Source organism: Pseudomonas sp. Soil_N_39 (assembly GCF_057655955.1).
Genome location: NZ_JBDGLI010000024.1, coordinates 1 through 57,671, shown reverse-complemented (window position 1 = coordinate 57,671; position 57,671 = coordinate 1). Strand labels below are relative to the sequence as shown.

Here is a 57,671-nt window from a genome sequence, read left to right as displayed (position 1 = left end):
ACATCGACGAACACACGCCGGCCACCCAGCGCCAGGACGAGATCGGCGACCTGGCCCGGCAACTGCACGCCAGCTTCGCGCCGGAACCTGAGCCTTTGCCGGAACCTGAAGAGATTGACTACGCGGACGACGAGGCCGAGCCAGGCTTCGAAGTGCGTAACCTGCGCGACCCGGGCTTTGATGAAAGCCAGCCGATGCCGGCCTCCAAACCGGCGCCACGCCACGTGGTTCGCACGGTAGAAGACGAGGAGGACGACGACGCCTTCGCCGACCTGCGTGACGAGTCGGTCGACGGGATACCTCGACCGGTCGCCAAGCCCGTGGTCTCGAACCTGCCCCAGCACAGCGCCGTACTGGCCGTGCAACTGGGTGCCCAGGATCAACTGCGGCGCCTGCCCCAGGCGCGCCTGAAGGAGTTGCTCGAGCGCTACCGCGATTGCCTCGACCAGGCCGCCTCGCTTTATCAGGGCGAACTGCACACCCTGAACGACGGCAGCACGCTGATGCTGTTCCACACCGAAGACAGCGGCGACGACTACCTGACCAACGCCATTTGCTGCGGTGAGTTGCTGCGCGCCTTGGGCCACCAGTTGCAGATCGAAGTTGCCGACAGCGGCATCACCCTGCAATTGCAATTGGGCCTGACCTTGGGCGATGGCTTGTTCGGCCTGAGCCAGATCGACCTGCTGCTGACCGAAACCGCCCAGGACGCCCTGGCGCTGTCGCAACACAGCCGTAACCTGCTGCTGGTGGAGCGCAAGATCAACGACGACGCCCTGATCCGTCAACGCGCGCGCATCCGCCCCATCGCCAGCCCCGAAGGTGCGTGCTGCGTGGAGCGTTTGATGGAGCCTTATCCATCGATGCTGGAGCGGCAGTTGGCGCGAATGCATGAACGCCAGGCCTGAGTCCAGAGCCTGAAATAACGAAGCCCACCGATGAGTGATTGTCTGTGGGCTTTTTTGTTGCCCGGGCCGGCCTCATCGCGAGCAAGCTCGCTCCCACAAGGGATCCCTGCAAAGCCACAAATCCAGGACATCACCGCACCGGTGGCGAGGGAGCTTGCTCCCGCTGGGCTGCGCAGCAGCCCCAGAACCCTTCAAAACCACTGAACGCCGGACCTGGGGTGGGTGATTGTCTGCGGTTTTTTTTATTGTCTGTGCCGGCCTCATCGCGAGCAAGCTCGCTCCCACACGGGGTCTGCGGCTTGCAGATATCCACTGTGGGAGCGAGCTTGCTCGCGATGAGGCCGGCACAGACACTACAGAACCAACCGGCAGAAACAACAAAGCCCGCATCAACGCGGGCTTCGTTTTGCATCCAGTCCTGGCGTCAGAACCTGAACACTTCCATGTCCGTACGAATCGGCAAGGCCATGGGAATCTTGTCCTTTTCTTTCTCTACCGGTTTGGCCGGGGCAGGCGCGGACTTACGTGGCACTTCAGCGACAGGCGGCTGGTTGGCCAGGGGCTTGAGCGACACGGACAGCTGTTCGGCCAGGCGTTGCAGGAGCACACCCTGGGCCTGGACCTGCGCCGCGGTGGTGCCGGCATGTTGCTCTTGCAGATGAACGATGCGGTTCTCACGCACCTTGCCACGGCGGTCGATCAACCGCCATTGGGCATCGAGCACCGCCGGTTGGGCTTTACCCGAGTCCAGGCGGGTAATCGACAGCAGTACCTGCACATCCGGGGTGAAGCCCTGGGTTGCCGGTGCCAGCACCACGCGTTGGCTGTCCAGGTGTCCGGCGACCTGGCGCAGCAGCAACTGATCGATGTCAGAGGACAGGCTGCCGGCCCAACGGCCGTCAGTGGCGGCTTGCAAACTGCCGTCCGGTTGGCGTTGCAACAAGGTTTCACGCTGCAGGTAGTCAGCGATCAGAACCGGGCCGAGCAATACGGCCATGCCTGTGCTTTGCGCAGGCTGGGCCGGGGTTCCGCTGTCCAGTTGGTACAGCGACACTGGCTGGTTCATGCTGCAGCCCGCCAGGCCAAGCAGGCCGGCGAGCCACAAAATAGGGAGGCGCAGAGCAGTCATCGTTCCGTCCAGGTGGCAGCCACAAGGCTTACCACAGTGAAAAAATACTCGGTCAATATGAAGAACGCTCGGCCACGCCGGCGCTTGAAAGGGCCTATCATCCGTGAATATGCGCGCCGACTCCAGCGCGAAAGCATCGATCCGCGGCATTTAATCGCAGACCGAGCCCTCTAGTACGCCTAATTGAGGTTTTCGACGAGCAGCGCATCGACTCGCTGAAATCCCCTCGGAAGCTTGTTGCCCCGCCGACCGCGTTCACCCTTGTAATGCTCAAGATCGTCTGCCTTCAACGAAAGCGTACGCTTTCCTGCCTGTAGCACAAGCGTGGCGCCTTCCGGTAACACTGCAATATCCGTGACATATTCCTCACGGCTTGCCACCCGTTCGCCGGAAATACCGATGATCTTGTTGCCCTTGCCTTTACCCAGTTGTGGCAGGTCGCTGATCTTGAATACCAGCAACCGGCCTTCGGTGGTAACCGACGCCAGCCAGTTGCTCTCTCGATCGGCAACCGGGCGCGGCGCAATCACCTTGGCGTTGTTCGGCAGGCTCAACAACGCCTTGCCCGCCTTGTTCTTGGCTTGCAGATCCTCACCCTTGACCACGAACCCGTAACCCGCGTCCGATGCAATAACGTACAGCCCATCATCATCAGGCATCAGCACGCATTCAAAAGTTGCACCCGGTGGCGGAGTTAATCGTCCGGTCAGCGGTTCGCCCTGGCCGCGAGCCGATGGAAGGGTATGCGCCGGCACCGAATAACTGCGCCCGGTGGAGTCGACGAACACCGCAAACTGGTTGGAACGCCCGGCCGCCAAGGCCTTGAAGCCGTCCCCGGCCTTGTAGGAAAGCCCCGTCGCGTCAATATCATGACCCTTGGCCGAGCGCACCCAGCCTTTTTCTGACAGCACGACAGTCACTTTCTCGTTCGGCAGCAGATCATGTTCAGTGAGCGCTTTGGCTTCGGCGCGCTCGACGATCGGCGAACGACGGTCGTCGCCGTAGGTTTCGGCGTCCTTGAGCAGTTCGGTGCGCACCAGCTTCTTGAGTTTGGCCTCGCTACCCAGCAAGGCTTGCAGCTTGGCCTGCTCCTTGAGCAACTCATCCTGCTCAGCGCGCAGCTTCATCTCTTCCAACCGCGCCAACTGCCGCAGGCGGGTGTCGAGGATGTAGTCGGCCTGGATTTCGCTCAGGGCGAAACGCTCGATCAGGCTGGCCTTGGGGTGCTCCTCGGTGCGGATGATGTGGATCACTTCATCCAGGTTGAGGTAGGCAATCAGCAAGCCGTCCAACAGGTGCAGGCGGCGCTCGACCTTGTCCAGGCGGAATTGCAGGCGCCGGCGCACGGTCTTGACCCGGAACTCCAGCCACTCCACCAGCAAGGCCCGCAGGTTTTTCAGCTGCGGCTTGCCGTCCAGGCCGATGATGTTGATGTTGACCCGGTAGCTGGACTCCAGGTCGGTGCTGGCGAACAGGTGCTGCATCAGTGCGTCGTGGTCGACCCGACTGTTGACCGGGATGATCACGATGCGGCACGGGTTTTCATGGTCGGACTCGTCGCGCAGGTCGGCCACTTGCGGCGCTTTCGATGGTTTTGCCTGCATCATCGCGGCAATCTGTTCCAAAACCTTGGCCCCGGAGACCTGGTGCGGCAGCGCCGTGACAATGATGTCACCGTCTTCGATGTGGTACACGGCACGCATGCGCACCGAACCGCGGCCGGTCTCGTAGATTTTCAGCAGGTCGGCGCGCGGGGTGATGATTTCGGCTTCGGTCGGATAGTCCGGGCCCTGGATGTGCTCGCAGAGTTGCTCCACCGTGGCTTTCGGCTCGTCCAGCAAGCGCACGCACGCCGTGGCCACTTCCCGCAGGTTGTGGGGCGGCACGTCGGTGGCCATGCCCACGGCAATGCCGGTGGTGCCATTGAGGAGGATATTCGGCAAACGTGCGGGTAAAACCAGGGGTTCGTCGAGGGTGCCGTCGAAGTTCGGCCCCCAGTCCGCGGTGCCCTGGCCCAGTTCGCTGAGCAGCACCTCGGAATAGCGCGACAGCCGCGCCTCGGTGTAACGCATGGCCGCGAAGGATTTGGGATCGTCCGGCGCACCCCAGTTACCCTGCCCGTCCACCAACGTGTAGCGATAGCTGAACGGCTGGGCCATCAGCACCATGGCTTCATAGCAGGCCGAGTCGCCATGGGGGTGGAACTTACCAAGCACGTCACCGACGGTACGCGCCGATTTCTTGTGCTTGGAATCCGCATCCAGCCCCAGCTCACTCATGGCATAGATGATCCGCCGCTGGACCGGCTTCAAACCGTCGCCGATGTGCGGCAAGGCGCGGTCCATGATCACGTACATGGAGTAATTGAGGTAGGCATTTTCGGTGAAGTCAGCCAGCGATCGGCGTTCTACGCCGTCTAAGCTGTCTGCAAGAATGTCGCTCATGCGGGCCTCATCAGTTCGTTGTCTGGCGCAGCAGCATGGTGCCGTCGCGCTGGGTAAATTCAAGTTTGTTCAGGGCGCTCATGCCCAGCAGCACTTGCGTGCCACCCAAGCCTGGCGCCACCAGGGCACGGACATCGCGCAAGACGATGTCACCCAATTGCAGCCGGTCGATGCGGGTACGGTAGCCCTCGCTCAAACCGTTGGCAGTACTCAATGTCACGCCGAAACCTTTTTCCAGCTTGAGGCGCTCGGCCAGCTCCACCGGAATCGCCACGTCGGTGGCACCGGTGTCGAGCATGAAGTCCACCGGCTGGCCGTTGATCTGGCCGCTGGCGACGAAATGCCCCTGTTGATTGCCGACCAGCTTCACCTCGATAAAACCTTCACCTCTTTGCGAGTACACCTGGGTATTGGGGTTTTGCTGGCGCTGCTCCCATTGGGCAAAAAACCGCGTTGCCAGAAACAGCGCCGCGCACCAGGCCAATATCATCAATACCCGGCCGGCGCGCTTGCCCGGCGGCTGACTCATGGCGAGGCGCTCCAACCACTGTCCGGCGCGGCGAAGCGCCAGATGATCGGCCGCGTTTCGCCGTCGGCGCGAGCGCCATCGTTGTTGTCCAGCCCAATCCAGGCGCCCTCAGCGTCCACTACCAACGCTTCGGCCAGGCCATAGGCCTGTGCGTAACGACGGTTATCCTGCAACGCCTCGGCGGCGAACGACCAGCAACGTTCCACCTGGGCGGTCTGCGGGTCACGCCGGCAGATCTGGTAGGCGTTGCGTTCCAGGGTAAACAGCTTGCCATTGAACAATGACAGGTCGGCGAAATCCCGCGAAACCGCCTTGGCCTTGGGGAACTGTGCCGGCTGCATTTCCAGCCCCGCTTCGCTCAGCAACACGCAATTGCCATCGCAGTCCCACACCGTTTGCTGACGCTTGATCAGCAGCAGGCCGCGGCGTTCGCGCTCCGCCGCCAGCCACAATTGATCACCAGCCGGGTTGACCGCCAAGCCTTCGAACAAGGCATTGAAATGCAGCAACATGCCACTGCCCCGGGCCTGACGGATCAATGTTGGGGCGATTTTCAACCAGGACGCAGGCCCCGACGACGGCACCTGCAGCACAGCGGCGTGGGACTCACTGATCACATAACGATTGCCGGCGCTGTCACAGCTGATGCCTTCGAAATCCAACTCACCACCGCGCAAGAACGACGCCGCCCAGGTTCGCGACCTCAAGCCCCAGGGCAAACCGCTGTCCGGCACCTGCGGCACCTCGATTTCAACCACCTCGGCCTGCCAGACCGGCGCCTCGGAGGGCACGAGCCGATAGATCCGGTCGTCGTCACGATCGGACACCATCCACATCTCGCTGCCGCAGAACGCCAGCCCGGACAGGTTGCCACCGCGCATGCCCTCGATGGCATGCTCGGACAGCAGCTTCAGTTCCGGCGCAGGCCCTGCGATTACCACCCCCGCCCACAGCCACAACGCCAGGGCGAAACCGTTGCGCATCAGGCCAGCACCTCGGCCAGGTCCCCTTTGGATTCGAGCCAGGACTTGCGGTCGCCGGCGCGTTTCTTCGCCAGCAACATGTCCATCATTTCCGAGGTCGCTTCGAAATCATCCAGGGTCAACTGCACCAGGCGGCGAGTGTTTGGATCCATGGTGGTTTCACGCAACTGCGGCGGGTTCATCTCGCCCAGACCCTTGAATCGGGTGACCTGCGGCTTGCCGCGTTTCTTCTCGGCCACCAGGCGATCGAGGATGCCGTCGCGCTCGGCTTCGTCCAGGGCGTAGTAGATCTCCTTGCCCAGGTCGATGCGGTACAGCGGCGGCATCGCCACATAGACGTGACCGGCGTCCACCAGCGGGCGGAAATGCTGGACGAACAAGGCGCAGAGCAACGTGGCGATGTGCAGGCCGTCGGAGTCGGCGTCGGCGAGGATGCAGATCTTGCCGTAGCGCAGCTGGCTCATGTCTGCGGCGCCCGGATCGACACCGATGGCCACCGCGATGTTGTGCACTTCCTGGCTGGCCAGAACTTCGCTGCCGTCCACTTCCCAGGTGTTGAGGATCTTGCCCCGCAGCGGCAGGATCGCCTGGAACTCCTTGTCCCGCGCCTGCTTGGCCGAGCCGCCGGCGGAGTCACCTTCCACCAGGAACAGCTCGGAACGCATCGGGTCCTGCCCGGCGCAATCGGCGAGCTTGCCCGGCAAGGCCGGTCCCTGGGTGATGCGCTTGCGCTCGACCTTCTTGCTGGCCTTGAGACGCCGGCCGGCGTTGTTGATCGCCAACTCTGCCAGGGCCAGGCCGGTTTCAGGGTTGGCGTTGAGCCACAGGCTGAACGCGTCCTTGACCACCCCGGAAACAAACGCCGCCGCTTCGCGGGACGATAGGCGCTCCTTGGTCTGGCCGGAGAATTGCGGTTCCTGCATCTTCATCGACAGGACAAAGGCGATGCGTTCCCAAACGTCTTCCGGCGCCAGCTTCACGCCACGGGGCAGCAGGTTGCGGAACTCGCAGAACTCGCGCATGGCATCGAGCAAACCTTGGCGCAGCCCGTTGACGTGGGTGCCGCCCTGGGCCGTGGGGATCAGGTTGACGTAGCTTTCCTGGACGCTTTCGCCGCCTTCGGGCAGCCACAACAGCGCCCAGTCCACCGCCTCCTTGTTACCGGCCAGGCTGCCGCAGAACGGCTCGTCGGGCAGGCGTTCGAAACCGCTGACCGCGTCCACCAAGTAAGAGCGCAGACCGTCTTCGTAATGCCACTCGACTTTCTCGCCGGTGGCCTTGTCCTCGAAGCTGACCAGCAGCCCCGGGCACAACACGGCCTTGGCCTTGAGCACATGCTTGAGGCGGCTGACGGAAAACTTCGGTGAATCGAAATACTTCGGGTCCGGGGCGAAATACACGCTAGTCCCGGTGTTGCGCTTGCCGACGGTGCCCACCACTTCCAGCTCGGTGGCCTTGTAGCCGTCGGCGAAGGTCATCTGGTATTCATTGCCGTCACGCTTGACCCGCACCCGCACCTGGGTCGACAAGGCGTTGACCACGGAAATACCCACCCCGTGCAAACCGCCGGAGAACTGGTAGTTCTTGTTGGAAAACTTGCCGCCGGCGTGGAGCTTGGTGAGGATCAGTTCGACACCCGACACACCCTCTTCAGGGTGAATGTCCACTGGCATGCCGCGGCCGTCATCGCTGACTTCCAGCGAGTGATCGGCGTGCAGGATGACCTGCACCGACTTCGCATGCCCGGCCAAGGCTTCGTCGACACTGTTGTCGATGACTTCCTGGGCGAGGTGGTTCGGCCGACTGGTGTCGGTGTACATGCCGGGGCGCTTGCGCACCGGGTCGAGGCCCGAGAGGACTTCGATGGCGTCTGCGTTATAAGAGCTAGCGCTGGGAGTGGCCATGGGGTCTCGTCGTCAGTGTTCAATGAAAAAGGGGCGATGGGCTCACAGCGACGTGAAGTCGATCGCCTGGTACAAATCGGCGCCAATGCCGGCAAAACTCAACAGCGCCGGCAACTGCTGGGCAAACCCTTGGAAACTGTGGTCGCCGCCGGCCTGGATGCGCAAGGCACAGGCGCGGTAATACTGCTGGGCGTGGCGATAATCCAGCGTTTCGTCACCGGTTTGCAACCATACCTGATACCGCTGCGGATCCCGGGGCGCCGGCACTTCCAGCTCGGCCAGGGCCGTGACGTGGTCGTGGGTCAATTCCCAGGTTTCGTCGGTGTACAAATTCTTCTGCGTGCCCAGGTAGCCGTCGAACATCCGATGTGGGCTGACGGCCGGATTGACCAGCAGGGCCTTGAGGCCGTGGCGCTCGGCCAAGTGAGTCGCATAGTAGCCGCCGAGCGAGCTGCCGACCAGCAGCGGCCGCCCCAGTTGCGCAATCGCCTGCTCCAGCTGACCGATGGCTTCGCGGGGGTGGTGATGCAAGGCGGGCACCTGTAATTGGTCGCTCAGGCCAAGGCGTGCCATCACGTCGACTAGCTGACAGGCTTTGGTCGAGGCTGGGGCGCTGTTGAAGCCGTGGATATAAAGGATCGAACCCGACATTGCCGACTCCCTGGGTGTTGGGCAAAGGCCGGAGTTTACAGGGAGTTTGTGGGGGTTTGGGGGATTTGACCGTCTTGTTGTCGCCGATGATCAGTCAATCACGGTGCCTGTGGGAGCAAAGCTTGCTCGCGATGGCGGCCTTACAGCCGGCCAGGATGTTGTTGACCGGGTACATATCCATTGCTGCGGTAACGGCTGCTTATGGTTCCGCCCTGACGGCGGGTCACTTTCGAAAAGCGCGAAAGTAACCAAAGCGCTTCTGCCCCACCACTCGGCACCTCGCCTAGGCTCGGTGTGCCCTCACTCCGGCATTGCTCCGTGGGCCCGCCGCGAAGGGCCATCCATGGCCCAGCGCGGCTATCCCGGCATCCATGCCGGGATGCCCACTCCACAATGCCTGCGTTCGGCCATCGTGGTTAACGGGGCGCCGAGATCAACGTCCACCCCACCACGAGGCGGCCTGATAGCCGACCTGGCTCTTGCGGGGGGTACACCCATCAGACTTGTTTGAGCTGGACCTGTGGGAGCAAAGCTTGCTCGCGAAGGCGGCGGCACATTCAGCATTGATGCAAGCAGACCCACCGCTATCGCGAGCAAGCTCGGCTCCCACAGGGATCGGCGGTGGACACTGATCGTATAAACGACCAAAAACCTGTGTGGGAGCGAGCTTGCTCGCGATGGCGGCCTGACAGTCGACCAAGGTTTGTGGGAATGGTCGGACACCCCTCCGGGCTGCATTAGATTTTTCCGACGAGCTCTGGCGGTTGCCGGGTGGGAAGGGTTGTCGCTAGTCTTTTCCCGTCGCTGCAAATTCAGCGGCCGGGCCTGGAAACCCGATGAGTAGAAGGCATATCAGCGAATCACGTGAGATACTGCGGCGCTTTGAGCGTTCAGTTCTGCGTTATGGTGGCTGTGCGCGGGAGACTTTCGAGTCTGCCGGGTTTTCCTTCTACCTTGGTTTTCCAGCCCGCGCATAGCTGCCACCCTCTCGCCTGGAAACGGGAGATGGCGGTTCCACTACGCAAAGAAGGATATGCATCATGTTCAAAGCCACACCCAATCCCCCCGAAACCGATCCCTCATCAGCCCACGCCGGGCTCGATCCCCAAAAACTCGATGAAGCCGCCAAGCGAGCCATCGACCATTACCTCGACCCCAAGCCCGTACCCAAGAAGAAACAACCCTCAGGCCCATTGTTCTCTGTCTCGGAGGACGCGGATACCGAAACCCTCCTAGCCAACCTCAGCGAAACCCTGGCCTCCGCCAACGCCATGCTCGGCGACTTGACCTTCGACCTGGAAGGTTCGCGTCGGCATTTCGCCCTGGGAGTCCAGCAGATGATCGAGCTCAGTGAGTTGTTGGCGAACCGGGTGTTGGACATCGTCGATCCGCGCTAACGTCGAGCGGGAGCACTTAGGTGTGTCATTCAACATTGATGTTGCCTGACCCGACGCCTTCGCGAGCAAGCCCGCTCCCACAATCGGATCGGGGGTATAACCGGAGAGCCAGGTCGGCTGTCAGGCCGCCTCGCGAGCAAGCTTTGCTCCCACAGGTCCAGCTCAAACAAGTCTGATGGGTGTACACCCCCGCAAGAGCCAGGTCGGCTATCAGGCCGCCTCGTGGTGGGGTGGACGTTGATCTCGGCGCCCCGTTAACCACGCTGGCCGAACGCAGGCATTGTGGAGTGGGCATCCCGGCATGGATGCCGGGATAGCCGCGCTGGGCCATGGATGGCCCTTCGCGGCGGGCCCACGGAGCAATGCCGGAGTGAGGGCATGCCGAGCCTAGGCGAGGCACCGAGTGGTGGGGCATGAGCGCTTTGGTTACTTTCGCGCTTTTCGAAAGTGACCCGCCGTAAGGGCGGAACCATAAGCAGCCGTTACCGCAGTAATGGATATGTACTCAGTCAGGCCGCCATCGCGAGCAAGCTCGCTCCCACAATTGGATCGCAGTATAGCCGTGAGAAATAGGCCGGCTATCAGGCCGCCTCGTCCTCAGTAACCGTTGGACTCATAGTCCGGGGTAAACGCAAACCCAACCACCCGCTCAACCCCCGTCTCCAACCGCCCATCCGGCAAGAGCCGCAACCACCGATACCCCGGCGCCTGCGAGCCCACCGCAAAATCCTCACTCCCCGGCTCAAACTGAATACAAGTCGAAGGCGAAGCCAACAAACGAACCCCCTCCCGCACCCGATCAACCTCCTGATGCACATGCCCCCACAACACCGCCCGCACCTGGGGAAACCGATCCAACACCGCAAACAACGCCTCCGGATTACGCAACCCGATCGGCTCCATCCACACACACCCAATCGACACTGGATGATGATGCAGACACACCAAATGATGCCGCTCCGGCGCCTCGCTCAAGGCATTGGCCAACAGAATCAACTGCTCCTCAGCCAAAAACCCCGGCACCGAACCTGGAACGGCAGAATCGAGCATCGTCACCCGCCAATTGCCAATGTCCACCACCGGATCGAGCAACGTACTCTTGACCGCCGCCTCAAGCATCACCTGCGGCTCATCATGGTTACCGGGAATCCACCGCGCCGGCGCATCGATTCGCGCAGTCAACTGCCGAAACGCCGCGTAGGATTCCAGCGTCCCGTCCTGGGACAAATCCCCAGTGGCAAGCATCAGGTCAATGTCCGGCTGCTGCTCGAGCACCAAATCAATGACCGCCCGCAAACTGTCACGGGTCTTCATGCCCAGCAACGAGGCATCGGCCTCGGCGAACAAATGGCTATCGGACAGTTGGACCAACAACGCCGCATCGGCCGTTGTCAAGCTGGATACGCTCGGCAAATCGCTTTCTCCCAGGCGCAATCACGCCGTTGCATGAAGCCGCAATTATGCTGGGGGATGATCGAAAGGGGAAACCCGCGAACCGGAACCGGTTCACAACTACCGAACGACTTCGAACTCGTGACCCAGCGCCAGGCAATGACTCAACCACTCGCCCAGGAACAGGTTCAACTGGGCCTTTTCATCCGGCTGGTGCATCGAGGCATTGGGGTAAGGATAGATGCCACGAAAGCGTCGTGCATGTTCGGCGCTGACAACTTCGGCCATGCGCGCGTCGTGATAGACCTGCACTTCCAACTGCGGCACCGGCAACCAGGGCAGGCTGTGCTCCTGACGAACCTGCAAGGTGGTGGTGTAGGGACAGGTCTGCAGCACTTCCAGGGCCAGCACGCCGAGCATCTGGTCGCCGTGGGTCACGGCGATGCGGCGCGGCAACGGGTCGTTGCGCATGTCCGGCAACAAGCGCATCAAGCGGGCGTAGTTGGCCTCGCAGGCGGCCTGCAACCCCACCAGATCGACGCGATAGCGGTCGCGCAGTTTGTTCAGGACCATAGCCCCCTCACTTCATCGCGATTCAAGGCCAGCCATTGCAAGGCAATGATGCTGGCCGCGTTGCAGATACGTCCGTCGCGCACGGCTTGCAAGGCATCCTCAAAAGCCCAGACCTTCACCCGAATGTCCTCGGCTTCCTCCAGAAGGCCATGCAGGCCGCCTGCCCCCGTGCTGTCGCAACGCCCCAAGAACAAATGTACGAACTCATTGCTGCCGCCCGGCGATGGAAAATATTGGGTCATCGGCCAGAGCGCAGCGAAGACAAGCCCAGCTTCCTCCTGCGCCTCGCGATGAGCAACTTCTTCCGGTTGCTCGTCCTTGTCGATCAGCCCGGCCACCAGCTCCACCAGCCAGGGGTTGGTGGTCTTGCCAATGGCGCCCACGCGAAACTGCTCGATCAACACCACTTCATCGCGCTGCGGATCGTAGGGCAGCACACACACCGCGTCATGACGCACGAACAGTTCACGGCTGATCTCACGGCTCATGCCACCGGCAAACAACTCGTGGCGCAGGACGAGGCGGTCGAGCTTATAGAAACCCTTGAAGCACGTTTCACGCTTGACGATGTCCACGGTGTTCGGTGTGGCGTTGGCGAAGTCGGTCATGACAATCCTCGTGTGCAATGGATCAATACGAGGTTCCAACCTCGGCTTCGCGCCATCCTAACGCGCCCGTACCCTTTGATGCAGCCCCTTTCCGGTGATCGGGATGGACGGCTGCGCTGAAAATCACTCTAATGAGCTTAGTGGCGAACTGATTGCCTTGCCGACAGTCGAAGCGGGTAACTTTTTGCCTTTCCGTGTTTCATGAAGGACGCCCATGTCGCTTTTCAAAACCGCCTCCGTGGCTGCCATTGCCCTGACCTTGGGCGCTTGCCAAAGCCTGTTCCAACCCAACTATCGCGCACCGCTGGAGACCACCCGCGACGCGTCGGAACAATTGCAACAAGGTTGCGCCAGCGCCGACTGCCCATTGGTGAACATCGATACTCTGCATTTTCCCACCGAGCCTGCCTTGGACGGCATCGTCGAAAAACGCCTGCTGCAAATGACCCGCACCACGCCGGACGCTCCGGTGGCGCCGACGCTGGCGGCCTATCGCGAGCAGTTCCTGCGCAACGCCGCACCACGCAACAGCAGCTACTTGCAGGCCAAGGTACGCGAGCAACATGACGGCCTGGTGATCATCGAACTGTCCAGCTACCTGGACACCGGCGGTGCCCATGGCACGCCGGGTCGAGGTTTCATCAACTATTCGCGCCAGCAACACAAGGTGCTGACCCTGTCGGACATGCTGCTACCGGGCCAGGAAGAAGCGTTCTGGAAAGCCGCCCAGGTCGCCCACAACAGCTGGCTGATCAGCACCAAGTTGGATCAGGAGCCCGAGTTCCTGAAACAGTGGTCCTTCCAGAAAACCCCACACATCGCGCTGACTTACGGCGGAGTGATCCTCAAGTACGAAGTGAGCACCATCGCGCCGTACGCCTTGGGCCACATCGAACTGAAGATCGCCTATCCGCGCCTCAACGGCATCCTCAAGCCCGAGCTGTTCCCCGGCCGTAGCTGAAAGCCCGGCCCAGCAACAGTTGCAGTAACCCTGCCAGGATCAACGATGGCAGGGTTGCACCGACGTCCGGATAGAAGTTGGCCAGCAGGTGATAAGTACTCACCCCACCCAACCAGGCCAACAGGGCCGGCCAGCGCAACGCGGCTGACACCCCTTGGCTGCTGCGCTTGCGCAGGATGAAGTGATCCACCAGCACCACGCCGAACAGCGGCGCGAACACCGATCCGATCAGCAACAGGAAGTTCTGGTATTGCGCCAACGGTGCAAAGCAGGCGATCAAGGTGCAGATGACGCCAATCGCCAAGGCCAGGTGCTCGACTTTCAGCCCCGACAGCATGCCGCTGGACACCGCCGCCGAGTGAATGTCGGCGAAGGCGTTTTCCGACTCGTCCAGCAGAATCAGCAGCAGCGGAATGCCCAACCCGGCACCGGCCAGGGCCAGCAGCAACGCATTGACTTCACCGCTCGGAGCAAACGCGAGGGTGTAGGCAACGCCCAGGCTCATCAGCCAAAAGTTACCGATGAAGAAACCCAGCGCAGTGCCGCCAAACACATTTTTGGCGCGTTTGCCAAAGCGTGAATAGTTGGCGATCAGCGGCAACCACGACAGCGGCATCGCAATTGCAATATCAAACCCCACCGCCAACGGCATCGAGCCGTCGCCCGCCTGGGCCCACAGCGCCGCCAGGTCAGCCTTGGCGAACAGGTTCCAGGTCAGCCAGATGCAGGCCGCCAGCAGCAGCCAGATGCCCCACTTGCGCAGGACCTTGCGCACGAACGTCAGTGGTCCACTGACCGCGAGCAAGGTCGCCAGGGCGCCGAAGAACAGCGTCCACAGCAACGGGTTCGAACCCAGGCTGCCTTCGCTGAAGGCGCGCGCACCGAGCAGGCTGGCCGCGTCACGCATGACGATGATTTCGAACGAGCCCCAGCCGATCAGTTGCAGCAGGTTCAACACCGCCGGCACGCTCGCGCCCTTGCCGCCGAGGCTGAGCTTGAGGGCGGCCATGGCCGATAGGCCGGTGTCGCTGCCGATCACCCCGACGGCTGCCAGCAGCAGGACGCCCACCAGCGTGCCGAGGAAAATCGCCAGCAGCGAACCACTCAGACCCAGGCCCGGCGCGAGCAAGGCGCCGACCTGCAAGACCATCAGGCCGATGCCGAGGGAGAACCACAGGGAAAACAGGTCGCGGGCGCCGAAGACGCGTTTGTCCAGGGGGACTGCGGCGTCGGGGGAATAGGTGCTGGGTTGGATGTTCAAGAGTTGTTATCTCAGAGGGATATTTGTTGTCTTTTTGGCCGCTATCGCGAGCAAGCTCGCTCCCACAGAGGATCAACGGTGCACACAGACTTTGCGTCCACAGTAGATCCCCTGTGGGAGCGAGCTTGCTCGCGATGACGGCGGTGAAAACACCGCCGCCTTCAGCTCACATCACACTTTCTTGTAAAGCTGACTACCTTCCTTCTTGAACCGCTCAGCCTGCTCCGCCAAGCCCTGGGCAACCTCGACATCCACCGCTTCAATGCGCTGGTTGGCGGCGTACTCGCGCACTTCCTGGGTGATTTTCATCGAGCAGAATTTCGGCCCGCACATCGAGCAGAAATGCGCGACCTTGGCCGAGTCCTTCGGCAAGGTTTCGTCGTGGTACGAGCGGGCGGTGTCCGGGTCCAGGCCGAGGTTGAACTGGTCTTCCCAACGGAACTCGAAACGCGCCTTGCTCAAGGCGTTGTCGCGGATCTGCGCGCCCGGGTGGCCCTTGGCAAGGTCGGCGGCATGGGCGGCGATCTTGTAAGTGATGATCCCGGTCTTCACGTCATCCTTGTTCGGCAGCCCCAAGTGTTCTTTCGGAGTCACGTAGCAGAGCATGGCGCAACCGAACCAGCCGATCATCGCCGCACCGATGCCGGAGGTGATGTGGTCGTAGCCCGGCGCGATGTCGGTGGTCAGCGGGCCGAGGGTGTAGAACGGCGCCTCGTCGCAGCACTCGAGCTGCTTGTCCATGTTCTCTTTGATCAACTGCATCGGCACGTGGCCCGGGCCTTCGATCATGCATTGCACATCATGCTTCCAGGCGATCTTGGTCAGCTCGCCGAGGGTTTCCAGCTCGCCGAACTGCGCTTCGTCGTTGGCGTCGGCAATCGAGCCCGGACGCAGGCCATCGCCCAGCGAGAAGCTGACGTCGTAGGCCTTCATGATTTCGCAGATGTCTTCGAAGTGGGTGTAGAGGAAGTTCTCTTTGTGGTGCGCCAGGCACCACTTGGCCATGATCGAACCGCCACGGCTGACGATACCGGTGACGCGCTTGGCGGTCATCGGCACATAGCGCAGCAACACGCCGGCGTGGATGGTGAAGTAGTCGACACCCTGCTCGGCCTGTTCGATCAGCGTGTCGCGGAACAGCTCCCAGGTCAGGTCTTCGGCCACGCCGCCGACTTTTTCCAGGGCCTGATAGATCGGCACGGTGCCGATCGGCACCGGCGAGTTGCGAATGATCCACTCGCGGGTTTCATGGATGTGCTTGCCGGTGGACAGGTCCATGACCGTGTCCGAGCCCCAACGGATGCCCCAGGTCAGCTTCGCCACTTCTTCTTCGATGGACGAACCCAGCGCGCTGTTGCCGATGTTGCCGTTGATCTTCACCAGAAAGTTACGGCCGATGATCATCGGTTCCAGTTCGGTGTGGTTGATGTTGGCGGGGATGATCGCGCGGCCACGGGCGATTTCGTCACGCACGAATTCCGGAGTGATGACTTTCGGCACGCTGGCGCCGAAGCTGTGGCCGGCGTGTTGCTGGTCCAGCAGGCCGGCGGCGCGGGCCACTTCCAGTTTCATGTTTTCGCGGATGGCGACGTATTCCATCTCGGCAGTGATGATGCCTTTGCGCGCGTAGTGCATCTGGCTGACGTTGGCGCCCGGTTTGGCGCGACGCGGGTTGTTCACGTGGGCAAAGCGCAGCTTGGTCAGCTCGGGGTCGGCCAGGCGCTCCTGGCCGAAGTTGGAGCTCAGGCCCGCCAGGCGCTCGGTATCGCCACGGGCTTCGATCCACGGCGAACGCACGTCGGCCAAGCCTTTGCGCACGTCGATGATCACATTCGGGTCGGTGTACGGACCCGAGGTGTCGTACACCACCACTGGCGCGTTGATTTCGCCGCCGAAGTCGGTGGGGGTCACGTCGAGGCTGATTTCGCGCATGGGCACGCGGATATCCGGGCGGCTGCCCTGGACATAGATTTTTTGCGAGCGGGTAAAGGGCTGAACCGATTGCTCATCGACCTTGGCCGAATCACTGAGGTTGATCGCATTTTTTGATTTTGTCGTCATCACGGGCTCTCCAGACACACATCCAGGCAATGGATTTTTGTCGGAGCGAACCTGTAACGAATGGACGCGTCCCTGCACGAAAGTGCGGACGCTGTGCTTGCTGCTCGAGCGCGTTCAATGGTCGAACGACATCCCGGACGAAGCACAAGAGGACTCGCCGGGTGACGAGAAATCTTGTTCCCTACGCAGGCGCTAACCTGATCAGGTTCAACGGGATCCGAAATTATTCGATCTCAGCCTCATAGCAAGGCACCCCGACAAGAACCCGGCCAGTCTAGACACAACTACCAGAGAACGCCATCGCCAGGGCAAAAGGCGTGATGAATGGCGCATATACAGGATTGTTGCCATGCCGTCGCGCAACTACACTCGCTACGCCGCGCGCCTCTTATGCGCATTCTCATTAGTGAATTAGGGATAGCCTCATGCTGCGCAAACTCTCACTGGCCCTGGCCGTGTCTTGTGCGTCCAACGCCATGGCCTGGGCCGCCGAAGCGCCCTTGACCACCAAAACCGATCTGGTGAGCGTGTATCAGGAAGCGGTGGACAACAACGCCGATCTGGCCGCTGCCCGCGCCCAATATGGCGCCCAGAGGGAAGTGGTGCCCCAGGCCCGCGCCGGGTTGCTGCCCAACCTCTCGGCCGGTGCAGACTTGAACAACACCCGTACCGAACTCGACCAGCCGGCGATGACCGCCACCCGCAGTTCCACGGTCTACCAGGCCACGCTGTCCCAACCGATTTTCCGCGCCGACCGCTGGTTCCAGCTCCAGGCGGCAAAGTCCGTTGACGAACAAGCGTCGCTGCAACTGTCGGCCACTGAACAGAACATGATCCTGCAAAGCGCCGAGAGCTATTTCAACGTGCTGCGCAGTCAGGACAACCTGGCCTCGACCAAGGCTGAGGAAGCGGCGTTCAAGCGCCAGCTCGACCAGTCCAACGAACGCTTCGACGTCGGCCTGTCGGACAAGACCGACGTGTTGCAATCCCAGGCCAGCTACGACACCGCACGCGCCAACCGGATCCTCGCCCAGCGCCAGGTCGAGGACGCGTTCGAAGCGCTGATCACCCTGACCAACCGCCAGTACAACTCGCTCCAGGGCATCGTCCACACCCTGCCGATCCTGCCGCCGACGCCGAACGATGCCAAGGCCTGGGTCGACACGGCGGCCAAGCAGAACCTGAACCTGCTGGCCAGCAACTACGCCGTCGATGCCGCCGAGGACACCCTGCGCCAACGCAAGGCTGGCCATGCGCCGACCCTCGACGCGATAGCCCAGTACAGAAAAGGCGACAACGACGGCCTCGGCTTCACCAACCCGAGCCCCACCGGCCAGCGTTATGGCGGCGATGCCGAGCAACGCACTATCGGCCTGCAACTGAGCATCCCGATCTACAGCGGTGGGCTGACCAGTTCCCAGGTGCGCGAGTCCTACTCGCAGCTCACCCAGACCGAACAGCAACGCGAAGGCCTGCGTCGGCAGGTGGTGGAAAACACCCGTAACCTGCACCGTGCGGTCAACACGGACGTGGAGCAGGTCCAGGCCCGGCGCCAGTCGATCATCTCCAACCAGAGCGCGGTGGAAGCCACGGAAATCGGCTATCAGGTGGGCACCCGCAACATCGTCGATGTGCTCGACGCCCAGCGCCAGCTGTACACCTCGGTGCGCAACTACAACAACGCCCGCTACGACTACATCCTCGACAACCTGCGCCTCAAGCAGGCGGCCGGGACGTTGAGCCCGGCGGACCTGCAGGACCTGTCGCGCTACCTCAAGCCCGACTACAACCCCGACCGCGACTTCCTGCCGCCGGACCTGGCCCAGGCGGCAGCGGAGCAGTTGCGCTCGCGGCCGGCGCAGTAACCCCTCGGAGGGAAGCCCTGCCAGCAACATCCTGTGGGAGCAAGGCTTGCCCGCGATGAATACAACTCAGTCTCCCTGGAGCCGGGGCGTTTGCATCGCGAGCAAGCTTTGCTCCCACAGATATTCAGTCGCTCAATCAATCAACCGCCCCAACCCCTCCAGCAACCGCTGCAACGCGCCCTGATTGCGGCGCATCACCGCAAGCCCCGCCTCGGCCATGCGCTGGGCATCCCGAGGCAGTTCGAACAGGCGCTGGATCGCCAGGGCCAGGCTTTGGGCATCGTCCACTTCCGCCAGCGCCCCGGCAGCGCGCAGTTGCGCGGCGATTTCGAGGAAGTTGAACAGGTGCGGCCCACTGAGCACCGGTTTCGCCAGGGCCGCCGGTTCGAGCAGGTTGTGCCCACCGTTGGGCACCAGGCTGCCACCGACAAACGCGCTGTCGGCCAACGCGTAGAGAAACAGCAGTTCACCCATGGTGTCGCCGAGCAACACCGAAGCCTGGGCGGTAACCGGTTGGCCGCTGGAGCGCCGCACCGTGACCAGACCTTCGTTGACACACAACTGGTGCACGGAGTCGAAGCGCTCGGGATGACGCGGCACCAGGATCAGCAACGCTTCGGGATAACTGTCGAGCAGCCGACGGTGGGCGGCCAGCACCACTTCGTCTTCACCTTCATGGGTACTGGCGGCGATCCATACCGGACGCTCGGAGGCCTGCCACTGGCGACGCAAGGCGCTGGCGTCCTCGAGCAGTTGCGGGTCGATGGTCAGGTCGAACTTGATGGAGCCGGTGACCTCGACGGTTTCCGCCCGGGCGCCCAACTGGCGGAAACGCTCGGCTTCGGCTTCGGTCTGCACGGCGAACAGGCTCATCTCGGCGAGCATGGGCCGGGTCAGTTTGGGAAAACGTGCATAACCCCGCGCCGAACGCTCCGACAGCCGAGCGTTGGCCAAGGCCACGGGAATGCCGCGCCTGGCGCACTGGTGAATGTGGTTGGGCCACAGCTCGGTTTCCATGATCACCGCCAGGGACGGGCGCACCCGATCGAGAAAACGCTTGGCGGCGCAAGGCAAGTCGTAAGGCAGATAGCAATGCTGGATGCGCGGCTCGCTGGCGAACAACGCCCGGATCCGCTCCGAACCGGTGGGCGTCATGCAGGTGACGGTGATCGGCAGCTGTGGATAACGTTGCAGCAAGGCGCGGATCATCGGCGCGGCGGCAATGCTCTCGCCCACCGACACCGCGTGCACCCAGATGCCCCCCGGCACCATGACCGGCAGCCCCCGAGAGAACCGCTCGCCAATGCGCCGGGCATACGCTGGCGCCTTGCGGGCCCGCAGCCACAGTCGAATCGCTACCAGTGGCAGCCCCAGATAAAACAACGCGCTATAGAGAGTTCTGTTCATGGCGGCGGAGTTTATCGGGTTTTCAGCCGATCGCCTGCAACTGCACGGCAAAACGTTCCGCCAGCCAACGGGCCGCCGGTCCCAGGGGTTCGTCGCGGCGCCAGACCAGTTCCACCACCAGGGCCGGCGGCGTCCATTCGCTGCTGAGTTCGACCATGTCACCCAGGTACGCCGGGTATTGCACCACGTGCCGTGGCAGCCAGGCCCAGCCCAGGCCACTCCTCAGCCATTCGGCCAGCACATAGAAACTGTCGGCCCGCCAGACCTGCGGGCTGGCCTGCTCGCTGCCGGGATAGACGCTGGACTGGGTCGCCATCAACAACTGGCGGTGCCGGGCCATTTCCCGGCAGGTCACATAACCATGGTTCGCCAGGGGATGGTCCCGGCCGCACACCGTGACCATTTCGACGCTGCCCAGTACCCGGCGTTCCAGCGCCTCGGGGATCTGGTCGTGATAGAACAGCAAGCCGAGGTCGGCGCGTCGCTCCACCAGTTTGCGCGCCACATCACCCTGGGCGGCGCTGGCCAGTTGCACTTCGAGGGTGGGAAATTGCTCGGCCAGGGCCGCCAGGCTGTCGATGACCGGTTGATAGGGCATGGCTTCGTCCTGGGCCAGGCGCAGCGACGCTTCCTGGCCGCGCATCAAGGCCAGGGCTCGACCATTGAGGCGCTCGCACTGGCGCAGCACTTCCCTGGCCTCTTCGAGCAGGGCTTCACCCGCGTCGGTGAGCCTCGGCTGACGGCCGCTGCTGCGCTCGAACAGGCTCACCCCCAAGTCGTCTTCCAGCAAGGCGATCGCACTGCTGATGGCCGATTGCGCCTTGCGCTGGTCCCGGGCCACGGCGGAAAACGAACGTTTCTCGGCGACCCCGACAAACAGCCGCAATTGTTCCAGGTTCCACTGTACGTTCATGGCTCAACCTATCTCTACTGCAGATAGGTAATGACTTTACCGCATCTGGGCGATCTCTAGAATGGCCCCATCGAAAGACGCAACCGTCAAAGAGGAACTGCCCATGAACGCCTACTACTACCTGGCCATCGCCATCTGCGCCGAAGTGATCGCCACCGTTTCGATGAAAGCGATCAAGGGCCTGAGCACACCCCTGCCCTTGCTGCTGGTCATCGTCGGCTACGGCACCGCGTTCTGGATGCTGACGCTGGTGGTGCGCACCGTACCGGTGGGCGTGGCCTATGCGGTCTGGGCCGGACTGGGGATCGTCATGGTCAGCGTCGCGGCGCTGTTCATCTACGGGCAGAAACTGGACGTGCCGGCGATGCTGGGGATGGCGCTGATTGTGTTGGGGGTGGTGGTGATCCAGCTGTTTTCCAAGACGGCCGGGCACTGAAGACACGGCTTAATAGGGCTGAAAATACATGTGTGGCAAGGAGGAATCGGTGGGAGCAAGGCTTGCCCGCGATGAAAACGACGCGGTCTCTCTGGAACCGAGGCGCCTGTATCGCGAGCAAGCTTTGCTCCCACAGGTTGAGCGGCGAAAACTCCACTCATCGAGTCTGTATACTGCGCCCTCGTCTTGAACACTGAGGTCGCTGCATGCCATCCGTTATTTCCACCGACATCCTGATTGTCGGCGCCGGAGTCGCCGGCCTCTGGCTGAACGCGCGCCTGCGCCGCCAGGGGTTTTCAACCGTGCTGGTGGAAAGCGCCAGCCTCGGCGGCGGGCAGAGTGTCAAATCCCAGGGCATCATCCATGGCGGCGCCAAGTACGCCTTGCATGGCGCCCTGACCGGGGCCTCGGAAGCCATCGCCGACATGCCGCGCCGCTGGCGCGAAGCCCTGAAGGGTGAAGGTGAGCTGGACCTGTCCGGCGTGCGCATGCTGTCCGATGCCCATTACCTCTGGTCCCCCGGCACTTTGGCCGGCAACCTCACCAGTTTCTTCGCCAGCAAGGCCGTGCGCGGGCGGGTCGACCAGGTCAAGGGCGAGCAACTGCCGCCGGCCCTGCAAGACAAGCGCTTCAAGGGCAAGGTCTATCGCCTGGCCGAACTGGTGGTGGACGTGCCCAGCCTGATCGCACGCCTGGCGGAACTGGCTGGCGACAGCCTGCTGGCCGGGCAGCGCATCGAGCCACTGCGCGAAGCCGGTGAGCTGGTCGGACTGAAGGTCGACGACCGCGAGATCCGTGCCCAGCGCATTATCCTCAGCGCGGGCGCTGGCACCGCCGACCTGCTCAACGCCCTGGGCCTGGACAAACCGGCCATGCAGACCCGGCCGTTGCACATGGTCCTGGCCAAGGGCCCGAGCCTCAAGCCGCTTTACGCCCATTGCCTGGGCGGCGGACCGAAGCCACGCGTCACCGTGACCACCCATCCCGCCGCCGATGGCCAATGGGTCTGGTACCTGGGGGGCGACCTCGCCGAAGGCGATGCCATCGCCCGCGAGCCCGCCGAGCAGATCGCCGTCGCCCAGAAAGAACTTGGCCAACTGCTGCCGTGGATCGACCTCAGCACTGCGCAATGGGCCACGCTGCGGGTTGACCGCGCCGAACCGTTGCAGTCGGGCCTGACCCGCCCGGACAACGCCTTCCTCGCCGAGCAGGATCGCCTGCTGGTGGGCTGGCCGACCAAGCTGGCCTTGGCGCCGGACTTCGCCGATCGGGTGGTCAACGCGCTGCAACGCGACGGCATCCAGCCCAGTCATCCGGCCCCGCTGCCGGATCTGCCGAAGCCTCCCATGGGCGTGCCTGCCTGGGAGCAACTGCTGCCATGAGCCAAGCGACCCTGCATGACCTCTATCGCCCCCTGGGCCATAACGGCCCGCGGGTTTCCCCCCTGGGCCTGGGCACCGTCAAGCTGGGCCGCGACCAGGGCGTCAAATACCCCAACGGTTTTCAGATTCCCGATGACGACGAAGCGCGCATGTTGCTCAAGCTGGCGCGCGACCTGGGTATCAATTTGATCGACACCGCGCCGGCCTATGGCCGCAGCGAAGAACGCCTCGGCCCGCTGCTGCGCGGTCAACGCCAGGACTGGGTGATTGTCAGCAAGGTCGGCGAAGAATTCAGCGACGGCCAGTCACGCCACGACTTCAGCGCCGCCCATACCCGATTCTCGGTGGAACGCAGCCTCAAGCGCCTGGAAACCGATTATATCGACCTGGTCCTGGTGCATTCAGACGGCAACGACCTGGCGATCCTCAACGACAGCGAGGTCTACCCGACCCTGGCGGCGCTCAAGCGCGAGGGCAAGATCGGCGGCTTCGGTTTTTCCGGCAAGACCGTCGACGGCGGCTTGAAGGCCTTGGAGCAAGGCGATTGCGCGATGGTCACCTACAATCTGAACGAACGAAACGAAAAGGCGGTCATTGACTACGCCAGCGAGCACGGTAAAGCGATCCTGGTGAAAAAAGCCCTGGCCAGCGGCCACGCCTGCTTGAGCCCCGGGGTAGACCCGGTTCGTGCCAGTTTCGAACTGTTGTTTGAGCATCCCGGGGTCGCCAGTGCTATTGTCGGCACCATCAATCCGCTGCACCTCGCCCACAACGTCGCGACCGTAGCCAAGGTCCTGCGTAAACACTGACGCCGCCCTACGCGGCCTTAAGGAAGGAGCCGACATGCCGCGTACGCTCATCAGAAAGAACCCGAGTAACTTCAAGACCCTGCCCCTGCTCGTCGAAGCGACCCCTGAAGGCCTGACTTACCAGAGCGTCGGGATGCCGCTGAATTTCGCCCAGACCTTGCAGCGCCGCCGCCCTGTTGCGGTGGCCGATACCGAGCGTTTTTCCCTGGAGCTGGCCAACCTGGGCGTCTCGGTGCGCCTGACCCTGCATTGGCAGAACCGCGATTATTGGGTACTGGTGCGCCAGCGCCGGCAGGATCGCGGCGATGTGGTGCTCAAGCTGATTTCCGGCTACGTCCCGGCCCACGAACTGAACCTGCCGCTGCTCACCGCCATCAGCGAAATTGCCGAGGAATGCCTGCTGGAAACCCCTGAAGGCTGGCTCGGCGGACGCTTCAACGATACCTGGCTACCAGCCCCCTACGCCACCGCCCTGCATTACCGCGAAGCCTTGCCGTTTCGCCTGACCCCCCTGTCGGGCTCGGCCCGCCCGGTGCGCAGCGCCAACCTGCAACTGATCGAGCGGCCACGGGCCTACGTGCACCTGCCGACGGCATCACTGCAATTGATCTATGACTTGCGCCTGGATGTGCCCAAGGAAGCCAAGTCCCTGAGCCTGTTTCACGTCGATGAGCGCCTGGAGGGCGACCAGTTGGTAGCGCGCCTGGACCGCAAGCGACCGGACCTGTACCTGATGCCGCTTGAAGACGGCAAGCCGATCGGAGAGCTCTATACGCTTAAACGTGATCAGTTGATCGCAGCCAGTACCCGAGGCCTGCACCTGGCTGAAAGCTTCGCCAGCCAAGAGGGCTGGGTAGTTCGCGACGAACGCATCCGCTGGAAGGATTGGCTCGTGAAACAAGGCTTGGAAGTGCACAAGCCTCGTCGCCAGGGCCTGACCAACTTGCACAAAAAAGCCATGGGCCTGATGCGCATGGTTCGCGGGACACTACACAAATAGCGTCAGCTGGAACGTCGTTTATCCAGATAAGTTCGCCACCGTGCAAACAGATGGAAATAACGATTTTCACGCTTGCCCATGCCACGCTTGGGCGAGAACGACTCTTCGGCAAAGGTGCCATCGATTCGTACCCGCGACGCCGTGGTCGGCAAGGTGCAAACCTTCACCTTTGCTTGCTGCAACGCGTATTTGAGCAGCCGCTCGGAATGCAGCTTCCGCCCTGTCGCCTCGCAAAAATCGAAAATACGTTCGATACGCTTGCCATAGGCTGGGTAGGCATCCCGTCCGCAAATAGCGAAACGGTCGTTCAAGCCCCCCCACCATTGCCAGTCCGGAATGTAGGCATTCAATCTGCGTGCATCAGGGTGAGCGAACACATACGCCGGAAGCGCGGTGTGGTAAAAATTGTCAGGACGCACAAACACGACGAAATCCGGATCGAACGGTTCTATCATGGCTGTCACGGCATTCAGGGAATTGAGCTGGTAGATCAGGTTTCTGAGCGAGGCGTGCTCATCTCCCCAGGTATCGCCCAGGGACTTGACCCGCTCGAAGTCCCAACGCTCCAGGACGCCCTCGGTGGAGTCGAGGCGACCGGTCATGGTGGTGAACGGTGCATAATTGTCCGCTTTCAGTTCACCTTGCTCCCCCGAGCGCGGGTTGCGGATTTCATCGATTTTGTACAGATGATAAAAACACTGCACCTCGCTCCCGGCAGGAATGTGTGCCAGGACGTTTTCTCGAATAGAGGGAAAACAGATCTCCGAGTTTCTCGGGATACCAAAAAAAGCCAGCGCAACTTTCAACACGCATCCTGCCCTTGTCGTAAAAAAGAATTGCCCGGCGGCATCGCATCAGGCGGCTCAACGTGCCAATGCGACTCAAGGGCGACGAAACCACCTTTGCCACCAACGGCAGCGTTGCAACGGCACAACAGTTACATCGGCCCCGAGCAACCACTGACGTTCATACTCCCAAGCGTGCCCGCTCCAGAACTTTCCCGCCTCGTTGGAAAAACCCAAGGTCACTATTTGGTAGTGATAACCTGCATGGCCGCGCAACCAATCGAACAGTACCAGCGCATTGAAGCCCGTCGAAGGACCGACATAGCGCTTGCCACCCTCCCGGTTGACCGGGTAGTTCCACAAAGGGGGTAATGGCATGCGCTCCCAATACAAGGTCACGCCCGGCAGTGGCGACATATTCCCGGTGCACCCCACCAACATTGTGAAGCAGCGTGCGTCGGGCAAGCCGAACAATCGCTGCACCTCGGCGTTGTAGGGCAGGCCGAAGAAATAGGCGTCGGGGGCATTGAAACCATGGACGAACACATTGACGCTGTGGGGACTGAGCAGTGCCGACTTCACGCAGGTGTTGAAAGTCACGACCACGTCGTCACTGCCGATGTCGAGTGCCTGGAAGTCGCTTGCAGTGATGGCTGGATTATTGGCCACCAGCACCACCCGCGAGGCCCTTTCCAAGCAGTCCTTCAACGCCTGGGGCAAGGCCCCCATCAGCGATTGATGCCCCCCAGGCAATTTGTCGAGCGCCATTTCGTCACTGATTTGAGGAACACGATCGGCCATGTCGCTTACCCCGGCACCTTCATGCCATAGCGCAGCTTGACCCATCCGCGAGTGAGCGCCGACGGGGCTTGCCAGGGACGCATTTCACGCTGGATTTCCTCGGCCAGAGCCCGCCCGACACGCGCAAACGAATAGCGGCTCTCGGCGAAGGCTTGGCCATTGCGGGCGATCCGCGCAGCCAGTTCCGGATCACGCTGCAAAAGCTCCAGCTTCTGCACGGCCTCGTCCTCGGAGCGATAGAAAACGGTGTTTTCCATGTCCTCAAAACCCAGCAATTGATCTTCCTCGCCCTGGCTCCAGGCCAATAACACGCAACCGCAGGCCATGGCCTCGAAGTTCTTGATCATGAACTCCCCCATGCCCAGGTCGGCGCTGACAAAAATCTTGATGCGATTGAGTGTTTCCAGATACTCGCGCCCTGACTGGGTGCGCGTCACAAGCATGCCGGTGCGTTGTACCAGGGATTCAAGCAGCGCTTTGCGTCGAGCATATTCAGTGCTCTTGAGACTGCCGAGAAAACCAATGGGGATATCGCGGACGCTGTCGGTGTTGCGCAGCATCCGCTCGTCATAACCTTTGGAAACGAACACCGCATCGATGTCTTCGGCTTGCATCCGGCGAGCCACGACAGCCCCTGACACCAAGGCGCGACAACTGGGCAAGCGGCGATACAAACGTGAGTAGACCCCCTTGTATTTACTTTCGCCCATGTAGTTCTGATAAGCGTCGTGCTCAAGGAAGATCAGCCCTGGAATGCACTTCAATACGCTCAGTTGTGGGGCCAGGCGTTTGACCCGTGAAAAAATTACCACTCGATCGAAATCTTCGTAATTGACCGAGGCCAGGAACCGGCCAAGCTTCTTTTGCTGCTGCTTACTCAAGCGATAGATGGTGCAGTCGTCGCAGTTCTCCCGCACGACTTCATACAGTCGATCAAGGATCACACGCTGTTCATCCATAACCAGGAGCATGACTTTCATAAGTTAATTAACCACGAACCGAAACAAGCAGGGCCGATGAGCGAGTTCAACCCGCGAAGGCAGGCATTTGCCATGTAAGACCTTCCCTGGACTATAAAATGATCCCTTCAACGGCTGCGAATCTTCTCGACAATCGCCGTTGTCGAACTGTTTTCCACCAGCCCCAATACCTTCACGGTGCCACCGTAGGCCGTGACGATGTCCGCGCCCACGACTTGGTCAATCCCATAGTCACCGCCCTTGACCAGTACATCCGGCTTGACCTGGCGCAGCAGGTTTTCCGGCGTGCCCTCGCTGAAACTGATCACCCAGTCCACCGCGCCCAGGCCAGCCAGGACCGCCATGCGTCGGTCGACGCTGTTGATCGGACGCCCAGGCCCTTTGAGACGGCTTACGGAGGCATCGTCATTGACCGCGACGATCAGGCGATCCCCTTGGGCCCTGGCCTGCTCGAGGTAGGTCACGTGGCCGGCGTGCAGGATGTCGAAGCAGCCGTTGGTGAAGACGATTCTTTCGTTGTGGGCGCGGGCGTCGTCCACGGCCAGCAGCAATTGCTCCAGGCCCAGCACGCCCCGCTCGGAGCCTTCCTCGCGCTGGATGGCGCGACGCAGTTCGGGGGCGCTGATGGCCGCCGTGCCGAGCTTGCCGACGACAATGCCTGCCGCCAGGTTCGCCAGGGCCACCGCATGGGGCAATTCCTCACCGGCAGCGATCGCCGCGGCCAGGGTAGAGATCACCGTGTCGCCGGCCCCCGTCACGTCAAACACTTCGCGGGCACGGGCCGGCAGGTGCAACGCCGGGTGATCGGGGCGCAGCAAGGTCATGCCGTGTTCGCCACGGGTCACCAGCAAGGCGCCGAGGTCGAGGTCTTGCATCAGCTGCGCGCCTTTGCTCACCAGTTCGTGCTCATCGACGCAACCGCCGACGATGGTTTCGAACTCGCTGAGGTTCGGCGTGATCAGGCTGGCGCCACGGTAGATGGAAAAATCCTTGCCCTTGGGGTCGGCCAGGACCGGAATGCCACGGGCACGGGCGGCCTGGATCAGCGCCTGGTGGTTTTTCAACGCGCCTTTGCCGTAGTCCGACAATACCAGGACCTTGACGCCTTCGAGCAGGTTGTCGACCTCGGCACCGAGCGCCAACGGGTCGGTGGCGAACGGTTCTTCGAAATCGATGCGCAGCAGTTGCTGGTGGCGGCTCATGACCCGCAGCTTGACGATAGTCGGCTGGTGCGCCACGCGCTGGAATATCGCGCGTACGCCCGCGCCCTTGAGGCTGTTGGTCAGGCTGTCGGCCGCCTCGTCGTCGCCGGTCACGCCCACCAGGGACGCCGGTGCGCCGAGGGCAGCAATGTTCAAGGCAACGTTGGCGGCACCACCGGGGCGATCCTCGATGTGCTCGACCTTGACCACCGGTACCGGCGCCTCAGGGGAAATCCGTGAGGTACCGCCATGCCAATAGCGGTCGAGCATGACATCGCCGACCACCAATACAGGGGCTTGATCGAATCGCGGCATGGACAACTTCATGGAGCATCCCACATACAAAATGAACAGGGCGGGGATATTAGCACAGGGTTGGCGCAAGGCTCGTCCATGGCTGCAACGGGACGCCAGAGGGATGATCAATCCGTTTTACAGTAACGCCAATATTCGCTCACAGGCCTGGGCCAGTTCCACCTGGCTGGTATCGATCACGCAGTCCGGCGCAAGCGGCGCCTCGTAGGGGCTGTCGAGCCCGGTGAAGTTCTTGATCCGCCCGGCACGGGCTTCGCGGTATAGCCCCTTGGGGTCACGCTGGGCACAGACGTCGAAGGGCGTACTCACATAGACTTCCACGAAAGTGCCCTCGGGGAACAGCTGCCGGGCGGCTTCCCGGTCGGCGCTAAACGGTGAGATTGCCGCAACGATGACGATCAGGCCGGCATCGACCATCAAGCGCGCCACCTCGGCAATGCGGCGGATGTTCTCCTTGCGAGCCTCGGCATCCATGCCCAGCCCCCGGCACAATCCCTGGCGCAGGTTGTCGCCATCGAGCAGGGAGGTGTGCAAGCCCTGCTGGTTGAGCTGCACTTCCAAGGCATTGGCCAGCGTCGATTTGCCCGCCCCCGACAGCCCGGTCAGCCAGATGCAGCGTGGGCGCTGGGCTTTGATGGCCGCCCGATCCGCCGGTGTGAGCGCCTGGGCAAAAGGACGAATCTGCACCTGCTGCATCGATACCTTTGATGTTTCATTCATAACCATTTTCTACGCCGCGTGTTCGCGCGCCCCCGACGTGTTGCTCCGCAGGAAAGCATAGGCCGAATATGTACGCTCCAGCGGATCGCGGATTGATTGTGGATTGGTCAAGGCCGGTAAGGTTTTCGATAAAAACCCGTGGGAGCTTGCTCGCGATGGCAGCGGCACGCTCGACATCACCGGCCCAGACACACCGCTATCGCGAGCAAGCTCGCTCCCACATGGGTGCTGGGCCGACATGACATGTTTGTACGACACTGGAGCTGAGGAGGCGAAGCCGGCCAAGAGAAACGGCCGGCCCCAAAGCCTGGGGCCGAACTCAGGCGATATCCTGGGCCGGAGCGTCCAGCCCCATGGCATTCAGGCGTGCGTAATAACCATTCTGCGCCAGGAGCTCCCCATGGGTCCCGCGCTCGACAATGCGCCCCTGATCCATCACCAGGATCAGGTCGGCTTTTTCGATGGTCGACAGACGGTGGGCGATCACCAGGGTCGTACGGCCTTTCATCACCTGGTCCAGCGCAGCCTGGATGTGCCGTTCGGACTCAGTGTCCAGTGCTGAGGTCGCCTCATCCAGAATCAACAGCGGGGCGTTTTTCAACAAGGCCCTGGCAATGGCCAGGCGTTGGCGCTGACCACCGGAGAGCAGCACGCCGTTTTCCCCGACCTGGGTATCCAGGCCTTGAGGCAACTGCCTGATGAAGTCCATGGCGTAGGCGTCTTGAGCCGCTTTCTCGATATCGACTCGCGGCGCACCGGCCAGGTCGCCATAAGCGATGTTGTTGGCCACCGTGTCGCTGAACAGCGTCACATGCTGGGTCACCTGGGCAATATGGCGGCGCAGGTTCAAGAGCTTGTATTGTTCGATTTCAACACCATCGAGCAGGATCTCGCCTTCGTCATGGTGGTAGAAACGCGGAATCAGATTGGCCAGGGTCGATTTGCCGCTGCCCGAACGCCCGACCAACGCAACCATCTGCCCAGGTTCGACCGAGAAACTGATGTCGTTCAGTACCTGCCGGTCGGTGTCCGGGTAGGTGAAGCTCAGATGGCGCACCTCCAACCGCCCGCTGACAGCATCGCGTTCCACGGTACCGGTATCGGTTTCCGGCGTGACATCCAACTGTTCAAAGATGCTTTCCGCCCCCGCCACGCCTTTCTGGATGGTGGAGCTGACTTCCGACAGCTGGCGAATCGGCTTGGGCAGCAGGCCGGCCAAGGTAATGTAGGCCACCATGTCGCCCGCCGAAGCATCACCCCGCAGATACAGGACAAGAAACATCAGCACGGCCATGGCGCTGTAGATCACCAGTTGCAGCACCGGCGTGTAGATCGCACCGGTACGGGTCATGCGCAACTGCTTGTCGGTGTTGCCCTGGCTGGCCTGGAGGAAGCGTTTCTGCTCGTAGACCTCGCCACCGAAACTGCGCACGACACGATAGCTCTGGATGGTCTCGGAGGCGACATGGGTCACATCTCCCATCGCGACCTGGATCTTCTTGCTCTGCTTGCGAAATTTCTTGCTCGCGGTGCGAACCATGAGGGCGATCAGTGGCAGGATCGCCACCATCACCAGGGTCAGGCGCCAGTTCATGAACAACAGTGAGGCGAACAGGAAGATCACTGTCATGCCCTCACGGATAACGACCTTGATCGCATCCGTTGCCGCCCCCGTCACCATGGTCACGTTGAAAGTGATACGAGAAATCAAATGACCCGAGTTATGTTTGTCGAAATAGCGGTTGGGCAGGGTCAGCAGGTTGTTGAACAATTGCACCCGCAAGTCATGTACCAGCCCCAGCGAAACCCTGGCCAGGAAATAATTGCCCAGATACGACCCCAATCCCTGCCAGGCGGCAATGGCGATGATCAGCAGCGGCACGGCCTGTAATAACTGCAGGTCGCGCAGGTAAGGGACCGTCGGAAACAGCACCGCATTGGGATTGGAAAGGCCATCGACGAAGTATTTGAGGATGTAGCCCAGCATCGGCTGGGTGGAAGCGAAAATCAGGAACCCGACGATACTCAGCCCGAACAAGCCGATATAGGGCTTCACGTAGCCAAGCAGGCGGAAATAGATTTTCAAGCTCGAAGGGCTTGCGGGAAGACTGGAGTCGGCCATATCACGCGAATATCGATAAAAAGGACGCTGACTTTAACACAGCTTCTTCGGTGTTCTGGCAAACCGCTAAGGCTGTTATTGTTACGCGTCTGCAAAACACCAAAAAGCCATCACCGTGAATGGCCAACCGATTTCAGGAATGAATTCCTAAGCATGTTATCCAAGCACCTCGCCACGTCCAATCGAGTTTTCGACTTCATTTGCCAGTGGATTCTTCCGCTAGGTTTGCTGCTGCTTCTGTGCGCCTTGTTCTTTCTGCCAGGGCGTAGCCAACACCATAAATTGTTCTATGGCTTGTTCAGCATTCCAGCGTTGATTGCCCTGTGCCTGAGGCCGAGCACGCTGAAGGAGCTGATCCGCGAGCCGATTTTCATCGCCCTCTTGCTGTTCGCGGGTTGGGCGCTGATCAGTGTGTCGTGGGCACCCGAGACCGAAGGTATCGCACGCCCGATCAAAACCGCATTGCACACCGTGTTCTTGTTCGTCGGCTGCTACCTGTTGGTGCGCCATCGCAGCGATCTGCTCCACCCCCTGCTGTTCTGCGCGGCGACGGTCGCCGTGATCGCCACACTCTACAATTTGTATGTGTTTGCCCAGGTATACGGACCGGGGATGCGCCTGATCGGCGGCGGCGCCTTCGACAATCCACTGCTTGCCTCACACCTGTACGGGTTCTTCTGCGTTTACTGGTTAAGCCTGAGCATGCTCTGGAAAAATCGCCATATCTTCTGGCTGACCGTCCCTGCGGCCCTGGTCATGTTCACCGCGGTCGTCGCTACAGGCTCAAGGACTCCCCTGGTCGCCTTGGTCGCAGCCGCCATCTGGGTAGGTGTCCTTTGCTGGAATCGCCGCTCGATTGTCCTGTTTGGGCTACTGGCAGTGGGTGGAAGTGTCGTAGGCGTACTGTTTAGCGGGATGCTTCTCGCCCGAGGGAACTCCTACCGGTTTGATATCTGGCAGATAGTATTGACGAGGATCGCCGAGCACCCATGGGTCGGTCACGGCTATGGCGCAGACCTTGTTGTTGATCCAGGCATTGGGCGAATGCTGGCAGAACCCCATAACTTCGCCCTTGGCGTCCTGTACTACGTCGGGATTGTCGGTTTTCTTCCCTGGATCTTTTTCCAGGCCTGGGGTTTGCTGAGCAGTTGGCGTTATCGGGTCCAACCCTTGTTGGTGATCGCCTCCACGTGGCTGATCTATGGCATGGCAGCGGGGCTGACTGAAGGTGGCGGCATTCTCTCCAGGCCGAAGGAGCATTGGTTCCTACTGTGGATCCCCCTGGCCTTGATCGCCGCCTTGAGCATCAATTACCGCGCCAGGCGCTTGCTGGTCACGCCCGTGCAACGGCTGACACCGCAAGCCCTGGACAGTCTTACCACGGGAGCCCAGGTCATCGAGTCCGACGGCCTGGGACCCAAAGTCCTGCGCCTGGAGGGGGGAGACTTTCTCAAGCTGTTTCGAGCGCGCCGCTGGTACACCTCGGGCGGCTTCAATCCTTATTCCGAACGTTTTGCGGTGCACAGCCAGCAACTGCGAAACCTGGGAATACCGAGCCCGACCATCCTTCACGTGTACCATTTGAAGGACGGCAGCAGCGCGGTGCACTACGTTCCCCTGCCAGGGGTGACCTTGCGCCAGGCGCTGCAAGCGACCTCTACACCCGTGGAGCGCCACGCCCTGGTCGAGCGTTTCGGTAAATTCATGGCCCAATTGCACGAGCGCGGCGTTTACTTTCGCTCGCTGCATCTGGGCAATGTGCTGGTGCTGGAAAACGGCGAATTCGGCCTGATCGATGTAGCCGACCTGCACCTCTATCCGTCCTCCCTCAGGATCGCGCTTCGCCAGCGCAATCTGCGCCACCTGCAGCGCTACAAGGAAGATCACGGCTGGCTTTTCGAACAGCACCTTGAGGCGCTGCTTGACGGTTACGCCATGGTTGCCTCAAAACCGGCAGCCGATAACCTGCAAAAGCGAATTCTGTCGGGAAGCAGCCCAGCCCAGGCGTGACGCCCCTTCGAACCCCGCCCTTTGGGTGCGGGCAGCGCTTCAACCCTGAATACAGCGGCCCGGATTTTTCCGGAGCCGCCGATCGGGGTTCAATGTTTTTCCAGCGGACAGAAAAACATTCGTCCCAAGCCTCGCCAGGTTTTCTTGTTCCAGGCCCTCAAGGGAATCTGTGCCAATAATTCGCGAGCGAAGGTGTGGTCGCGGTTGGAGGTTTTCAGGAACATGGAGTTGAGAAACTTGTAGCGCACCTGGTCATAAAGCGGATGATCGCTGAACAAGGCATAGGTACGCAGAATACTGTCGGTCATGAACCGATGATTTTTGTAGGAGTTGGTCGCGTGCTTGCGATAACGCGCCATCAACACACTCAGGCCATCGATAAAATAACCGGCCCGGGTCACTTTCAACTCGATCAACAGGTCTTCAAGGCGAATCTGCGGATCGAACCCCCCCACCTTCTCCAGCGCCTCGCGACGAATCATCAGGGTCGGTGCCGGCGGATAGGGTTTGCGCTCCATGAACATGTCTTCGAAATCCAGCCGCCGGAAGGGGACCTCTCGATTCTGACGACTCTCGGGAAAAAGATTCCCGTCGGCATCGATCAGTTCGATATTACCCGCACAGATACCGACCTCGGGCTTGCCATCCATGTAGGCCACCTGAACGGCAATCCGCTCGGGCAGCATAATGTCGTCGGAACCAAACGGCACGATCAGGCTGCCACTGCAGCGGGCGATCGCTTCGTTCAGCGTGTTGGTCAGCCCCTGGTTCTGCTGGACTCGAAAGTCGAAGCCGTGGGCCGCCTGCAAGCGCTGGATACGTTCGACGCTATCATCCGTGGAGCCATCGTCGATCACCAGCAGCTCTATGTTCGGATAGGTCTGCTCCAGGACGCTGAGGATGCATTCTTCAATGTATCGGCCATGGTTATAAGACGCGATGATCACGCTTACGACAGGTTGCGCGGCACTCATGGCTGCTCCTTCTGGGCTTCATTCAGGCCGGTCTCGATCAACTCAAGGTATTGCCGACGGAACACTTCGATGTCGTGCTGCTCGACAAGGTACCGATAGGCGCGCTCGCCACAAGCCTTGAGCTCGGCGTCCGAAAGCCCCAGGTAGGTGTCGAGTGCCGTTATCAGGCTCGGTACATCGGCGGGCGTTACCGCCAGACCTTCGGCACCTTGGATCAATGGCAACATCGCCGGTACGTCCGAAGCGATCACGGGCAGATGTCCACTCATGCCTTCCAGCAACGCCAGGCCCAAGCCTTCGGCCAGGGAGGGCATGGTCCAGATATCGAATGCCCTCACGTATTGCAGAGCGTTTTCCTTGAAACCCAGCAGATGCGCGCGCTCCCTAAGGCCCAACTGATCGATCTGCGCTGCCAGCTTGGACTCCTCTCGTCCGGCACCGATGATCGCCAGTTGGGCCGTGGGGTATTTGTCCTTGAGCGCGGCAAAAGCCTGCAGCAGGTAGGTGTGCCCCTTGACCGGCACCAATCGGCCCAACGCGCCAATCAGTCTCACCGAAGGGCTGATACCCAACAGTTCACGAGCACGCTCGCGCGGGTGCTGCAAGGCTTCTGCCTGCTCGATGTCGATGGCGTTGGTAATGGCATAAGTATTGGCATCGGTAAAGCCGCAATGACAATCCAGCAGATACTGTTTAACGGCCGGCGACACGCCAACGAAACGCCAATGGCGATCCACCAGGCGCTGCGTCTGGCGGCGACGATAAAACCGGTCATATTCTCCGAACCCATGGGAGATACCGATGCACAGCGGGATTTTCAACCATCGGTTGAGCTGCAGCATCATGTTGACGGGTTTGAAACGATTGCACACGACCACATCGAACTGTTCCCGGCGGCAGAATTGATACAACTGCCACATCGCACGAAGGCGCATTCCCTTGAGCGCCTTGTCGGAAAACTCGAAATAAACCGAGCGGCCGGCCCGACTGACCGCTTCACCAGGCCCTGGGCGACCTCGCAAAAAGGCCGCTGTCACCTCGTAGCGTTCATTCGGCAAGGCCTTGACGATCTGTTCCGCAAGATCGGCGAAATCGTGCTGCTTAACGTTGTAATCCGGCTGCAGCTGCAGCACCTTCAACCGCTGACTCATAATTCTCCTTGGTGGAAACCTGCCGCATCAATCGCCCACGCAGGCGATGTCGCCAGCCGTTGTATTGCGGCAGGATCGGGCTCGGGCAAGGCCGCCCACTCGTTGCGCTTCCAGCAGACGAAATGAAAATAGGGGAAACCACGGTCCCCATCCCGATCATTCGTCAGGCGACCATTGCGCCAATACCAGCGAAGGGGAAAGTTCTCCGAACCGTCGTGCCATTTTATGCAACCACCCGGCGTACTGAACGCCTCGGTGAACTCACTGCGTCGACGCCACGGATTGAATTTACCCACCAGGGTAAACAGCGGCTCGGGGAAATTCTTGCGCCACAGGAAAATACGACTGAACGCGCCTTCATCCAACGCGTGGTGCTGATCGTCGGTAAACCGTTCTTTCCAGCGCTTGATCAGCTTGAACACTTCACGCGCACGAGCCGTGTTGCGTATCAAGCACAAATGACCGGCGACACGTCGCTCATGGGTTGAAAATACGTCGCGACTGGCCAGGCGTTCAGCGGTGAAATACTGCCGAAGATCACCGTACACCACGTCAATATCGCCAAAGACCCAAAAATCGTAGCCGTCGAGACGATCGGCATGGATGTAGCCGAGGGCGGGCTTGATATCACACAGTTTGTAGGGCTGCTTTGGCCTGAAATCGATCTCTAACCGCCGTGAAACCAGCTGGCAATACGCCTCGAACGTGGTGCTTTCGACCGTCACGTTAGGAGGAAGATTGTCCGGAACACCGCAATCGCTGAACAACAGCCAATCAATATCGGCGTTACGCCGGCAACTTTCGAGAAACAACGGCATCCAGAACGGCCAGCGTCCGAAATACGGAATGATAAAAAGAATACGCGGGCATGGATTGATCACAGCAAACTCACATTCAATAAGGACGGGGACGTTAGGCCCCGTTATGCGTCATCTATGTGTTATCGGTGCTTCACCGGTGTCAGCAACCAAAGGAGCTCGTGACGCCTGACCGTTTTGCGGAAAAAATCGTTCTCGCCATAAACGGATCTCACTCTACGAGTCAGAACGTACTGGATCAATCGCCGCAACCGTCGCTTCAGCGGCGCCGGAGGTTGCAGGTCATGCATCATCCCCAGGGCCATGGCCTTGTCCCGCTGGACCGCCAATGGCAGTGGCAGGCTGAGGGGTTGCATCAGTCGATCCGGATCAAAGACCGGCGGCAGCGCCACGCCATCTCCCGCATTCCCCATGGGCCAGCGGTCATTGTCGTGCAGGTGATTGGCGTAGCCCAACAGCGTGGTCGGTTGCCACGCCAAGCCTTCGAGGGCTTGCAGGACGGCATGATGGGCGCAGAGATGATCGGGGTGCGGATCAAGGGTCGGGTGCGGCAACACAATGACCTCGGGACGCGCCTTGAGCAGCAGTTCACGCAGGTCTGCCAGCAGGTTGTTCCAGGTGGGCGCGCCGTCGGCATCGCCCGGCAGGGCGAACGGGTTCAACTGGCGGAACAACCGAGTATCGCTCAGGCCCGCCTCGCGAGAGCCCTGGGGCCGGCTCGGCGCGGCTTGCATGGCCGCCAGTTGCAGACAGAAGTAACCCAGCTGCACACAGTGCGCTTCAGGCACCCCAGCCCAACGCGGCACAGCAATGCTGTCCCAGGCTCGCAAACGGCCCTTGAGCCGAGCGGCTTCGACGCTGTCCAGGCCCATTTTCTGATAATGCCCGGCTTCGATTTCACCCGCGGTCAACGTCACGATCCAGGCCTCGTCAGCCTGGCTGTACAAGCCGTAGGCAGCCAATTCGGCGTCATCGGCGTGGGGCGCGATGACCATCACCCGTTGCTGCACCGGCGGCGGCGTGAACGACCACAACGTCGGCTCGCCCAGCAAACGGCAATGGCGCCCGCGCAGGCGCAGCTCACCCCGGGACAACGCCGGGCCCTGCTCGCTGAGGTTAAGATAGCGCAGGCCGTCGACCCCACGCTCGAACGTTTGCAGGTCCCTTTCACCGCCCGACAACTCGACGAGCGGGTCGATGAAGCGTCCCAGCCAGGTGCTCTTGATCCGTAGCGCGAGGATCAGCGTCGCGCCATCATCGAGAATCACGCCCTCGTCCAACCGGAGCCGCCCGGCATTCAAATGCACCTTGGGTTGCTGGGTGAACGGCGGGAAGCTGTATTGGTAATCTTCCCGAGGCGAATAGAACAGATGATCGGCGAACCACGCCTCATGGGCGATCCAGCCCAGCACCGCCAGGACCAGGGGCAACCACCAGGCCACCGTGACGCCCAGCACCACCAACACCACAAGGGCGAGTAACAACCCCACACGCTTGTTGCGACGGTGGCGCCTGAGTAACTGTTGCTTGCGACTCATGGGTGGGTTCATACGGTAAACACCGGCACAGGGTTGCACCAACGGTCCTTGTATTCCCGGTCCGCCCGGCCGAACGAAAAACGCAACGGTTTGCCGGCGGCGCGGGCATGTTCCCAGGCGCTTTGGGTGTTGAGGAAGCTCAACACGCTGCCGGGGCTGAATTCGCGGGTCTGCGGGTCGACGCCACCGTTGATGTACTCGACGCTGATCCACTCGGGCGCTTCGACGCGATACACCAGTTGGATGGCAATCGGTGCATCGTTGAGAAAGATCACCGAGCCGATCAGCCATTCGCGCAGCAGCTCGATCACCTCGCCCATGCGCTCGGCACCGGTGGCCGCAAAGCCCCAGCGACGCAAGAACAGGTCACAGTAGATCGCGGCCAGCTCGGCGCTGGAAAACTCGCCCACCGGCCGCACCACCCCGCCCGCCTCTTCCAGCAAACGCAGTTCACGGCGCTGGTTGTAGCGAAACTTCTTGGACAACTCTTCCGGCGTGCGGGCCATGGCCAGTTGCTCTTGCTGCAACTTCAAGCCACTGAAGCGTCCCTCGTTGAGGGCTGACAGGTAACGTCCGCGATGACGCAGCGGCGCTTGTGCATCGGGTGCCGCCGGTAGGATCAACTCGGCATTGCCCAGGTCGAACAAGCCCTTCTTGCCGCTGCGCTTGAGCACGTCTTTGGACAGTGCCAGGTCGCGCCCCCAGGTCGGTATGGCGGCCTTGAGTTCACCACCCTGCTCGAAGGCCAGGTAACGCACGGGAATCCCGGCCAGGGCCGCCAGGCGCTCGACCACCTGGGGATGGGTGGCCACGCTGCCGCCAAAACGCTGCCAGGCCTGGGCATACATTGACGCGTCTACGGCGGTCCAGCCGCGCTCGCGCCAGCCTTGGAATCGGTTGAGCATCAGGCCCTCGGCGCCAGTTCGGTGACTTGGGGCAAACGCCAGAATGCCTCGCGTACGGCGCGATCCGAAAAACGTTCGCGCAAGCGATCGAGCATCAGCTCGGCGCATTGGCGACGCTGCAGATCGTCCATGGCCGCCAGGTGTTGCAGCCCTTGGGCCATGTGCTCGGCGTCGCCCAGCGGAAACAGGATGCCGACGCCTTCGACCACTTCCTTGGCACCACCGCAGGCCGTGGCCAACAACGGTACGCCGGCAGCCATGGCCTCGAGCAGCACCATGCCGAATGGTTCGTGGTCGGAGCTGAGGGCAAACACATCAAAAGCGCGAAAATAACGGCGCGCCTCGGGCACCTGGCCGAGCAACAGCACACGATCGGCAATGCCCAGTTCCAGCGCCAACGCCCGAAGCGATTGCTCCCGGCGACCCTCACCGAGAATCGCCAACTGGCTGTTGGCCGGCAGATACGCCAGCGCCGCCGCAAAACCGCGCAACAAGGTGGCTTGATCCTTGTCCGGGTGCAGGCGGCCGACATTGCCGATAATCCAGGCATGCGCGTCCAGCCCCAGGGTGTGCCGCGCCTCCTCCCGGGAGACCAGGCTGGCTTGGACGGCATCAAGGTCGATGCGGTTGTAGAGGGTCTGGATCCGGCTGGCCGGCCATTTCGCCAGGCAACGGCGCATGTCGTCACGCACCGCATCGGAAACCCCGAGCAGGCTCAGGCGCTTGCGAAAGACCTCGGCGAACAGCCGACGGGTACGTCGGTGGTAGTCGCCAAAGGCATGGTGCACGCCAATCACCGGCAGGCGGGTACCCAGCAGGGCGATGTAGATCGGCTTGAAACGATGGGCAATGCAGAAACTGAAATTGCGCGAGGCGGCGATCTTGCGCAGATCGCCGATGGCGCCCAGCTTCAGGCCACGAATGGCGCTGGAGCTGTATTCCATGAACAGCACCTCGTCCGAGGCACAGGCGGCGGCGACTAGCGCATCCGCCGCCCCGGTGAGGAACACCGTGGTCACGCGATAGCCAGTACCCGCGAACAGGCTGGCGTACTGACGGGCGCAGTCCAGGAACGGCCCGTCATAACCGTGGCAGAACTGCAGCACATGTCGCTCAGCCGAGCGTGTCATAAGCGTCCACGCCGTCTTTGACCACCAGAATGTCTTCCATGATCAGATACTGTAGGTCGGAACCGAAGAACATGTTCAGCGCGTCGGTCGGCGAGCAGATCATCGGTTCGCCACGACGGTTGAGCGAGGTGTTCAGCGACACGCCGTTACCGGTCAGCACTTCCAGGGCCTTCATCATGTCGTAGTAGCGCGGGTTGTATTCGCGCTTGAGCACCTGGGCCCGGGAGGTGCCGTCTTCATGGACGACTTCCGGCACGCGGGTTTTCCATTCTTCGGCCACTTCGAAAGTGAAGGTCATGAACGGTGCAGGGTGATCGACCTTGATCATCTGCGGCGCAACGGTGTCGAGCATCGACGGGCAGAAAGGCCTCCAGCGCTCGCGGAACTTGATCTGCTCGTTGATCCGATCGGCCACGCCGCTGGCGCTTGGGCAGCCGATGATCGAACGACCGCCCAGGGCACGCGGGCCAAACTCCATGCGCCCCTGGAACCAGGCCACCGGGTTGCCGTCGACCATGATCTTGGCGATGCGCTCGGGGGTGTTGTCGATCTTGCGCCACGCAGGCTTGCTCGGATGACGGGCGCACGCAGCGATCACGTCTTCGTTGCTGTAGGCCGGGCCGAGGTAGACGTGTTCCATCTTCTCCACCGGCACGCCACGGGCGTGGGACACATACGCCGCCGCACCCACCGCCGTACCGGCGTCGCCGGAGGCCGGTTGCACGAACAGCTCCTTGACGTCGTCACGGGCGATGATTTTCTGGTTCAGCTTGACGTTCAACGCGCAGCCACCGGCGAAGGCCAGCTTGCCGGTTTCCTTGAGCACGTCGCCCAGATAGTGGTCGATCATTTGCAGCGCGAGCTTCTCGAACAGCGCCTGCATGCTCGCCGCATAGTGGATGTACGGCTCGTCGGCGATGTCGCCTTCACGTTTAGGGCCGAGCCATTCGATCAGCTTCGGCGAGAAGTAGAAGCCCTTGCCCTTCTCTTTATAGCGGCGCAGGCCGATTACGTTGGCGTAGTCGGTGTTGATCACCAGCTCGCCGTTTTCGAACGAGGCCAGACGGGAGAAATCGTACTTGGTGGCATCGCCGTAAGGCGCCATGCCCATGACCTTGAATTCGCCGTCGAGCATTTCAAAACCGAGAAACTCGGTGATCGCACCGTACAGGCCGCCCAGGGAGTCCGGGTCGAAGAATTCCTTGATCTTGTGGATCTTGCCGTTTTCACCGTAGCCGAAGAAGGTCGTGGCGTATTCGCCCTTGCCGTCGATGCCCAGGATCGCGGTTTTTTCCTGGAAGCCCGAGCAGTGATAGGCGCTGGAGGCGTGGGCCAAGTGATGCTCGACCGGTTCGATCTTGATTTTTTTCGGGTCGAAGCCCAATTGCTCCAGGCACCAGACGATCTTGCGGCGATAACGCTTGTAGCGACGATTGCCCATCAGGATCGCGTCGAGGGCGCGATCCGGGGCGTACCAGTAACGTTTGGCGTAGTGCCAGCGTGCTTCGCCGAACAGGCTGATCGGGGCGAAGGGAATCGCCACCACATCGACATCGGAAGGCTTGATGCCGGCCTGCTCCAGGCAGAACTTCGCCGACTCGTAGGGCATGCGGTTCTTTGCATGTTTATCGCGTACGAAGCGCTCTTCCTCAGCCGCCGCGATCAGCTTGCCGTCAATGTACAGCGCGGCGGAAGGATCATGGCTAAGGGCGCCGGACAGGCCAAGAATCGTCAATGCCACAGGGTCTAGCCTCTTCTATCTGCATACGGGCGCCAAGCGCCGCGAAAAATGGAGGTGCCGCGCGCCAAGGGTGCGGGGCAGCTAAAGGGCGGGATTATAGCTTAAAAGCGATCTTAAGCCTCTAGCGGTGAGTGGGGAGCTTGGGGCTTTGCCGTTCGGGCGTTTATTGACGGTATCCATGTAGCTGAACCACCGCCATCGCGAGCAAGCTCGCTCCCACATGGGTTTGCGGGTGTTCACAATATTGCAAACACTACAAAAACCTGTGGGAGCGAGCTTGCTCGCGATGGCGATGGTGCATTTCACACCTGAATCCGCCCCCTTGCTCGGCTTGTAGGTCTATGCGACCCGTGGCGACCTCAAGCGAGCAGCAAGGTCTTCACTTGTGGCTCATAGAGTGGACGAGGCGCTATCGACTGCTTTGGGCACCCGCTGGTCAATCACCCGATACAACGCACTCCCCTCGGGCCAATTACGCATGAACCGCGCGCGATCCCGGGCGTAGGCCTGGGCGAAGCTGGCCTGGGTACGGTGTTGGCACATGGAGTCCAGGTCGATCAGCGCCCATCGATCCTCCTGCCAGAACAAGTTGTGACCCTTGAAGTCGCCGTGGCTGATGCGCTCACGGATCAGGTCGGCGAACAGCCGGTCCAGTGCCAGCAATTCAGGCTCGGGGGCGTTGCCGCTTTCCACATAGGGGGCAAAGCGTTCGATGATGTCGGGGCCCGACAAATACTCGGTCACCAGATAAGCGCCGCGGCGCAGCCACAGGACACGCTTTTCCAGCAAAGCCAAGGGCTTGGGTGTAGCGATGCCGAGAAAGGCCAGGCGATGGCCTTCGCGCCAGGAATGCCAGGCGCGACTCGGGCGCCAGAAGCGCTTGAGCCAGTGGGCGAAGTTCTTGATGTTGTAGCGCTTGATCACCAAGGTGCGACCGTTCGCCTCGACTTTGCCGACGCTGGCCGCGCCGCCGGTCTTGTACAGGTGGCCCTGGTCGAGCAACGCATCGGCCTGCTCCAGCACCGGCGTCATGGCTGCTTCTTCATCCCGCCGGATTGCCCGCAAGCTGAACGCCCCGCGCTGTACGCTGAACAGGCTGCACTCGCGCCCGACTTTTTCGAGGAAATCCTTCAGGCGCCAGGCCTGCACCTTGTCGATCTGTTTTTGCAACGCTTCCATGGGCAGCGCGTGTTCGGCGTTGCCCAACAGGTAGTACACCAACAGCTCTTCATTGAAAGGCTGGAGGGCCTTGGGAAGCTGGGCGAAAAACACCCCCAGGTTCTCCAGGACTTTCTGCCGCGACAACGGTTGCCCCGGGGTCTCAGCGCGGATACCGGCACCGTCGATCAAGTAGAGCTTGCCGTCGTGGCGCAGCAGGTTGTCCAGGTGCAGGTCTTCCTGCCACAGGCCTTTGCCGTGCAGTTGCGCGATGGCGCCGAGGGCTTCGGCCAGCACCGCCGACTGTTCGTCGGCCAGCAAGGGCAGGTTTTCGACCTGTTTCCAGGCATCGCCCAGGCTCTCGGCGTCTTCGAGCAACTCGAACAACAACCAGCCACCTTCAGCCTCGTTCAAGCCATCGGCGAGCAACAACGGAGTCGTCAGCCCTTGCTCCGCCAGCAGGCGCACGCCTTGCAGTTCCCGCTGGAAATGCCGGGCGGCCTTGCTGCCCACCAATAATTTGGCCAGCACCGGCCGACCACGCCAGACGCCCGCCCCGACATAACGCTGCCCCGGCAACACCCGCAGCAGCGAAAGCAGTTGCAGTTGCGCCGGGCCCGCGGCATCTGCCAGTTCCAGGCTCAGCGGCAGGATCGGGCTGCGGCCGGCGTTCTTCAATTCGGACAAATGCATCAACGAGCTCCCTTGTGGCTGCGCCGGGCGCTCAGGCGGGTCATCCAGCTGTCGACCAGCCCGGCGTCGAGCGGTTGGTCCAGATAGGTGGACAACAGCTGGCGCACATCGGCATCACTCCAGATGGACGCACGACGCAGCAACGGCTCCAGGTCCTTGACTCGATCACGCTGGCCAAACAGCAGCGGCCGGGTCTTTTCCAGATCGATCAATTGCGCCTGATAACCGTCGGCGGTGGCTTGCAGGAAGATGTGTTTTGGATAGAAGCAGCCGTGCACCTGATGCATGCCGTGCAGGCGCCGCGCCAACTGCCCGCAGGCGTTGAGAATGGTGGCGCGCTGGGTCGCCGTCAGGCTCGGCCAGCGTTGCAACAGCGAGTCCAGGTCGTCCCAGCCATCCAGGGCCCGGGTCAGCAGGATCGCCCGCACCTCGCCGTCCACTTTGCGCTGACCGTAGAACACCGCTTGCAGGGCCGGAATCCCCAACTGCCGATAACGGCTGATGTTGCGAAACTCCCGGGAAAAACTCGGCTCGCCCAAGGGGTGGGACCAGGTCCGGGTCAGGTAGTTGCTCTGGCGCTTGAGGTAATAACCCTGCCCTTCCAGCTCCAGCCGGAACACGCTGCTCCAGCCGTCGCCCGAGGTGTTGGGTTCGTCCACCGCGTCCAGTTGCCGCGCCCACAAGGCCTCGAAGCTGTCCAGGCCATGACGTTGCAACAACGCCCGGTCTTCAGCGGCCAGAAAATCAGTCATTCACGCCCCTCGAAAAATCTCACCACGTGACGGATGCGCTTCTTGTCACACGCATCGAGCCGGTCGCGCTGGCGGTATTGCAGGTAAAAACGCAGGCGCTGTGTGGCCGACAAATGGTATTTGGCCACTTTATCCAGGCACGCCAGATCCTTGGTAATACGGTACTTGAGCCAGAAACCGCGCCAGAAATCCCCGTTCGGGCAGTCGATCAAAAACAGCTGCGAGCGGTCATCGATCAACAGGTTGCGCCACTTCAGGTCGTTATGGGTGAAGCGATGCTCGTGCATGGTCCGCGTGTAACTGGCAAGTTGCCGACTCACACCATCGACCCAGGCGCGGTCAGTCAGCCTCGGATCTTGACGATCGGCCAAGGCCGAGAGGTCTTCGGTATGCGGAAGTTCGCGGGTAATCAGCGCACCACGGGCATAGCTCACACCGTTTCGCTCCAAGCCCCAGCCCACGACTTCGGCGGTGGGAATACCCCATTTGGCGAAGCGCTTGAGGTTCTGCCATTCGGATTTGACCCGTGGCTTGCCCAGGTAGCGCCGCAAGCCTTTGCCGGCGCCGACGTAGCGCTTGACGTAGTAGTTCACGCCGTTTCGCTGCACCCGGATCACCTCTGACAACGGGTCACGGGTCAAGCGCTCCCCTTGCAGCGCGAACACCGCTTCAAGACTGCCAAAATCCTGCGCCAGCTCGGCGTATGCAGGCTCCAGATTCCAACCCGACATCAGAGCGCGTCCCCATACCGCTGCTTTCGGGCATACAGCTTGTTGGCCTTGCCTTCGAGCCAGGCCAGCAACGAAGCCTCTTCGGCGAGGATCCGCCGCAGCGGCTGCTGGAAATAGCCCTTGAGAAAACGCAACTTGTCGCGGCGGGTCAGGCCAATGTCCAGCGCCGAGAAATACAGCGCCGCCAGGTCCTTGTTGCGCCAGCGAGTGGTGATGGCGGGACGGGTCTGGGCGCGGTGCAGGTCGATCACCGAAAGTTTGAAATCTCCAGGCGTCACCGGCTTGTCGGTGTGCAGCAGAAAGTGGCAGATGTAGCAGTCGCGATGGTTGACGCCGGCACGGTGCATCATGCCGGTCATGCGCGCCACTTCGGCGATCAGCGCACGCTTGAGCGTCGGCTGGGGTGGCTGCTTGACCCAATCGATGCTGAAGTCTTCGAGACTGACGGTCGGCGCCAGTTCTTCGGTGACGATGAACGAGTGCTGGTCCGCCGGGTTGCTACCCTTCTCGCCGTAGGCGACCGCGGTCATGGTCGGCACGCCGGCTTCCTGCAAGCGCTGGATCGCCTTCCACTCCTGCCCTGCGCCGAGTACCGGCAGCTTGGCGGTGAACAGGTTCTTGAAAATCTCGCCCCAACCGATGCCACGGTGGATCTTCACGAAAAAGCCGCGACCGTCCACCTCCGTGCGCAAGGTGCGCCGGGCTTCCAGTTCGCGATAGACCTCGCCCTTGAGCCCTTCGACTTCGGCGAACGCATCGCGCCCGGCCCAAAGGCTCTTGAACGGTTCGGCCAGCATCAATTTCATTGTGCGTGCTCCGCCAATATCACATCGGCCGCGTGCTGCGGCATGCTGTAGAGGTCGGCCGTCTCGGCGAAGGCCAGACCGTTGCGACTCCAGGCCGCCCGTGCTTCGGCGTCGTTCAACATGCGCCCCAGGTATTCGGTGAGCTGGGCTTGTTCGAACGGCTCATCCAGCACCAGGCCACTGTCGGCCTCGGCGATGTAATGGGCGTACCCACACACCGCGCTGACCAGCACCGGCAACCCCGCCACCAGTGCTTCGAGCAGCACGGTGCCGGTGTTCTCGTTGTACGCCGGATGGATCAACAGGTCGGCGCCCAGCAGGAAACGCGGGATGTCGCTACGGCCCTTGAGGAACCGCACGTTGTCGCCCAGACCCAGCGCGGCGCTCTGCAGTTGGAATACTTTGGGGTCATCCTGGCCAATTACAAACAGCCGGGTGCGTTTTCGCAGTTCCGCTGGCAGCGCGGCCAGGGCCTTGAGGCTGCGATCCACGCCCTTGGTCTTGAACCCGGAGCCGATCTGCACCAGCAGCAGGTCATCGTCGGCCAACTCGAATTCGACCCGGAACGCGGCGCGAATTTCATCGGCATCGGCGGGCCGCCGGCGGTCCTGGGCGATGCCCGGCGGCAGCAGGTGAAAGCGTTCCAACGGCGTGCCGTAGTGCTTGATGAACAGCGGCTGCTGGACTTCGGAAATCATCAGTACGTCGGTTTTTGCATCCTTGGCGAATACGGCCCGCTCGTACTCGGCGAAATGCCGGTAGCGACCCCAGCGCCGGTACAGCGAATTGCGCAAGTTCTGCGCCTTGTCTTCAAAACAGCCATCAGCGGCGTAGTACACGTCCAGGCCAGGCATTTTGTTGAAGCCGATCAAGCGATCCACCGGACGCTTGGCCAGGTCGGCCTCCATCCACGCGCTGAGCTTCTCGTTGCGGCGATGATTGGACAGCGCCTTGACCGGTGCCACCAGCACCTCGAAGCCGGGCGGCACGTCACCTTCCCAGATCAGCGTGTAGACACGGATCTGGTGACCGCGTCGCTGGCATTCCAGGGCGATGCGCATGAAGTCACGCTGCAGGCCACCGAAGGGGAAGTATTTATAAAGGACAAAAGCCAATTGCATCAGCGCGGCTCCTCAGCCAATAACGTGCTCAGGTGGCTGGCAACACGCTCGGGGTTCAGACGCGTGAAGCACAGGGGCTGCTCGCGTTTCAGGTCAAACCGCCGGGCATCTTCGGCGGTCGGCGGGTAAGTGCATTGCTTCTGCATGCACGGCGCGCATGGGAAATCACTGGCCAGGTGAATCTGGCCCTTGCCATAGGCGCCGGTCAGCACCGGATTGGTCGGGCCGAGCAGAGAAATGGTCGGCACGTCCAGGGCCGCAGCCAAATGCCCGAGGCCGGTGTCCACGGCCACGCAGGCCTGGGCTCCGGCAAGCACCTTGCCCATGCCGCCGAGGTTCAGCTTCGGCAGTACCAAGGCATTGCGCAGCCCGCTGGCGATGCGTTCGGCCCGGGCCTTTTCGGCAGGGTTTCCCCACGGCAGTTTCACCACCACGCCGAACTGGCCCATGCGTTCGGTGAGCTGGCGCCAGTACAGTTCGGGCCAATGCTTGGATTCCCAAGTCGTGCCGTGCAGGAACACCACGTAGGGGTAGGGGCGTGGCAATTCCACCAATCGGTCGATGTCGAGGCCATAACTGCCCTGGGTTTGCGGCAGGTCATAGCCCAGCGCCAAGGCGAACAATTGGCGCACGCGCTCGACCGCGTGTTGACCGCGAGCCACCGCCAGGCGTCGGGAATAAAAGCGCGCCGCCAGGGGCTCACGGGCCGAATTCTTATCCAGGCCGGCCACTGGCGCCTTGACGTAACGGGTCAGCCAGGCGCTTTTCAACAGACCCTGGGCGTCAATCACCAGGTCGTATTTTTCGGCGCGCACGCTCTGCTTGAAGCGTCGCCACTCGCCACTCTTGATGGTTTGCCAGAGGTTCTTGCGCCAGCGACGGATCGCCACCGGGATGACCTTGTCCACGGCCGGGTGCCAGGTGGGGATTTCGGCAAAGCCTTCTTCCACCACCCAATCGAACTTGATACCCGGAATCGCCCGCGCCGCATCGGTCAGTGCCGGCAGGGTGTGGACCACATCCCCCAGCGACGAGGTCTTGATCAGCAATACCCGCAAGTTACCGAACCTCCACGGGAGTGCCCTGCAAACGCTCCAGGGCCTCGTTCACCGACGGCGGCATGAGTTGGCGCAGGCAGTTGTAATGACCGAAACGGCAGGTGCGGTCGAAGCACGGGCTGCACTCGATGCCCAGGCGCACAACTTCGACCTGGTCGGCCAGCGGCGGCGTGAAGCCTGGCGAGGTGGAACCGTAGACCGCCACCAGCGGGCGGTTCAGGGCTGCGGCCACGTGCATCAGGCCCGAGTCGTTGGACACCACCGAATCGGCGCAGGACAGCAGGTCGATGGCCTCGGCCAGGGAGGTGTCGCCACTGAGGTTCACCGACTCTTCCCGCAGGCCCGGGATCAGCCGCGAGCGGATGTCCTCGCCCACCGGGTGATCTTTTTTCGAGCCGAACAGCCAGACTTGCCAGCCTTCGCGAATCTTCGCCTCGGCCACCTGGGCGTAATGCTCCGCCGGCCAGCGTTTGGATTCGCCGAACTCGGCCCCTGGACACAGGGCCAGCACCGGACGATCCAGGCTCAGGCCGAACTTGGCCAGCGCCGCGTCACGGGTCACCGGGTCGATTTGCAGGCTCGGCCGTGGATAGGGTTTTGGCAATTCGGCACCCGGTGCGTAGGCCAAGGCCATGAAGCGCTCGATCATCAGCGGGTAACGGTCTTTTTCCAGCTTGCGCACGTCATTGAGCAGGCCGTAGCGAAATTCGCCACGCCAGCCGGTGCGCTTGGGAATGCCAGCGAAGAACGGCACCAGCGCCGATTTCAACGAATTGGGCAACAGGATCGCCTGGTCGTACTGACCGGCCAGGGATTTGCCGATCCGTCGACGGGTCGCCAGCTCCAGCGCGCCATGGCCGAGCGGGAAGCTCAAGGCCTTGCGCACTTCGGGCATGCGTTCCAGGATCGGCCGGCTCCACTCGGGGGCCAGGACGTCGATTTCGCACTGCGGATGACGCTGCTTCAGGCACTGGAACAGTGTCTGCGCCATCACCATGTCACCGACCCAACTGGGCCCAACGATCAGAATATTCATGTGCTTTCCAAAAACGATACGGGGAGGCCTACGCCTCCCCGCCTCGAGAATCACTGTGGCTTAGGTCGTTGCCTGTTGCCCTAATCTACAACACACCACCCATCTACTGTGGGAGCGAGCTTGCTCGCGAAGAGCCAGCCCATTCAACAGCACTGTCGCCTGACCCACCGCCATCGCGAGCAAGCTCGCTCCCACAAGGGTTCTGCATAGGTTTCAAGTACCGTGCCGCACCACAAATCCACTGTGGGAGCGGGCTTGCTCGCGATGAGGCCATCACATCCGGCATCCCAGTTGCCTGACACTTCGCCTTCGCGAGCAAGCTCGCTCCCACAAGGGTTCTGCATAGGTTTCAAGTACCGTGCCGCACCAAAAATCCACTGTGGGAGCGAGCTTGCTCGCGATGAGGCCATCACATCCAACATCAATGTCGCCTGACATTCCGCCATCGCGAGCAAGCTCGCTCCCACATTTATTCAATACTCAGCTCAGTCCCAGCTCTCGCCAGATCCGAACTACCTGCCGGCGTTCATCCACGAACTGGTCACCTGCGATCACCCCGGCATCTTTCTGCAAGGCCTGGCGGTGGGCGGCGGAGCGGTAGGCTTTGTAGGCTTCGCGCAACAGCGTGGCATCTTCGGCCGGCATCAACCCGACCTCCTGCAACCCGTCCAGAATGCGGATGTTATCGGTGTAGCGCACCAGCGATGGATGCTCTTGGGACCACGCCAGGGCCGCGTATTGCACCATAAATTCAATATCGACGATACCTCCGGCATCCTGCTTGAGGTCAAAGGGCGCCGTGGCCTCGAAGGCATTCGCCGCGGTCCCGGCGGCGGTGGCCTTGCTGCCCAGGTTGTCGCGCATCTTGGCGCGCATCTCGCTGACCTCCTGACGCAGCGTCGGCAAATCACGCTTGCGCCCCAGTACCTGGGCGCGGACCTTCTCGAACGCCTGGCCCACGTCCTGGCTGCCCACCAGCACACGGGCTCGCACTAACGCCTGATGCTCCCAGGTCCAGGCTTCGTTCTCCTGGTAACGGGCAAACGCCCCGAGGGAACTGACCAGCAACCCCGACGCCCCGGACGGCCGCAGGCGCATGTCCACTTCATACAACTGCCCGGAGTTGGTCTGGGCCGTCAGCAAGTGGATGATCCGCTGGCCGAGGCGGGTGAAGAACTGCGCGCCATCGATAGGTTTCGGCCCATCGGTTTCCGCCAGAGGATCGCCGTCGTGAATGAAGACCAGGTCCAAGTCGGAACCATGCCCCAACTCCAGGCCGCCGACCTTCCCATAACCGACAATAATAAAGCCCGGATCGCACAGGCTGCCGTCAGTACGCAATGGCACGCCGTGCTTGGCGGTCGTCTGGCGCCAGGCCAGGGCCAGCACTTGTTCGAGAATCGCCTCGGCCAGCCAGGTCAGGTAATCGCTGACCTTCATCAGCGGCAGGCTGCCGGCGATTTCCGAGGCCGCTACCCGCAGGCGGTGCGCCAGCTTGAAATGCCGCAACGCCTCCATTTGCTGCTCCAGATCATCCTCGGGAATACGCGTCAGGCGCTCACGCAACTCCGCGGCCAACTCTGGCGCCAGGGGCGGCTTGAACAACCGGCCCTCGTTGAGCAACTCATCGAGCAGCAGCGGGAAACGGGTGATCTGCTCGGCAATCCACGGACTCGCTGCGCACAGCGTCAGCAAGCGCCGCAGCGCGCCGGGGTTTTCCGTCAACAGCACCAGGTAGGCCGAACGGCGGGCCACAGCCTCCACCAAGGGCAGTACCCGCTCCAGCACCAGGTCCGGATCGGCATGTTCCACGGCCTGGGCCAGCAGGCGCGGAATGAACGCATCCAGGCGCTCGCGTCCCAGGCGCTGCATGGCGCGCAGTTGCGGGCTGCCACGCAGGACGGCCAGGGCCTTGAGGGCTTTGGGCGCATCGGTGAAGCCGCCTTCTTCCAACTGACGGCACGCCGCTTCTTCATTTTGGCTGTCTTCCCACAACGGCAACCATTCGCCGCCTACCGCCATTTCGCTTTCGCCGCCCTCTTCTTCATCCGGGTCGGCGATGACCTGGCCGAAGTGCCAGGCCACACGACCGCGCCAGTACATCAGTTGCTCGTGAAAGGCCGACCAGTCGGCGAAACCCAGCATGAACGCAATGCGTGCCTGGTCCTGCGGGCTGTCCGGCAACATCTGGGTCTGGCGGTCGGCGATGGCCTGGATCGCATGCTCGGTATAACGCAGGAACTCATAGCCCTGACGCAACTCATCAACCACCTTGCCCGGCAGGTACCCCTGGCCCTCCAGGGTGCCCAACACTTTGAGCAACGGGCGCTGCTGCAAGCTCAAGTCGCGACCGCCATGAATCAGCTGGAACGCCTGGGCAATGAACTCCACCTCGCGAATGCCGCCCGAGCCCAGCTTGATGTTGTCGGCCATGCCCTTGCGCCGCACCTCCTGCTGGATCAGTTGCTTCATCGTGCGCAGCGCTTCGATGGCGGAAAAATCCAGGTAACGGCGATAGACGAACGGGCGCAGCATGTCGAGCAATTGCGCGCCGGCCACCTGGTCGCCGGCCACTACCCGGGCCTTGATCATGGCGTAGCGTTCCCAGTCGCGCCCCTGATCCTGGTAATACTGTTCCAAGGCATTGAAGCTCAGCACCAACGCACCGGCCGAGCCGTAGGGGCGCAGGCGCATGTCGACACGGAACACGAAACCATCGACGGTCATCGGGTCCAGGGCCTTGATCAGGCGCTGGCCGACGCGGATGAAAAACTCCTGGTTATCCAGCGGCCGTTTGACGCCCACGGTTTCGCCACCCTCGGGGTAGGCGAAGATCAGGTCGATGTCCGACGACAGGTTCAGTTCCACGGCCCCCAGCTTGCCCATGCCCAGAATGACCATCTGCTGCGGTTCGCCGCTGCGCCGTCCGGTGGGCGTGCCGAATTGCTGACTGAGGCGCTGGTACAACCAGTGGTAAGCCTGGTCGATGCAGGTGTCGGCCATGTCCGAAAGATCGCGGCAGGTCTGGACCAGGTCGGCCTGGCGGGTCAGGTCGCGCCAGATGATCCGCACCTGCTGGCGGGTGCGCTGGCGGCGCAGGACGCGGCCCAGTTCGTCTTCGGTTTCGGCGGCCTGCACGGCGGCAGCGATCTGCGCGCGCATTTCATCAGGCGCCAGGCTGCGGTCCAGTTCACCGCTGCGCACCAGTTCCAGCAGCATCACCGGATCACGGACACTCTGCTCGATAACGAAGTCGCTGGCGGCGGCAATACGGTTGAACGCCTCCCAGCGTTGCGGGGTCCATGCCGACAGGCCGTGATCTTCATCGAGCAAGGCGACCGCCGCACGGAACGACTGCTCGGCACGATTGACCAATGACTGGAGAATGACCGGTACCGTTTCCGGTATTGGGGCAAGCGAGGGCAGGCTCATGGTCTATCCTTGATCGGCGCGGGAAAGGCTGGATGTAGTGTTTTTTCAGAAGACACTACCTGATCGACTGTCGAACAAAGATGATAAATAGCTGAAAATCTGATTTTATTGGCAGCCGGCATCAAGTTTTTACCTGTTCGAGTTGGCTAAAGACCAACAGTAACGATTATTCTCACAACGAAATGAGGGGCCACGAGCCGCTCAGGTGTAGTTTTACTACTCGTCTATACATTCGAAAGGCTGAAACGGCCGACGATTTGTAGTAAAACTACACGCCGCCGAAACAACCTTCGGCAATCCAAGAATTTATATCGTCTGCCCACAAGGCCAGTCGCAAACTCAGGCAACCGATTCTGGTAGCCTTTCCGCCCTGGAGCAAGCCATGCAAGACCTCGATCCCGTCGAAACCCAGGAATGGCTGGACGCCCTGGAATCGGTTCTCGACAAAGAAGGCGAAGACCGTGCTCATTATCTGATGACCCGTATGGGCGAACTCGCGACCCGCAGCGGCTCGCAACTGCCCTACGCCATCACCACGCCGTACCGCAACACGATCCCCGTTACCCACGAAGCACGCATGCCTGGCGACCTGTTCATGGAACGCCGCATTCGCTCGCTGGTACGCTGGAACGCGTTGGCCATGGTCATGCGTACCAACCTGAAAGATTCTGACCTGGGCGGTCACATCTCCAGCTTCGCCTCCAGCGCGACGCTGTATGACATCGGTTTCAACTATTTCTTCCAGGCCCCGACCGACGAACACGGCGGCGACCTGATCTACTTCCAGGGTCACGCATCGCCAGGCGTCTACGCCCGTGCGTTCATGGAAGGCCGCATCACCGAAGACCAGATGAACAACTTCCGCCAGGAAGTGGACGGCAACGGCCTGTCCTCGTACCCGCACCCTTGGCTGATGCCTGATTTCTGGCAGTTCCCGACCGTTTCCATGGGCCTGGGCCCGATCCAGGCGATCTACCAGGCGCGCTTCATGAAGTACCTGGAAGCCCGTGGCTTCATCCAGCCAGGCAAGCAGAAAGTCTGGTGCTTCATGGGCGACGGCGAGTGCGACGAGCCGGAATCCCTGGGCGCGATCTCCCTGGCCGGCCGCGAGAAGCTGGACAACCTGATCTTCGTCATCAACTGCAACCTGCAGCGCCTCGACGGCCCGGTTCGCGGCAACGCCAAGATCATCCAGGAACTCGAAGGCGTGTTCCGTGGCGCCCAGTGGAACGTCAACAAAGTCATCTGGGGCCGTTTCTGGGACCCACTGCTGGCCAAGGACGTCGACGGCATCCTGCAACGCCGCATGGACGAAGTCATCGACGGCGAGTACCAGAACTACAAGGCCAAGGACGGCGCGTTCGTCCGCGAGCACTTCTTCAACTCGCCTGAACTCAAGGCCATGGTCGCCGACCTGTCCGACGACGAGATCTGGAAGCTCAACCGTGGCGGCCACGACCCGTACAAGGTCTACGCGGCGTACCACCAGGCGGTCAACCACAAAGAGCAGCCGACCGTCATCCTGGCCAAGACCATCAAGGGTTATGGCACCGGTGCCGGCGAAGCGAAGAACACCGCGCACAACACCAAGAAAGTCGATGTCGACAGCCTGAAGTTGTTCCGCGACCGCTTCGACATTCCGGTCAAGGACAGCGAGCTGGAAAACCTGCCGTTCTTCAAGCCCGAAGAAGGCAGCGCCGAAGCCCGTTACCTGGCCGAGCGCCGTGCCGCACTGGGTGGTTTCGTGCCCCAGCGTCGCGCCAAGAGCTTCAGCATCCCGACCCCGCCACTGGAGACCCTCAAGGCGATCCTGGACGGTTCGGGCGACCGTGAAATCTCCACCACCATGGCCTTCGTGCGGATCCTTGCGCAACTGGTCAAGGACAAGGAAATCGGCCAGCGCATCGTCCCGATCATCCCGGACGAAGCCCGTACCTTCGGTATGGAAGGCATGTTCCGTCAGTTGGGCATCTACTCGTCCGTCGGCCAGCTCTACGAGCCAGTCGATAAAGACCAGGTGATGTTCTACCGCGAAGACAAGAAGGGCCAGATCCTCGAAGAAGGCATCAACGAAGCGGGCGCCATGAGCTCCTTCATTGCCGCCGGTACTTCGTACTCCAGCCACAACCAGCCGATGCTGCCGTTCTACATCTTCTACTCGATGTTCGGCTTCCAGCGTATTGGCGACCTGGCCTGGGCCGCTGGCGACAGCCGTACCCGTGGCTTCCTGATCGGCGGCACCGCCGGCCGCACCACGCTGAACGGTGAAGGCCTGCAGCACGAAGACGGCCACAGCCACATGCTGGCCGGGACCATCCCGAACTGCCGCACCTATGATCCGACCTACGGCTACGAGCTGGCGGTGATCATCCAGGACGGCATGAAGAAGATGACCGAAGAGCAACAGGACGTTTTCTACTACATCACCGTGATGAACGAGTCCTACCAGCAGCCAGCCATGCCGGCCGGTGTCGAGGCTGGCATCGTCAAGGGCATGTACCTGCTCGAGGAAGACACCCGCGAAGCGGCGCACCACGTCCAGTTGATGGGCTCGGGCACCATCCTGCGCGAAGTGCGCGAGGCTGCGAAGATCCTGCGTGAAGAATTCAACGTCGGCGCCGACGTCTGGAGCGTCACCAGCTTCAACGAACTGCGTCGCGACGGCCTGGCCGTAGAGCGCAGCAACCGCCTGCACCCTGGCCAGAAGCCAAAGCTGAGCTACGTCGAAGAATGCCTGAACGGCCGCAAAGGTCCGGTCATCGCCTCTACCGACTACATGAAGCTGTTCGCCGAGCAGATCCGCCAGTGGGTTCCATCCAAGGAATTCAAAGTGCTGGGCACCGACGGTTTCGGCCGTAGCGACAGCCGCAAGAAGCTGCGTCACTTCTTCGAAGTCGACCGTAAGTTCGTTGTGTTGGCAGCCCTGGAAGCCCTGGCTGACCGTGGCGATATCGAACCTAAAGTGGTGGCCGAGGCCATCGTCAAGTTCGGCATCGATCCAGAAAAACGCAACCCACTGGACTGCTGAGGAGAATTTTCGTGAGCGAACTCATTCGCGTACCTGACATCGGCAGCGGTGAAGGTGAAGTAATTGAACTGTTTGTGAAGGTCGGCGACCGTATCGAAGCCGACCAGAGCATCCTGACGCTTGAGTCGGACAAGGCCAGCATGGAAGTGCCTGCGCCGAAGGCCGGTGTCATCAAGAGCCTGAAAGTGAAGCTGGGCGACCGCCTGAAAGAAGGCGACGAACTGCTGGAGCTGGAAGTCGAGGGCGCCGCTGCGGCGCCTGAAGCGCCCGCCCCTGCCGCTGCCCCGGCCGCCGCTGAAAAGCCTGCCGCCGCACCGGCTGCCGAAGCGGCTCCCGCGCCCGCCGCTGCGCCTGCCGCGGCCACGGTCCAGGACATTCATGTTCCGGACATCGGTTCGTCGGGCAAGGCCAAGATCATCGAAGTGCTGGTCAAGGTCGGCGACACCGTCGAAGCCGACCAGTCGCTGATCACCCTGGAATCCGACAAGGCCAGCATGGAAATCCCATCGCCGGCCGCCGGTGTGGTGGAAAGCGTCGAGATCAAGCTGGAAGACGAAGTTGGCACCGGTGACCTGATCCTGAAGCTGAAAGTGGCCGGTGCTGCGGCACCTGCCGCGCCAGCCCAGGCTGCTGCGCCTGCGGCCAAGACCGAAGCTGCACCGGCTCCAGCCGCCGCGCCTGCCGCCAAGGCCGAGGCTGCCCCAGCCCCTGCCGCCGCTGCGCCGGCACCCAGCGGTGCCAAGGTGCACGCAGGCCCTGCGGTGCGTCAGTTGGCCCGTGAATTCGGTGTCGAGCTGTCGGCCGTCGGCCCAAGCGGCCCACATGGTCGTGTGCTCAAGGAAGACGTGCAAGCCTACGTCAAGGCCATGATGCAGAAGGCCAAGAACGCACCGGCCGAAGGCGCCACCGGCGGCGCGGGCATCCCGCCGATCCCGGCGGTGGACTTCAGCCGCTTCGGCGAAACCGAAGAAGTGGCCATGACTCGCCTGATGCAGATCGGCGCGTCGAGCCTGCACCGCAGCTGGCTGAACATTCCCCACGTGACTCAGTTCGACCAGGCCGATATCACCGAGCTGGAAGCTTTCCGCGTCGCGCAGAAAGCCGTGGCGGAAAAGGCCGGCGTGAAGCTGACCGTGCTGCCACTGCTGCTCAAGGCCTGTGCGCACCTGCTCAAGGAACTGCCGGACTTCAACGCCTCCCTGGCCCCAAGCGGCAAGGCTGTGATCCGCAAGAAATACGTGCACATCGGCTTTGCCGTCGACACCCCGGAAGGCCTGCTGGTACCGGTCATCCGCAACGTCGATCAGAAGAGCCTGCTGCAACTGGCTGCCGAAGCCGCTGCCCTGGCCGAAAAAGCCCGGAACAAGAAGCTCACCGCCGACGACATGCAAGGCGCCTGCTTCACCATCTCCAGTCTCGGCCACATTGGCGGCACCGGCTTCACGCCGATCGTCAACGCGCCGGAAGTGGCGATCCTGGGTGTTTCCAAGGCCACCATCCAGCCGGTCTGGGACGGTAAAGCCTTCCAGCCGAAGCTGATGCTGCCTCTGTCGCTGTCCTACGATCACCGTGTGATCAACGGCGCCGCCGCGGCACGCTTCACCAAGCGCTTGAGCGACTTGCTGGGCGACATCCGCACCATCCTGCTGTAACACCGGGCGGCCCTCCCTTGGGGGAGGGCCATTCGGCGCATCGTTTTCCGAGCGCCACGCTCGTACCTCAACCCCGTCCGTTTGGCGGGGCTTTTTTTTGCCTGGAATTCAGGCCGGGTATATGGGTATTGGATGTGCCGGCCTCATCGAGAGCAGGCTCGCTCCCACAATGGATTTGCGGTGCGGCACAGTACCTGAAACTGATGAAGCCCTGTGGGTGCTGTTCACTTAGGAAAAGTGGCGTTTTTTCAGAAATGGAAAGCGTCGTTTTTTGGAAAAATCTACTCGCCTTTTTCCGGGCAGGTGGTGTGTATATCCATTGCTGCGGTAACGGCTGCTGGCGGTTCCGCTCTTACAGCGGGTCACTTTTGAAGAGCCCGGAAGCCGGCCCAGTCAAAA

Annotated in this window: 45 protein-coding genes and 1 riboswitch (1 of these 46 running past the window's edge); of the genes, 11 read left to right on the top strand and 34 right to left on the bottom strand. The window is 61.7% G+C overall.

The features are described from left to right. Positions 1–908, top strand: the 3' portion of a protein-coding gene (locus AC3A5O_RS26005) for an AhpA/YtjB family protein (protein ID WP_305469454.1). 607 nt of this gene lie to the left of the window's left edge; the window shows 908 of its 1,515 coding nt (coding positions 608–1,515); its start codon lies off the left edge, out of view; it ends in the stop codon at positions 906–908. Positions 909–1,332: 424 nt separating this feature from the next. On the opposite strand, the gene AC3A5O_RS26000 is transcribed toward AC3A5O_RS26005, so the two are convergent. From AC3A5O_RS26000 to AC3A5O_RS25975, 6 genes are all read right to left on the bottom strand, one after another. Further along, positions 1,333–2,037: a PqiC family protein gene (locus tag AC3A5O_RS26000; protein ID WP_122567324.1), complete on the bottom strand. Its 705-nt coding sequence runs from the start codon at positions 2,035–2,037 to the stop codon at positions 1,333–1,335. A gap of 179 nt (positions 2,038–2,216) precedes the next feature. Next, positions 2,217–4,481 carry a DNA topoisomerase IV subunit A gene (gene parC / locus AC3A5O_RS25995; protein ID WP_122567325.1) on the bottom strand — a complete coding sequence of 755 codons (2,265 nt, stop codon included), beginning with the start codon at positions 4,479–4,481 and terminating at the stop codon, positions 2,217–2,219. 10 nt (positions 4,482–4,491) lie between these two features. Beyond that, on the bottom strand, positions 4,492–5,010 hold the full coding sequence (locus AC3A5O_RS25990; RefSeq protein ID WP_122567326.1) for a retropepsin-like aspartic protease family protein: 519 nt from the start codon (positions 5,008–5,010) through the stop codon (positions 4,492–4,494). Next, complete coding sequence (locus tag AC3A5O_RS25985) at positions 5,007–5,993, bottom strand: esterase-like activity of phytase family protein (protein WP_305469453.1); 987 nt, start codon at positions 5,991–5,993, stop codon at positions 5,007–5,009. Before AC3A5O_RS25985 ends, AC3A5O_RS25990 begins: the two co-directional genes overlap by 4 nt. Then, a complete protein-coding gene (parE, locus tag AC3A5O_RS25980; RefSeq protein ID WP_122567328.1) occupies positions 5,993–7,897 on the bottom strand; it encodes a DNA topoisomerase IV subunit B in 1,905 nt (634 codons plus the stop codon). The genes AC3A5O_RS25985 and parE overlap by 1 nt, the downstream gene beginning before the upstream one ends. A gap of 42 nt (positions 7,898–7,939) precedes the next feature. After that, positions 7,940–8,548, bottom strand: a complete 609-nt coding sequence (locus AC3A5O_RS25975; RefSeq protein ID WP_305482469.1) for a YqiA/YcfP family alpha/beta fold hydrolase — start codon at positions 8,546–8,548, stop codon at positions 7,940–7,942. 1,040 nt (positions 8,549–9,588) lie between these two features. On the opposite strand from AC3A5O_RS25975, the gene AC3A5O_RS25970 reads away from it, so the two are divergent. Then, positions 9,589–9,945, top strand: a complete 357-nt coding sequence (locus tag AC3A5O_RS25970; protein WP_305469452.1) for a DUF6124 family protein — start codon at positions 9,589–9,591, stop codon at positions 9,943–9,945. Between the two features lie 597 nt (positions 9,946–10,542). On the opposite strand, the gene cpdA is transcribed toward AC3A5O_RS25970, so the two are convergent. From cpdA to AC3A5O_RS25955, 3 genes are all read right to left on the bottom strand, one after another. After that, on the bottom strand, positions 10,543–11,358 hold the full coding sequence (gene cpdA, locus AC3A5O_RS25965; RefSeq protein ID WP_487753912.1) for a 3',5'-cyclic-AMP phosphodiesterase: 816 nt from the start codon (positions 11,356–11,358) through the stop codon (positions 10,543–10,545). Between the two features lie 99 nt (positions 11,359–11,457). After that, on the bottom strand, positions 11,458–11,910 hold the full coding sequence (locus AC3A5O_RS25960) for a DUF1249 domain-containing protein (RefSeq protein ID WP_024618006.1): 453 nt from the start codon (positions 11,908–11,910) through the stop codon (positions 11,458–11,460). After that, the gene (locus tag AC3A5O_RS25955) at positions 11,901–12,518 is read right to left on the bottom strand and encodes an NUDIX domain-containing protein (protein ID WP_122564969.1); all 618 of its coding nucleotides are present in this window, start codon (positions 12,516–12,518) and stop codon (positions 11,901–11,903) included. Before AC3A5O_RS25955 ends, AC3A5O_RS25960 begins: the two co-directional genes overlap by 10 nt. 214 nt (positions 12,519–12,732) lie before the next feature. On the opposite strand from AC3A5O_RS25955, the gene AC3A5O_RS25950 reads away from it, so the two are divergent. After that, a complete protein-coding gene (locus AC3A5O_RS25950; protein WP_122564970.1) occupies positions 12,733–13,479 on the top strand; it encodes a DUF3298 domain-containing protein in 747 nt (248 codons plus the stop codon). On the opposite strand, the gene cytX is transcribed toward AC3A5O_RS25950, so the two are convergent. Both cytX and thiC read right to left on the bottom strand, forming a co-directional pair. Continuing rightward, entirely contained in the window at positions 13,448–14,740 is a 1,293-nt protein-coding gene (gene cytX / locus AC3A5O_RS25945; RefSeq protein WP_487753911.1) for a putative hydroxymethylpyrimidine transporter CytX, read from the bottom strand. The genes AC3A5O_RS25950 and cytX overlap by 32 nt on opposite strands. A gap of 171 nt (positions 14,741–14,911) precedes the next feature. Next, on the bottom strand, positions 14,912–16,801 hold the full coding sequence (thiC, locus tag AC3A5O_RS25940; RefSeq protein WP_305482468.1) for a phosphomethylpyrimidine synthase ThiC: 1,890 nt from the start codon (positions 16,799–16,801) through the stop codon (positions 14,912–14,914). A 161-nt stretch (positions 16,802–16,962) separates the two neighbouring features. Further along, a riboswitch (TPP riboswitch) is annotated at positions 16,963–17,068 on the bottom strand. 158 nt (positions 17,069–17,226) lie between these two features. Between thiC and AC3A5O_RS25935 the strand changes: the two genes are divergently transcribed. After that, the gene (locus AC3A5O_RS25935; RefSeq protein ID WP_487753910.1) at positions 17,227–18,666 is read left to right on the top strand and encodes a TolC family outer membrane protein; all 1,440 of its coding nucleotides are present in this window, start codon (positions 17,227–17,229) and stop codon (positions 18,664–18,666) included. A 132-nt stretch (positions 18,667–18,798) separates the two neighbouring features. Here the strand turns inward: AC3A5O_RS25935 and waaA are convergent, their stop codons facing one another. Together waaA and AC3A5O_RS25925 are read right to left on the bottom strand one after the other, a co-directional pair. Beyond that, on the bottom strand, positions 18,799–20,073 hold the full coding sequence (waaA, locus tag AC3A5O_RS25930) for a lipid IV(A) 3-deoxy-D-manno-octulosonic acid transferase (protein WP_354338231.1): 1,275 nt from the start codon (positions 20,071–20,073) through the stop codon (positions 18,799–18,801). 22 nt (positions 20,074–20,095) lie between these two features. Continuing rightward, the gene (locus AC3A5O_RS25925; protein ID WP_060739451.1) at positions 20,096–20,986 is read right to left on the bottom strand and encodes a LysR family transcriptional regulator; all 891 of its coding nucleotides are present in this window, start codon (positions 20,984–20,986) and stop codon (positions 20,096–20,098) included. 103 nt (positions 20,987–21,089) lie between these two features. Between AC3A5O_RS25925 and AC3A5O_RS25920 the strand changes: the two genes are divergently transcribed. From AC3A5O_RS25920 to AC3A5O_RS25905, 4 genes are all read left to right on the top strand, one after another. Beyond that, positions 21,090–21,422 carry a DMT family transporter gene (locus AC3A5O_RS25920; RefSeq protein ID WP_003197153.1) on the top strand — a complete coding sequence of 111 codons (333 nt, stop codon included), beginning with the start codon at positions 21,090–21,092 and terminating at the stop codon, positions 21,420–21,422. A gap of 206 nt (positions 21,423–21,628) precedes the next feature. Continuing rightward, positions 21,629–22,804, top strand: coding sequence for an NAD(P)/FAD-dependent oxidoreductase (locus AC3A5O_RS25915; protein WP_487753909.1), 1,176 nt, complete (start codon positions 21,629–21,631; stop codon positions 22,802–22,804). Further along, the gene (locus AC3A5O_RS25910) at positions 22,801–23,613 is read left to right on the top strand and encodes an aldo/keto reductase (protein WP_305469445.1); all 813 of its coding nucleotides are present in this window, start codon (positions 22,801–22,803) and stop codon (positions 23,611–23,613) included. Before AC3A5O_RS25915 ends, AC3A5O_RS25910 begins: the two co-directional genes overlap by 4 nt. Positions 23,614–23,647: 34 nt before the next feature. After that, positions 23,648–24,613, top strand: coding sequence for a metal ABC transporter ATPase (locus AC3A5O_RS25905; protein WP_122564977.1), 966 nt, complete (start codon positions 23,648–23,650; stop codon positions 24,611–24,613). Between the two features lie 2 nt (positions 24,614–24,615). On the opposite strand, the gene AC3A5O_RS25900 is transcribed toward AC3A5O_RS25905, so the two are convergent. From AC3A5O_RS25900 to msbA, 6 genes are all read right to left on the bottom strand, one after another. Continuing rightward, the gene (locus AC3A5O_RS25900; RefSeq protein ID WP_122564978.1) at positions 24,616–25,422 is read right to left on the bottom strand and encodes a hypothetical protein; all 807 of its coding nucleotides are present in this window, start codon (positions 25,420–25,422) and stop codon (positions 24,616–24,618) included. 72 nt (positions 25,423–25,494) lie between these two features. Continuing rightward, positions 25,495–26,199, bottom strand: coding sequence for a hypothetical protein (locus AC3A5O_RS25895; RefSeq protein WP_122564979.1), 705 nt, complete (start codon positions 26,197–26,199; stop codon positions 25,495–25,497). A gap of 5 nt (positions 26,200–26,204) precedes the next feature. After that, the gene (locus tag AC3A5O_RS25890; RefSeq protein WP_487753908.1) at positions 26,205–27,179 is read right to left on the bottom strand and encodes a glycosyltransferase; all 975 of its coding nucleotides are present in this window, start codon (positions 27,177–27,179) and stop codon (positions 26,205–26,207) included. A 107-nt stretch (positions 27,180–27,286) separates the two neighbouring features. After that, positions 27,287–28,708 carry a bifunctional D-glycero-beta-D-manno-heptose-7-phosphate kinase/D-glycero-beta-D-manno-heptose 1-phosphate adenylyltransferase HldE gene (hldE, locus tag AC3A5O_RS25885; RefSeq protein ID WP_122564981.1) on the bottom strand — a complete coding sequence of 474 codons (1,422 nt, stop codon included), beginning with the start codon at positions 28,706–28,708 and terminating at the stop codon, positions 27,287–27,289. Positions 28,709–28,813: 105 nt separating this feature from the next. After that, the gene (gene cysC / locus AC3A5O_RS25880; protein ID WP_305469442.1) at positions 28,814–29,416 is read right to left on the bottom strand and encodes an adenylyl-sulfate kinase; all 603 of its coding nucleotides are present in this window, start codon (positions 29,414–29,416) and stop codon (positions 28,814–28,816) included. Between the two features lie 319 nt (positions 29,417–29,735). Then, the gene (gene msbA / locus AC3A5O_RS25875; RefSeq protein WP_305469440.1) at positions 29,736–31,538 is read right to left on the bottom strand and encodes a lipid A export permease/ATP-binding protein MsbA; all 1,803 of its coding nucleotides are present in this window, start codon (positions 31,536–31,538) and stop codon (positions 29,736–29,738) included. Between the two features lie 153 nt (positions 31,539–31,691). On the opposite strand from msbA, the gene AC3A5O_RS25870 reads away from it, so the two are divergent. After that, positions 31,692–33,548: a bifunctional O-antigen ligase/aminoglycoside phosphotransferase family protein gene (locus tag AC3A5O_RS25870; RefSeq protein WP_305469439.1), complete on the top strand. Its 1,857-nt coding sequence runs from the start codon at positions 31,692–31,694 to the stop codon at positions 33,546–33,548. A gap of 89 nt (positions 33,549–33,637) precedes the next feature. Here AC3A5O_RS25870 and AC3A5O_RS25865 read toward each other — a convergent pair whose 3' ends face one another. The 15 genes from AC3A5O_RS25865 to glnE form a co-directional block, all read right to left on the bottom strand. Beyond that, on the bottom strand, positions 33,638–34,522 hold the full coding sequence (locus tag AC3A5O_RS25865; protein WP_487753907.1) for a glycosyltransferase: 885 nt from the start codon (positions 34,520–34,522) through the stop codon (positions 33,638–33,640). Next, positions 34,519–35,673, bottom strand: coding sequence for a glycosyltransferase family 4 protein (locus tag AC3A5O_RS25860; protein ID WP_305469436.1), 1,155 nt, complete (start codon positions 35,671–35,673; stop codon positions 34,519–34,521). The genes AC3A5O_RS25865 and AC3A5O_RS25860 overlap by 4 nt, the downstream gene beginning before the upstream one ends. Beyond that, entirely contained in the window at positions 35,670–36,554 is an 885-nt protein-coding gene (locus tag AC3A5O_RS25855; protein WP_487753906.1) for a DUF6625 family protein, read from the bottom strand. The genes AC3A5O_RS25860 and AC3A5O_RS25855 overlap by 4 nt, the downstream gene beginning before the upstream one ends. 59 nt (positions 36,555–36,613) lie before the next feature. Further along, entirely contained in the window at positions 36,614–38,029 is a 1,416-nt protein-coding gene (locus AC3A5O_RS25850; RefSeq protein WP_487753905.1) for a PIG-L deacetylase family protein, read from the bottom strand. Positions 38,030–38,037: 8 nt separating this feature from the next. Then, positions 38,038–38,934, bottom strand: a complete 897-nt coding sequence (locus AC3A5O_RS25845) for an antimicrobial resistance protein Mig-14 (protein WP_305469432.1) — start codon at positions 38,932–38,934, stop codon at positions 38,038–38,040. Then, complete coding sequence (locus tag AC3A5O_RS25840; RefSeq protein WP_305469430.1) at positions 38,934–40,064, bottom strand: glycosyltransferase; 1,131 nt, start codon at positions 40,062–40,064, stop codon at positions 38,934–38,936. Before AC3A5O_RS25840 ends, AC3A5O_RS25845 begins: the two co-directional genes overlap by 1 nt. Further along, positions 40,048–41,805: a carbamoyltransferase family protein gene (locus AC3A5O_RS25835; RefSeq protein WP_003197115.1), complete on the bottom strand. Its 1,758-nt coding sequence runs from the start codon at positions 41,803–41,805 to the stop codon at positions 40,048–40,050. Before AC3A5O_RS25835 ends, AC3A5O_RS25840 begins: the two co-directional genes overlap by 17 nt. 390 nt (positions 41,806–42,195) lie before the next feature. Further along, a complete protein-coding gene (locus AC3A5O_RS25830; RefSeq protein WP_305469428.1) occupies positions 42,196–43,656 on the bottom strand; it encodes a lipopolysaccharide kinase InaA family protein in 1,461 nt (486 codons plus the stop codon). After that, a complete protein-coding gene (locus AC3A5O_RS25825) occupies positions 43,656–44,408 on the bottom strand; it encodes a lipopolysaccharide kinase InaA family protein (RefSeq protein ID WP_305469426.1) in 753 nt (250 codons plus the stop codon). The genes AC3A5O_RS25830 and AC3A5O_RS25825 overlap by 1 nt, the downstream gene beginning before the upstream one ends. Continuing rightward, entirely contained in the window at positions 44,405–45,139 is a 735-nt protein-coding gene (locus AC3A5O_RS25820; protein ID WP_305469424.1) for a lipopolysaccharide kinase InaA family protein, read from the bottom strand. Before AC3A5O_RS25820 ends, AC3A5O_RS25825 begins: the two co-directional genes overlap by 4 nt. Further along, a complete protein-coding gene (rfaP, locus tag AC3A5O_RS25815) occupies positions 45,139–45,945 on the bottom strand; it encodes a lipopolysaccharide core heptose(I) kinase RfaP (RefSeq protein WP_122564995.1) in 807 nt (268 codons plus the stop codon). The genes AC3A5O_RS25820 and rfaP overlap by 1 nt, the downstream gene beginning before the upstream one ends. Further along, a complete protein-coding gene (locus tag AC3A5O_RS25810; RefSeq protein ID WP_487753904.1) occupies positions 45,942–47,066 on the bottom strand; it encodes a glycosyltransferase family 4 protein in 1,125 nt (374 codons plus the stop codon). The genes rfaP and AC3A5O_RS25810 overlap by 4 nt, the downstream gene beginning before the upstream one ends. Beyond that, positions 47,066–48,124: a lipopolysaccharide heptosyltransferase I gene (gene waaC / locus AC3A5O_RS25805; RefSeq protein WP_305469422.1), complete on the bottom strand. Its 1,059-nt coding sequence runs from the start codon at positions 48,122–48,124 to the stop codon at positions 47,066–47,068. Before waaC ends, AC3A5O_RS25810 begins: the two co-directional genes overlap by 1 nt. Before the next feature lies 1 nt (position 48,125). Then, entirely contained in the window at positions 48,126–49,160 is a 1,035-nt protein-coding gene (gene waaF / locus AC3A5O_RS25800) for a lipopolysaccharide heptosyltransferase II (RefSeq protein WP_122564998.1), read from the bottom strand. Positions 49,161–49,640: 480 nt separating this feature from the next. Beyond that, the gene (gene glnE / locus AC3A5O_RS25795; RefSeq protein WP_487753903.1) at positions 49,641–52,592 is read right to left on the bottom strand and encodes a bifunctional [glutamate--ammonia ligase]-adenylyl-L-tyrosine phosphorylase/[glutamate--ammonia-ligase] adenylyltransferase; all 2,952 of its coding nucleotides are present in this window, start codon (positions 52,590–52,592) and stop codon (positions 49,641–49,643) included. A gap of 382 nt (positions 52,593–52,974) precedes the next feature. Here glnE and aceE point away from each other — a divergent pair, with 382 nt between their 5' ends. Together aceE and aceF are read left to right on the top strand one after the other, a co-directional pair. After that, the gene (gene aceE, locus AC3A5O_RS25790; protein ID WP_122565000.1) at positions 52,975–55,620 is read left to right on the top strand and encodes a pyruvate dehydrogenase (acetyl-transferring), homodimeric type; all 2,646 of its coding nucleotides are present in this window, start codon (positions 52,975–52,977) and stop codon (positions 55,618–55,620) included. An 11-nt stretch (positions 55,621–55,631) separates the two neighbouring features. Then, entirely contained in the window at positions 55,632–57,272 is a 1,641-nt protein-coding gene (gene aceF / locus AC3A5O_RS25785; protein WP_487753902.1) for a dihydrolipoyllysine-residue acetyltransferase, read from the top strand. The last annotated feature ends 399 nt before the right edge of the window (positions 57,273–57,671 follow it).

What these genes read in the sequence shown, in the direction of transcription:
- AC3A5O_RS25910 (WP_305469445.1), top strand. Translation starts at nt 22,801, where the DNA reads ATGAGCCAAGCGACCCTGCATGACCTCTATCGCCCCCTGGGCCATAAC.
- AC3A5O_RS25840 (WP_305469430.1), bottom strand. Translation starts at nt 40,064, where the DNA reads ATGACACGCTCGGCTGAGCGACATGTGCTGCAGTTCTGCCACGGTTAT.
- AC3A5O_RS25810 (WP_487753904.1), bottom strand. Translation starts at nt 47,066, where the DNA reads ATGCAATTGGCTTTTGTCCTTTATAAATACTTCCCCTTCGGTGGCCTG.
- rfaP (WP_122564995.1), bottom strand. Translation starts at nt 45,945, where the DNA reads ATGAAATTGATGCTGGCCGAACCGTTCAAGAGCCTTTGGGCCGGGCGC.
- AC3A5O_RS25920 (WP_003197153.1), top strand. Translation starts at nt 21,090, where the DNA reads ATGAACGCCTACTACTACCTGGCCATCGCCATCTGCGCCGAAGTGATC.
- AC3A5O_RS25890 (WP_487753908.1), bottom strand. Translation starts at nt 27,179, where the DNA reads ATGAAAGTCATGCTCCTGGTTATGGATGAACAGCGTGTGATCCTTGAT.
- AC3A5O_RS25850 (WP_487753905.1), bottom strand. Translation starts at nt 38,029, where the DNA reads ATGAGTCGCAAGCAACAGTTACTCAGGCGCCACCGTCGCAACAAGCGT.
- waaA (WP_354338231.1), bottom strand. Translation starts at nt 20,073, where the DNA reads ATGAACAGAACTCTCTATAGCGCGTTGTTTTATCTGGGGCTGCCACTG.
- AC3A5O_RS25865 (WP_487753907.1), bottom strand. Translation starts at nt 34,522, where the DNA reads ATGAGTGCCGCGCAACCTGTCGTAAGCGTGATCATCGCGTCTTATAAC.
- AC3A5O_RS25820 (WP_305469424.1), bottom strand. Translation starts at nt 45,139, where the DNA reads ATGTCGGGTTGGAATCTGGAGCCTGCATACGCCGAGCTGGCGCAGGAT.
- AC3A5O_RS25915 (WP_487753909.1), top strand. Translation starts at nt 21,629, where the DNA reads ATGCCATCCGTTATTTCCACCGACATCCTGATTGTCGGCGCCGGAGTC.
- AC3A5O_RS25975 (WP_305482469.1), bottom strand. Translation starts at nt 8,548, where the DNA reads ATGTCGGGTTCGATCCTTTATATCCACGGCTTCAACAGCGCCCCAGCC.
- AC3A5O_RS25970 (WP_305469452.1), top strand. Translation starts at nt 9,589, where the DNA reads ATGTTCAAAGCCACACCCAATCCCCCCGAAACCGATCCCTCATCAGCC.
- AC3A5O_RS25830 (WP_305469428.1), bottom strand. Translation starts at nt 43,656, where the DNA reads ATGCATTTGTCCGAATTGAAGAACGCCGGCCGCAGCCCGATCCTGCCG.
- parE (WP_122567328.1), bottom strand. Translation starts at nt 7,897, where the DNA reads ATGGCCACTCCCAGCGCTAGCTCTTATAACGCAGACGCCATCGAAGTC.
- AC3A5O_RS25870 (WP_305469439.1), top strand. Translation starts at nt 31,692, where the DNA reads ATGTTATCCAAGCACCTCGCCACGTCCAATCGAGTTTTCGACTTCATT.
- AC3A5O_RS25825 (WP_305469426.1), bottom strand. Translation starts at nt 44,408, where the DNA reads ATGACTGATTTTCTGGCCGCTGAAGACCGGGCGTTGTTGCAACGTCAT.
- AC3A5O_RS25990 (WP_122567326.1), bottom strand. Translation starts at nt 5,010, where the DNA reads ATGAGTCAGCCGCCGGGCAAGCGCGCCGGCCGGGTATTGATGATATTG.
- AC3A5O_RS25960 (WP_024618006.1), bottom strand. Translation starts at nt 11,910, where the DNA reads ATGGTCCTGAACAAACTGCGCGACCGCTATCGCGTCGATCTGGTGGGG.
- glnE (WP_487753903.1), bottom strand. Translation starts at nt 52,592, where the DNA reads ATGAGCCTGCCCTCGCTTGCCCCAATACCGGAAACGGTACCGGTCATT.
- msbA (WP_305469440.1), bottom strand. Translation starts at nt 31,538, where the DNA reads ATGGCCGACTCCAGTCTTCCCGCAAGCCCTTCGAGCTTGAAAATCTAT.
- AC3A5O_RS25895 (WP_122564979.1), bottom strand. Translation starts at nt 26,199, where the DNA reads ATGGCCGATCGTGTTCCTCAAATCAGTGACGAAATGGCGCTCGACAAA.
- AC3A5O_RS25950 (WP_122564970.1), top strand. Translation starts at nt 12,733, where the DNA reads ATGTCGCTTTTCAAAACCGCCTCCGTGGCTGCCATTGCCCTGACCTTG.
- AC3A5O_RS25925 (WP_060739451.1), bottom strand. Translation starts at nt 20,986, where the DNA reads ATGAACGTACAGTGGAACCTGGAACAATTGCGGCTGTTTGTCGGGGTC.
- AC3A5O_RS25955 (WP_122564969.1), bottom strand. Translation starts at nt 12,518, where the DNA reads ATGACCGACTTCGCCAACGCCACACCGAACACCGTGGACATCGTCAAG.
- AC3A5O_RS25935 (WP_487753910.1), top strand. Translation starts at nt 17,227, where the DNA reads ATGCTGCGCAAACTCTCACTGGCCCTGGCCGTGTCTTGTGCGTCCAAC.
- cysC (WP_305469442.1), bottom strand. Translation starts at nt 29,416, where the DNA reads ATGAATGAAACATCAAAGGTATCGATGCAGCAGGTGCAGATTCGTCCT.
- parC (WP_122567325.1), bottom strand. Translation starts at nt 4,481, where the DNA reads ATGAGCGACATTCTTGCAGACAGCTTAGACGGCGTAGAACGCCGATCG.
- AC3A5O_RS25905 (WP_122564977.1), top strand. Translation starts at nt 23,648, where the DNA reads ATGCCGCGTACGCTCATCAGAAAGAACCCGAGTAACTTCAAGACCCTG.
- AC3A5O_RS25985 (WP_305469453.1), bottom strand. Translation starts at nt 5,993, where the DNA reads ATGCGCAACGGTTTCGCCCTGGCGTTGTGGCTGTGGGCGGGGGTGGTA.
- thiC (WP_305482468.1), bottom strand. Translation starts at nt 16,801, where the DNA reads ATGACGACAAAATCAAAAAATGCGATCAACCTCAGTGATTCGGCCAAG.
- waaF (WP_122564998.1), bottom strand. Translation starts at nt 49,160, where the DNA reads ATGAATATTCTGATCGTTGGGCCCAGTTGGGTCGGTGACATGGTGATG.
- aceE (WP_122565000.1), top strand. Translation starts at nt 52,975, where the DNA reads ATGCAAGACCTCGATCCCGTCGAAACCCAGGAATGGCTGGACGCCCTG.
- hldE (WP_122564981.1), bottom strand. Translation starts at nt 28,708, where the DNA reads ATGAAGTTGTCCATGCCGCGATTCGATCAAGCCCCTGTATTGGTGGTC.
- AC3A5O_RS26000 (WP_122567324.1), bottom strand. Translation starts at nt 2,037, where the DNA reads ATGACTGCTCTGCGCCTCCCTATTTTGTGGCTCGCCGGCCTGCTTGGC.
- AC3A5O_RS25845 (WP_305469432.1), bottom strand. Translation starts at nt 38,934, where the DNA reads ATGCTCAACCGATTCCAAGGCTGGCGCGAGCGCGGCTGGACCGCCGTA.
- AC3A5O_RS25860 (WP_305469436.1), bottom strand. Translation starts at nt 35,673, where the DNA reads ATGAGTCAGCGGTTGAAGGTGCTGCAGCTGCAGCCGGATTACAACGTT.